The organism is Allobosea rubneri (assembly GCF_032464875.1).
Taxonomy (GTDB): Bacteria; Pseudomonadota; Alphaproteobacteria; order Rhizobiales; family Beijerinckiaceae; genus Allobosea; species Allobosea rubneri.
On the sequence record NZ_JAWDID010000031.1, the window covers coordinates 1 to 54,024 of the forward strand.

Sequence of the window (54,024 nt, forward strand, 5' to 3'; positions counted from 1 at the left end):
TGTGTTTCGGCGTGCAAGTTTGACCCCGTGAGGCGGGGGATCGGCATCCAACTTTGACCCCCTTGAGCCGGTTTCGGTGAGACTGCCCGTCCTGGTTTCGGATGGGCGGGCGGGGGATGAAGGGCGTGGATACGATTGCGCGGATCCGGCGCGAGTTTTCGATCCGCGGGAAGACGATCAAGGAGATCGCCCGCGAGCTGCATGTCTCTCGGAACACGGTTCGGAAGGTGCTGCGCTCGGGCGCGACGTCGTTCGAGTATGAGAGGAAGGTTCAGCCGCAGCCGAAGATCGGGCCCTGGCGCCCTGAGCTGGATCGGCTGCTGATGGCGAACGACGGCAGGCCGGCGCGCGAGCGCCTGACGCTGATCCGGCTCTTCGAAGAACTGCGGGATCTCGGCTACGAGGGCGGATACGATGCCGTGCGCCGCTATGCGCGAGGCTGGCGTCGCGAGCAATCCGCCGTCACGGCCGACGCCTATGTGCCTTTGAGCTTCGCGCCCGGCGAAGCCTATCAGTTCGACTGGAGCCACGAGATCGTCGTCATCAATGGCGCCACGACCCAGGTGAAGGTGGCGCATGTCCGGCTTTGTCACTCGCGCATGCTGTTCGTGCGGGCCTATCCACGCGAGAGCCAGGAGATGGTCTTCGACGCCCATGACCGCGCCTTCGCCTTCTTCAAGGGCGCCTGCACGCGCGGCATCTACGACAACATGAAGACGGCGGTGGAGACGATCTTCGTCGGCAAGGAGCGGGCCTATAACCGCCGCTTCCAGCAGATGTGCAGCCATTACCTGATCGATCCCGTCGCCTGTACGCCGGCCTCGGGCTGGGAGAAGGGGCAGGTCGAGAACCAGGTCGGGCTCGTGCGCGAGCGCTTCTTCGCCCCGCGCCTGCGGGTCAAGAACTACGACGAGTTGAACGCATGGCTGCTGGATCAGGTGCTTCGCTACGCCAAGGCCCACCGCCATCCGGAGCAACGTGACCGCACGATCTGGGAGATGTTCGAAGCCGAGCGGTCGAGCCTGGTGCCTTACGCCGGGCGGTTCGATGGTTTCCACTCACTGCCAGCCTCGGTGTCGAAGACCTGTCTCGTGCGCTTCGACAACAACAAGTACTCGGTCATCGCGAGTGCGGTCGGGCGCCCCGTCGAGATCCGCGCCTATGCCGATCGGATCGAGCTGCGCCAGGACGGGCGTATCGTCGGCGAGCATCCCCGCTGCTATGGCCGCGACCAGACCATCTACGATCCCTGGCACTATGTCCCGGTACTGGCTCGCAAGCCGGGCGCCCTGCGGAACGGAGCGCCCTTCAAGGACTGGGTCTTGCCCGGTGCGATCGACCGGGTCCGGCGCAAGCTCGCGGCCGTTCAAGACGGCGACAGGCAGATGGTCGAGATCCTCACGGCGGTGCTGAGCGACGGATTGTCCGCCGTCGAAGCCGCCTGCGCGGACGCTCTGCGGCAAGGCGTCCACTCCGCCGACGTGATCATCAACATCCTGGCCCGGCGCCGCGAGCCGGCGGCAGCGATCACGATCATGACGCCTGATGCCTTGCGCCTGCGCCATGAGCCCGCCGCCGATTGTGCCCGCTACGACAGCCTCAGGAGAGCCGTGTGATGGAACGCTCGGAGATTCTTGCCACCATGGGCGAGCTCAAGCTCTATGGCATGAAGGCCGCCTTCGACGAGATCATCGCCTCGGCGGTGAAGCGCCAGCACGAGCCGCAGCGCGTCGTCGGCGATCTGCTCGCCGCCGAGATCGCCGAGAAGCAGACCCGTTCGATCAAGTATCAGATCACCATCGCCAAGCTGCCGCTCGCCAAGGATGTCGCCGACTTCGCCTTCAACGGAACCCCGATCAACGAGACCCTCGTTCATGATCTCGCCGGCGGCAACTTCCTGGCGCACCAGCGCAACGTTGTCCTCGTCGGCGGGACTGGGACCGGCAAGACCCATCTCGCCATCGCGATCGCCCGGGCATGCATCCGTGCCGGTGCTCGAGGCCGCTTCTTCAACGTCGTCGATCTCGTCAACAAGCTCGAGGCCGAAGCCCGCGCCGGCCGCCAGGGCCGCATGGCCGATTATCTCGCACGCATGGACTTCATCGTCCTCGACGAACTCGGCTATCTGCCCTTCGCCCAGTCCGGCGGACAACTGCTCTTCCACCTGGTCAGCAGGCTCTACGAGCAGAGCTCCGTCATCGTCACCACGAACCTCGCCTTCGGCGAATGGCCGTCCGTCTTCGGCGACGCCAAAATGACCACCGCGCTCCTCGACCGGCTCACCCATCACTGCGACATCGTCGAGACCGGCAACGAGAGCTGGCGCTTCAAGAACAGGCTCTGAGCCTCAGCCTGCGCATATCGATCCGGAGCCGGCGCGGCTGCGCAATCCAGACCAGCTCCGCCGCGCCGCCCCTCGCCGCGAAGCATACTCAAGGGGTCAACATTGGACGCCGATCGGGGGGCAACTTTGCGGGCCGTTTGACATGCCTAGCAATCCGCATCGATCGGCGGCTGAAGTCGATCGACGTCATCGACGTGCTCTCGGATCTGTTCATCCTGCGCGGCGTGCCAACGCACATTCGCTCAGATAATGGGCCGGAGTTCGTCGCCAAGGCCGTGCAGGCCTGGATCGGTGCGGTTGGCGCGAAGACGGCCTACATCGCGCCCGGCAGCCCTTGGGAAAACGGCTTCATCGAGTCGTTCAATGCCAGGCTCCGCGACGAACTTCTCGACGGCGAGATCTTCTACACCTTGGCCGAAGCCCGGATCGTCATCGAAAGCTGGCGACGCCACTTCAACACCGTGCGCCCGCACAGCTCGCTCGGCTACAAGCCGCCCGCCCCGGAAGTCTTCGTGCCCGCCATGACCGCGCGGGCGGCTGCGCTATCCAGACCGGCTACGCCGCCCGCGCTGGCGCAGAGGCCAACCAGCCACTAACATTCAACCTGGACCTCTCGGCGGGGGCGGATCACTCCCTCCTCGGCAGACACGGCTCCGGCTCGTGCCGAAGTTGGCCGTATCATCGCCATGAGTATCCGCAACGGTGACATGTCCCCGGCCGACAAGTCCTATGTGGCCAACGTCATCGCCGCACAGACCGGCATCAGCCAACCCGACGCCGAAAAGCGCGTCACCGACGCGATCGCGAATACCAAGGAGGCCGCCGCCAAAGCCGAGCAGACCGGTCGCGAGACGGCTGACATGGCCCGCAAGGCCTCCGCCTCCTTCGCCCTGGCGACCTTCATCGCGATGCTCATCGGCGCGCTGGCAGCCAGCTACGTCGCGACGCTCGGTGGCCGCGCCCGCGACAAGGTCGACGCCTGACCCACGCCTGCAACCCCGACAACCGGAGAATTCCAATGGCTGCGAATACACCAAAGGCCCTCGACGACATGTTCCATGACATGCTCAAGGACGTCTACTATGCCGAGAAGCAGATCTTGAAGGCACTGCCCAAGATGGCGAAGGCGGCCAAGTCGCCCGAGCTCAAGAAGGCCTTCGAGACGCATCGCGAAGAAACGGAGGGCATGTCGAGCGCTTAGGCGAGGTCTTCGAGGTGATCGGCAAGGCGCCTCGCGGCAAGACCTGCGATGCCATCCTCGGCATTCTGGAGGAAGGCAAGGCCGTCATAGAAGATTACGCCGACAGCCCCGCTCTCGATGCCGGTCTCGTCGCCTCGGCCCAAGCGGTCGAGCATTACGAGATGACGCGCTATGGCACGCTGAAGTCATGGGCGAAGCAGCTCGGCCACAACGACGCGGCGGCGCTGCTCGATGCCACGCTTGCCGAGGAGACCAAGACCGACAAGCTGCTCACGCAGCTCGGCGGCCCGGCAAACTCGGCTGCTGTCGCGCATGCCAAGCCCGCGTGATCCGTTCGCTTCCTGGAGCCCTCTCTCCTCGCCGGAGAGAGGGCCTCACTGCGTTCATGTTCGTGTGTCGCGACAGGATAACTCCCCGAAACATTTCCTGATCGCCTCGACGAAACCAACTCCGCGTTGCGCAAGACCTCCTCAGGTCTCGAGGAAAAAGCGGACCATCTCACGCGAGGCATCGGGGCCCGTCTCATCCGTATAGCTTCCGCCGCGGTCACCTCCTGACCAAGCATGACCGCCGCCGTGGATCAACCAGTGCTCGACGCGTGCAGGAGCATCGCCATGCCCGATCAGCGACCGGGTCACGCGTTTGCCGTTGATCACCGCATCGGTCTGAAACTCTGCTGGTTTCCCTTGCGCGGATCCCGCGAGATCGAAAACGGCCCTGCCGTTCGATGGGTGAACCGTGGCATCGGCAGTTCCGTGGAAAATGATCTTCCTGATGGGCGAACGGCCTTGTGCCGTCACTTTCGCATTTCCCTTCATCGCAGCAAATGCGGACATGACGTCCCGAGCTGCGCCGTGAGGCAGGCCGGAATGAATGCCGGCTGCGGAAAAGACGTCGGGATGGGTCGAGGCGAGGACATCGGCCATCGCTCCGCCCGCCGACAGGCCGGCGACGAAGACCCGCTTGCGATCGATCTTGAATTCCGAAGCCAGTTCCTGGGCGAGCCCGGCCAGAACGGCCGGTTCACCTGCGCCACGCTGCTGATGGCGAGGGTCGAACCAGTTCCAGCAACCCTGCGCGTTAGCCGATTTCGGCTGCGAAGGATAAGCGACGATCAGCCCGAACTCGTCGGCCAATGCGTTCATCCGGGTGCCGCGCGCAAAATCATTCGGGTTTTGTGTGCAGCCATGGAGCATCATCACCAGCGCGAGCTCACGGCCGGCATGATCGGACGGCACGTAGAGCTTGTAGGCCACGGAGCCTGCGGCCGATTGGAACCTGTGTGCCCGGACTTTTTCACCGTCCCGCGCATCGTCCGTGACGGTGTCGCCATGGCTCGGCGCGTGGACGAAGCTCGCCTGCTCCTGCCGAAGCTTTTGCAGGATCGCCCGGAGACCGCGTGCCGGCGGTGCTTCGGGATTGTCACCGCTTCGTGTGCCGCCATCCGAGGCAGCTGAGGGCATCGACCCGCGTCCGGCGAGAGCGCGCTGTATCGCAGCCGTTGCGCCCGTCACGTCGGATGTTCGCAGGCGGTTCGTGGCTTCGCCGATGGCGGCGTGAAAACGCGGATTCATGGCGAAGGTCCTTTGGGTCACGTTAATCGATCGGCCAGGGCGGCCTTGATCTCGGGCGACACGTGCAGCGCCCCGAGGATGGTGAGGGAGGCAATGGCCTGACGCGCCAGTTCCGGCGAGACGTCGCCATCGATCACAGCCAGGCCGAGGACCCGGATATCGAGCTGCTCTCCGGCTGCAACCACGGCTTCGAGATCCCGCCGCGTGAAGGTCCGCAATCCCAGTTCAAGCGCCAGGCGCGTCGTCGCCTTCGCGGCGACATCCGAATGGGTCGCAAGCTGGCTGCGGATCGCGGTGCGGATGAAGTCCGAGCGGTTGGAATAGAAGCCGTCGCGAACCAGCAGGTCGATGCGGCCGAGATCCACGAAGCCGAGGTTGAGCGTCAGCTTCTCGGTGTCAGGCGTTTTCATGGCAGATCCATATACCATCCATATGGATGGTATATGGATGTTCCAGCAGGGATATCAAGGGCTGCTCGCGGCGCCTGACCGGGCGGGGCATCAAAAGACAGAGACAGGCGTCTGGCCGTGTGGCAGCACATGACATAACCAGGAACATTCCCTGGACGGGAACGAAATCGGGGACATTTTGCCCACGCCGGAACTTCGCGATTCCCGCTTCATGCGCAGCCTGCTGGCCGCGTCGGACGATTGCATCAAGGTCATCGACCTCGACGGCAAGCTCTCCTTCATGAGCGAAGGCGGCCAGCGCATCATGGAAGTCAGCGACTTCAACGCCATCAAGGGCTGTCCCTGGCCGGATTTCTGGGCTGACCAGGGCAACGCCGAAGCCAGGTTCGCGATCGAGGAAGCGCGTGCCGGCCGCAGCTACCGCTTCCAGGGCGCGGCCGATACGGCCGCCGGCAATCCACGGTTCTGGGACGTCCAGGTCGGCCCGATCCTGGGCCCGGACGGCAAGCCCGAGGCGATCCTGTCCGTGTCGCGAGACATCACGGCGATCAAGGAGGCCGAACAGCGCCAGCGTCTGCTCGCGCTTGAACTCAAGCATCGGATGAAGAACACCGTCGCCATGATTCAGGCGATCGCCAATCAGACGGTCCGTGGCGGCCCCGAGATCGACGCGATCAAGGAAGCCTTCACGGCAAGGTTGAGTACGATGGCCTCGGCGCAGGACATCCTGACCCAGACAGTCTGGGCCAGGGCAAACCTAGCTTACCTCGTCCAGGAGTCATTGAAGGGGCAAAGCGACCTGTCGCGTTTCCGGATCAATGGTCCGGCGGTCGAGCTCTCGTCGAAGACTGCCCTGGCAATGGCGCTTGCGTTGCATGAGCTAGCGACCAATGCCGCAAAATACGGCGCTCTCAGCCAGGATAGCGGTCGGATCGACATAACCTGGTCGGTTGAAGACGGTCAGTTCGCATTCGAGTGGCGCGAGAGCGGCGGCCCGCTGGTCGTGCCGCCAACGCGTCGCGGCTTCGGATCGCGCATGATCGAGCGGGCGCTGGCGGGATATTTCAGCGGGGCAACCGCCGTGGACTACCAGCCTGCAGGGGTGGTCTTTTCGCTTCGCGGCCCCATCGATGCACTCATTGCCGACTGATCAGATCGCCGGCCGGAAGGCTGCAATGACTTCGGCTGGCCGATAAGGCTTCCTGAGATAACGAACATTCTCCGGCAGGTCGCCTTCGCGAGGCATGACGCGCCCACTCGCTACAACGAGGAGGATGGGCGGCCAGCCCGATCGCACAGCGTGCGCCAGCTTCATGCCGTCCATCGAGCCAGGCATTTCGATGTCGGTGAACACGATCGCGATGTCGTCGCGGGCTTTGAGGATGTCGATCGCTTCGTCGGCATGGGTCGCCTCAACGACCTCGAAGCCGGCATCCTCGATGAAGTCCGCAGCGTCCATCCGGAGCAGAGGCTCGTCTTCGACGATCAGGACGACCAGCTTCGACATCATACGCTTTCGACAGTGACTCTGAGCCAACTGCCGACGTCAGCTCTTGTTGCGTCGGATTGTAAAGAATTACGCAGTTTGTTCTTAGTATTTGGTTACGTTTGAGAATCTGCCCCCGCGGCAGGCCCAGCACCGTGCTTTTCAGCAAATCTCGGCTTCATCCGCCTTCAATGTCCTGCACGATATGTTCAGCTGATACCGAGAGTCTCACAGGACGCGACGCGAAGACGGCCCGGCTGACGGAACAGCGGCTACGCAGGAAGGCTGATGAGCGCGCAAGCGGCGCTACATTTCCGCCGAGGAATCTACCGTGAAGTCGCTTCCGCTCGTTGCGCGACAGCGTCACAATCCTAACCATGCCTCGATAGCTGGAGTGCGCTTCGACCAATCCAGAAGCAGTTCGAAAGCGTTCGATCAGCGGGTTACTTTCAAGCGACCTGATTGAACTCAGGCAACGGGCACCCCACGACGGCCATATAACGGGCCGTCCAGTTGGTGACGGCGAGTTCAACAGCTATGCCACCTTCACATTGAAGGAGAATTTTGTACGAAAACTCGCTCGGATCGACAGATTCCGTATCGCAGATCAGATATCCGACCCAATGATGCTCCTGATGCGTGCCGAACTGATATTTGGCGGGCAGCCTTCGACCACTGCGCAAAGCGACCGAGCCGGTTCCATTGAGCATGGCTTGTGTCTCCGCTTGGCGGCGTGAAATGCGCCGCGACGGTCATTTCCAGAAGCGGTATGGAGACAACTGCAGCTTAACCGAGCGCTCTTGCGACCCATATTGCAAGTCACGTTTCAGGTATGAAGGAAAAGCTGCGGACGCTGTCCTCGATGAAGGCGGCAGCGCAACCCTCCAATTTGCAGAATGAATCTGCCACGGCAAACCGACATATCGCCCACGCTTCAATGAGCGGGCACTAGAGCTTGGTCGGCGGCCGGGATCACGACGTCACGCCCGATCCGCGTAAGGAGGAACGTCCACGAGCGTGCCGATGAGACGGAGCAAGGCCCTTTGCTCGGGACGGTCCGACTTTCCGGAGACGAGGAAGGCTCCCAACTCCATATGTGACAGCTGGCCGCCTCCTGGGCCGTTCGGTTGATGGATCACGAAGGCTGCACCGCTCGTCGGCTCCCGCCCCAGAAACCAGCAGTCGCCCGAGGGACTGCTATATAGTTCACGCCGTTCACTCATGATGTTGCGTCCTCCTGCGATAGACGACGGCCGGTCAAACGCAAAGTCGCCATGTGAGCAGGTCGAAGCGCCACCTGTCGCCGGGGGTGCTCCTTTATGTGCAGCCGGTAACCTCCGACCATTGCTAGCTGAAGTTGCCGGCCGACAGCCGATGATAGCTCCCGCGCTTTCTTGAATAGGCGGCGCGAGCGGCCCCCAATATCGCTGATCTATTGAGGTCGAATGCGACGAGGAACGAACTCTCGCTTCCGTCGATAATAGCGGGGCTCAAACTCTGCAGAACATCAAGCTCAATCTGGAACATGACTTCCAGTGATGCCTCGGAACCCCAGAAGCTCACGCAACCGCGAACAGGTTCGTAACGCCGGATTGCGTTGGGAAAGTCGAGGCTCATGATCTGCACCCTCCGCCGAGACGCGCCAGCTGGACCTGATAGGCATCGACATGGCGTCTCTTCCGCGTATTTCTCAGCAAAATCCCGATCGGAAACGCGATCAGCGAACCCGCAGCCACCAACGACAAGTGGGGCATCAAAGGCAAATCATAAAACAGACCTGCTCCCCACATGCCGCCGCTGCAGAGCGCCATGCCGATCAATCTATAGACCAGCGCAGACGCCTCCGGTGCCGGAGCGTAGCCGGCTGCTGCAAGCCGAGCCTTTTCCAGATACGGATTAATGGGAGACATCATTTCAGGACGAGCGTGAAGGCCAGCGCAAATGCGGCGATGAGGCCGCCATGCGCGAACCAAACCAGATGGCGATCTGCGGCCCAAGCGCGATAAATGAACCAGATGCTGGAAATATTTGACATGGCCGGGCTCCGTTTGGCCCAGATCGGGGCGCTTCGCGCAAATGTCGTGAAGTAAAATCCCGATGCGTTTCGAGATTTTTCTTATGTAAGATGGTCGATTTGATACCGCAAGGCAAGGAGGATCTTATTTTGATATTTTTCCAATCCTGACGACTATCACTGAGTTTCAAGAACAAACGATCGATTGAATGATCGAATCTCTCTCACTTGATGCTTCAAATTATCTCGAGGATGGTGGTCGAGCACCGCCGACGCGAGCGGAATGGGACTGAAGACGCCCATCCCGGAATGCGTATGCCCGTTCACAGGAGGGCGCTGAACTCCGCTCCTGATGCGTGGACGGCTCTCCAGCCCCGCGGGAGCATAGGCTCTCGCAGAAATGGAGGAGAGCATGGACCAGGCAGCCACGATTGGATTGGATATCGCGAAGTCGGTGTTCCCGGTTCACGGTGTCGATGAGAGCGGAATAGTCGTGCTCCGTCGGCAGGTTCGGCGAGCCCAGCTGCTTCCGTTGTTCGCGAGGCTGCCAGCCTGCCTGATCGGGATCGAGGCCTGCGCCACGGCGCATCACTGGGCCCGCGAGTTGACGAAGCTTGGCCACCAGGTCCGGCTGATGCCGCCGAGCTATGTGAAGCCCTATGTGAAGCGGCAGAAGAACGACGCAGCCGACGCCGAGGCGATTTGTGAAGCTGTCACCCGTCCGACCATGCGGTTCGTGGAGGTGAAGAGCGTCGAGCAGCAGAGCGTTATGGTCCTTCACCGGGTCCGGCTGATGCTCATGCGCCAGCGCATCCAGCTCTCGAACGCGATCCGAGGCCACATGGCGGAGTTCGGGCTGGCGGCGCCGATCGGGAGACAGGGGCTGGGCACTCTCATTAGCCTGATCTCGGAAGGCGATGAGCGGGTTCCGGCCGAGGCGCGGACATGTCTGGGAATGTTGGTTGCCCAGCTCGCCCTCATCAACGATCAGATCCTGGAGGCAGATCGTCGGATCAGAACCAACGCCCGCGCGACCGAGACCGGGCGCAGGCTGATGGATGTGCCGGGCGTCGGCCCGCTTCTGGCGAGCGCTCTCGTGGCCAGCATCCCCGAACCCAAGGCGTTCCGCTCAGGCCGGAACCTCGCTGCCTGGATAGGTCTCGTGCCGCGGCAGAACTCCAGCGGCGGGAAGGAGCGCCTCGGCGGCATCACCAAATAGGGCGACCGATACCTGCGCCAACTGCTTGTCGTCGGCGCTCTGGCAGTCGTGCGCTATGCGCAACGGAACGGAACACGCCGGCCATGGCTGGTGCAACTGCTGGCGCGGCGAACGACGAAGATCGCGACCGTCGCCTTGGCCAACAAGACCGCCCGGAATGGTCTGGGCGATCATGACCACCGGTGAGGCCTATCGCGAGCCGGTCCCGCTGGCGATCTAGAAATCAGGCGAGCCACGCCGAAGAGCTTGGGAAGGGCAACGCGAACGTAACGCAGCCAGCCGGTCGAACCGAAGAGCGGGAAAACCCATTTGCGCCACAGCGCCTTCAAGCGCGTGCTTTTGGTCGGGACCCGTCCTCGCGGAAGGCATTATGGCCAGCGGCCATGCGCGCCGCACCAACAGGGCGAACACATGGCCGCACCGACCAGACCTGCAAAAGCGTTCGAAACCCCTTGCCAAAGGAGAGCCCTCCACACATGGCGCAACGTCGCGTCAACGCATGGAGCGGCGGCTCCCGAACAGATCTGAGATTGAAGTAAAGGCGCCCAGCCGCTCTCGGAATAGCGCTGCCCTGTTGTGATCTCCCCGGTGAGTTCCGCACAACGGCACGACAGGCATACGGCATTCGCGCTCCGTACGGCTTGACGACGAACACACCGCTATGCGCGCAGAGCGCGATCAATCAGGTATTTCTTGCTATCCGCCCGAATAAGGCGCTTCCTGTAAGCAATGCTGCCTTTGCGCGCTTTCCTCCCGCCCGAGCATTTCGGCCGGCAGTCATAATCGAGAACATCATGCAACCCGGCGACGGCAGGGCGATCCGGCGCGACGGTGCCGACCTCCCCGTGGACAAGTTGATTATCGAAACAGCGCGTACCGAACCCGGCGAGATTTACTGCAAGGTCCTTTTCCATTGCGATCGGGATACAGCTCGAACGCGCCGTGACCCGCTGGACTGACCAATATGGCCGCCACCGCACGGCCTTTGCGCGTGCTCGACAGGGCGGTTTGATCAACCTTAGTCCCAGCGAGCGTTTGCAGCATCAGCATCGAGGGGTACCGAACCTGTGATGCAGCTCGACAAGAATGAAACGAGGCGGTCCTCGCTGAGCCAAAGTTTTCATCAAGGCGGCGTAACGGTCCAGGTCGAGATTTATCAGATGGCCTGATCGGACGGGTGGACCCTTGAGCTTGTCCATGCCGATGGCGGCTGGACCATATGGCTCACTGAATTTGCGACCGATGAAGCCGCCTTGGCCGAGTTCACCGCTCAGATTGCCAGGCCTGGCTTACGCAACTTGATTGCGGGCACGCCTCTCTACTTTCCGACCATCCATTGATGGGCTGAGGTCCCGCATCGGCGCGTCGGAAGGATATTCAGCTCGCTCTCGGCTCCAGAGGGCATCAAACCAAGGAGCGAGATATGTCGCATCATTTTAAGGCCGGGGACCGAGTCAGCCTCGCATTCGGCTTTCACGACCAGGGCGCCAACGGCACCTATGCCATAACCCGGCTTCTGCCCACGCGCATGAACGGCGAACCCCAGTATCGCGTGAAGGGAAGCGATGACCGCGAACGCGTCATAGGCGAAGGGCAGATCGTGCTGCCCGGGAAGACCAGTTCGTTCGGGCGCCGAAAAAGCGACCATAATCCGATTACCGATGCCTTGAACCGCATACACAGCAAGACGTGAGAGATAACGCAAACGGATGCGCGGCGGTTTACAGTCGCCTCTAGTTGGTCAGCCACGATATATGAGTGGTGACATGGCAATGTGCCCTCGAAACGACGATCCGTAGCCCTAGGTGACCTTTAGCGCGACCTCTTCGGTTATCACCTCGAAGCGGTTCAGTATGTGCGGGCCGAAGGTATGGACCATCGGGATGTCGGCTGCGTCGCGCCCGCGCGCTACGAGAATGCGACCGATGCGCGGCATGTTGTGTCGCGCGTCGAAGGTCCACCACGTCCCGCCGAGATAAGCCTCGAACCAGGCGTTGTAATCCATGGGCGCCGGATCGGGGGGAACGCCGATGTCGCCGAGGAAGCCGTTGCAGTAGCGCGCCGGAATGTTCATCGCCCGGCACAATGCGATGGCCAGATGCGTGAAGTCGCGGCAGACGCCGACGCGCTCGCTCATGGCCTGGGCAGCCGTCCGCGTGCTGCGCGCGCACTGATAGTCGAAGCGGATCTGTGCGTTCACGTAATTGCAGATCTGCTGAACCCTGTTCCAGCCCGGTGCGAAACTCCCGAACAGAACCCAGGCCGTGGCCGACAGCTCGTCGACCTCGCAATATCGGCTCGGCAGTATGTATTCGATCACGTCGGGCGGCAGATCGGGAGGCCATGTCTCCGCTGCAGTCTGGTCGAACTGATCGGGCAGGCCGGAATCCCGCACCACCATGTCGTTGGTGAAGATCGCGCCGCCCGCGGGAATGACGAGCCTGCGGCAGAGATTGCCGAAGCCGTCCGTATACTCTTCGACGGGCACCTCGCCTCCGTCAGCGATCGACACGGCGCGCGGGTTTGGCTCACTCACGAAATCCGCCTGTCGGCTCCGATGGGGATCGAGGAGCAGGATGCCGGGAACAGCCTGGATTGTGCCGATCTCGATCCGATAGCCGACGCGAATGTCCATGGATGCCTTCTCACCTGAACGGGTGAGACCGCAACACGGGCCGCCAAGCCGGGTTCCGGGAGGCTATGCCGAGATTTTAGACACCCTAGGGCGCTTCGTCTTGGGTAGCGGCGATGCGAGAGCCAGGGCCTGGTCTTGCGCCTCCTTGGCGAGCCGAAGGCCGCGCAGACGGGCGGTGTTCTCGGCACGCTGCTGGATGATGCTATCCATCTCCGAGTTCATTCGACCTCTCGCCAGCGATTTGGTCTGGAGCTTGAGAAATTGATTGTCGGCAGTCATACGTTGCTTGGATTGTTGAAGCATGTCTTTCTCCTCGATTTGTTCAAGAACTGCCGGGAGCGGATGCCATGTACATCCGGCCGGCCCCATCGCGTCAGCCCGGTCCGGGTCGCTGATCGCGGGCGACCTCAAAAGCAAAAAAGGCCGAGCATGAGCCCGGCCTTTCCGATGGCTATGGTCAAGGCGCCAGTACATCCGTGGTCGCCGTTGACGCATCGCCTGATTACGCAGCCTGGAGCTGCTCCGCCGCCATCTTCCCGGACTTGTTGTCGCGAGCGACCTCAAACCCGATCTTCTGACCCTCGCGGAGCTCCCGCATGCCAGCCCGCTCGACGGCGGAGACATGGACGAACACGTCCTGACCGCCATCGTCGGGCTGGATGAAGCCGAAACCCTTGGTTGAGTTGAACCATTTCACAGTGCCGGTGGTCATGAAAACCCTCCTTCTGGCAAACTCTGTCGCTCGCCCGACGGCATGTCAGGCAAGTTCAGAACGATTTTGAAAGGGGAGATCATCGATGCCGCGCCCAGAGCGCGGTAAAACAAAAACCAACCAAGCAATCTCGATGCGCTTATACCTAAATGATGACTTTCAAAAACGCAAGAAAATTCTTTTGTGGCAACCTCGAATGAGAAAATCACTGCCATTTTTATTTTTTATGGGCCGCTCAATACAAGGATGGGTTCGGGGTGGCCGCTCATCGCAGAGGACGAATGCGACGCCACAATCTTCCGACCCCGACCCCGGCCGCAAATCCCGCCGCGACTCCTGAAGGCCAATGAGCCAGGGCAGCGACACGCGTCATTGCCAAAGCTCCGAAGGCGCTCCACAGCCATGGCGGCGAACGGGTCTCAGAACCGGTTAGAATCGACGCCAAGGCACCGGCATGCATCGCGTGCCCGGATGGAAAGGCATCGCTCGCTCGGCCGACCAGAGCATGCTTTTTTCTGGTTTGGATGAGGCGATCTGGTCGTCGCTGATCGATAAATCGTTTGATCGCGTGATGGAGAGCCGTGGTCGTTCTGAAAACGGCGAGATACCGGAGAGCAGTTCGGCTTTTCCCGGGTGGCGAGGCGAGCCAGAAGATTGCGCCCCCAGTCAATAGCGCTCGGGCATCGCAAGCCCATCCCAGGGTCTTGGCAACTCGGACTGTCTCGTCAGGAATATTCCGCGCGAGCGCCCGCATGGTTCTTTCCTCGCATGCGCTGACCTTCAAGCGGATGCGAGGAATTCGGAGCCACGATAATCTCGCGCTACGGAACATTCCGGTCCTATGAACGGCGCCTTCGCCTCAGCTGGTGCCCGGCCCCGCTGACGCGACGCCGGGTTCGTTTGTCAAGCGTGGCCGCGCGAGCCTTCCCTGCGACCTCCAGCGAATGCAGCGACGTAGGGCGCGAGAAGATCATGCTTTTCCGCCCATGACGCGAACAGGCCGCGCGCCGTATCCGCTTCGATCTCTCCGCGGATCGCCGCCAGGCAGGCCTTCAGCGCGAAGCCGTGGACCGCATCGCGCCTGCTAGCCGGCCAGTCGGCCAGGAACATATAGGCCTCCATGGCGGATGCGATCGCCGCAGGATGCCCAAGCCCGGTCAGGATCACGACCGGCCTCTCGAAGTCGTCTGATGTCATCATGCAGTCCTCCCTCGGCGGGGAGCGATTGCCAACGTTGCCATAGCCATATCCTCCTGGAAGCAACATGGATCCGGTTTGGCTGATCGCCGCAGCGAGCGCGCTGTCGCGGTCGGCGGCTAACATGATTTTGGGAGGCTTTCCCGCGGGGTAAAGCCCGCCGAAACATCGACGTCATTGGAGCCGGAACTCGCCGCTGACCGCGCTGAGATCGGCCGGGCCGATCAGGTCCTTGTGAGCGACGCTAATGCGGAACAGCTTGCCATCAAGCTTGGCCCGCCAGAAGGCGAGGAACTTGTTGAGCTCGGGAAAGCGCGGGGCGAGATCGTAGTCCTGCCAGATATATTCCTGCAGGATCGAAGGGTGGTCGGGCAAGCGGTAGAGGATCCCGGCGGTGGTCAATCCGTAGCCGGCGATCTGGCGGGCGAAGTCCGTCGAAGCCATTCCTTTCAGCTCCCTTGTTTCACTGCGCCGATGGCAGCGGATTTCCAACGCCCTGGCAAGCCCGAAGGTTGCGTTTGCGCTGCCTTTTCAGGCTGTTAGCACTCGTCCGAAAAAAGTGCTGCCAGCCTCTTGAAGGCAAAAATCGGGCAACCTAGATCATCGCGCGGGCACGGCGGCTCGGGGCGCGCGGAACCTCGTCGCGAGACCCGCACAGGGCCGGCCCGATTTGACATGTGACCGACATGGAAATTGGAGGAACTCATGAAGTTTCGGCCACTGCATGACCGCGTCGTCGTGAAGCGCATCGACGCCGAGGAGAAGACCAAGGGCGGGATCATCATCCCCGACACCGCCAAGGAAAAGCCGCAGGAGGGCGAGGTCGTCGCCATCGGACCCGGCGCCCGCGACGAGACCGGCAAGCTCGTGCCGCCCGACGTGAAGGTCGGCGACCGCGTGCTCTTCGGCAAATGGAGCGGCACCGAGGTCAAGATCGATGGCGAGGAACTCCTGATCATGAAGGAGTCCGACATCATGGGCGTCGTCGAGGCGACGGCAACTCTGAAGAAGGCGGCCTGACGGGGCCTTCATCCCATCTCATCAACCTGAAACCTCAAGTCTGAAGGAGTGAGGAATCATGGCTGCGAAGGACGTTAAGTTTTCGCAAGACGCGCGCGAGCGGATGCTGCGCGGCGTCGACACGCTGGCGAATGCCGTGAAGGTCACGCTGGGGCCCAAGGGCCGCAATGTCGTGATCGAGAAGTCGTTCGGCGCTCCGCGCATCACCAAGGACGGCGTCACCGTCGCCAAGGAGATCGAGCTTTCCGACAAGTTCGAGAACATGGGCGCCCAGATGGTCCGCGAGGTGGCGTCGAAGCAGAACGACGCGGCCGGTGACGGCACGACGACTGCTACCGTGCTCGCCCAGGCGATCGTCCGCGAAGGCGCCAAGGCGGTAGCTGCCGGCATCAATCCAATGGATCTCAAGCGCGGCATCGATCTCGCTGTCGAGGCGGTGACGAAGTCGCTCGGCGAGCATTCCAAGACCATCACCGGTTCGGAGGAGGTCACGCAGGTCGGCACCATCTCCGCCAATGGCGACCGCACGATCGGCGCGATGATCGCCGAGGCGATGAAGAAGGTCGGCAACGAGGGCGTCATCACCGTCGAGGAAGCCAAGACCGCCGAGACCGAGCTCGACGTTGTCGAAGGCATGCAGTTCGATCGCGGCTATCTCTCGCCCTATTTCGTGACCAACACCGAGAAAATGGTCGCGGAGCTTGAAGACCCCTACATCCTGATCCATGAGAAGAAGCTCTCAGGCCTCCAGGCGATGCTGCCGCTGCTGGAAGCCGTCGTGCAGACCGGCAAGCCGCTGCTGATCGTGGCGGAGGATGTCGAGGGCGAGGCTCTCGCCACGCTCGTCGTCAACAAGCTCCGCGGCGGCCTGAAGATCGCGGCCGTCAAGGCTCCGGGCTTCGGTGATCGTCGCAAGGCCATGCTGGAGGACATCGCGATCCTGACCGGCGGCACCGCGATCAGCGAGGATCTCGGCATCAAGCTGGAGACCGTGACGCTCGACATGCTCGGCCGGGCCAAGAAGGTGCGGATCGAGAAGGAAAACACGACCATCGTCGATGGCGCTGGCACGAAGGCCGAGATCGACGCCCGCATCGCCCAGATCAAGGCGCAGATCGAGGAGACCTCCTCAGACTACGACCGCGAGAAGCTCCAGGAGCGCCTGGCCAAGCTCGCCGGCGGCGTCGCAGTCATCCGGGTCGGCGGCGCGACCGAGGTCGAGGTCAAGGAGAAGAAGGATCGCGTCGACGATGCTCTGAACGCCACCCGCGCGGCTGTCGAGGAAGGCATCCTGCCGGGCGGCGGAGTGGCCTTGCTGCGGGCGGTCAAGGCGCTAGACGGGCTCGTGCCCGGCAATGACGATCAGCGCACCGGCGTCGAGATCGTCCGCAAGGCGATCACGGCTCCCGCCCGCCAGATTGTCGAGAATGCCGGCGGCGATGGCGCGGTCGTGGTCGGCAAGCTGCTGGAGTCGCGGGACTATGCCTGGGGCTACAACGCCCAGACCGGCGAATACGGCGACCTGGTCAAGGCCGGCATCATCGACCCGACCAAGGTCGTGCGCACGGCGATCCAGGATGCGGCGTCGGTCGCAGGCCTGCTGATCACCACCGAGGCGATGATCGCCGAGGCGCCGAAGAAGGATCCGGCGCCCGCCATGCCGGCCGGCGGCATGGACTATTGAGAAAACGAGGGCGCCGCGGCCTCGCGGCGCCCTCTCCCAAGGCCGATCTCCAGACATGCCGAGGGATAGCCATGCCCTTTTCATCGCTGACCGATCCCGTCGATCTAGCTCGCGCGCAGGCTGCCCTTGAAAAGGCCTGGGCGGACCTCCGGTCGTCGCTTGCGGCGGGCTCGGACGAACAGGAACGGAACGACCTCGCCTATATCGTGGCTTCTCTGGTTCCTCTGGCTCTCGACGAGGATGATCTCGCGCGGCGCTCGATCGATCGCTTTCGCGAGAAGGCATAAGCAGAAGACCTCAGTAAAGCCCCCTGCATTCTCTCAATTGCATCAGCCGACATGACCTATGGCCCACAGGAATTTAAGGAAATCTCCTTCCGACCGCTTCAAGGCCTCATCACCAATGCCGAGAGCGCAAAATAACGGACGTTCCGGCTGAAAGTTCCGTAGGACTTCTCGTCAGGCGGTGTGGCTGGTCTGGCTTGCGCAGCCGCCCCGGTGATGGCGGCGATGAAGACTTCCGACGCGGGAGCGCTTGTATCCGAGCAAACCGTGCAGGCGCAGCGTGTTGAGTGGCGCCGCCAGCTCGACGGCAATCTTCACCCCGACAAAGGTGCGGAAGATCTCGCCATCGAGGTCGTCGCGCGGTCCGGCGCACAATAGAATAAGCTGTCGGAAAGGACGGCATTTAGCCCCCAAGGACATCAGGACTTCAATCAAAAAAAGTCCATCCACGATCGGAGCCATAACGCATGATGTCTCCTCGTGAAGACAGGCCAGTTTCCTGCACGCGCGGAAGCGATAGGTTTCAACCGATCTGGCACTCAGCCCGGTCTGACGCGCGATGCTTTTGTTCGAATTGCACGAGACGACGGGCTGGAGAATCTGCATTTCGCGTTCTCTTAGATCATCACCAGCGCCGCTTCGATCCAATAAGGTTCCGAGGGACAGTGAAGCTTCCAGGGCCCCATCCAAGTACAGCCCGCTGCCTCGAACGGCCGCTAACGCTTGCAGCAGACGGTCGCTCGAAGCGCCATTCAGCAGATAACCTGCGATACCCGTGCGGAATGCCGCCTTGATCGATCTCGCATCGCGATCTTCGCACACGAGCAAGATCAGGATGAGCGGTGATACGCCCTAGGAACGCGAGTGAGTTTTCCGGAGTATCTGGCGACAAAGCAAAAAGTCGAATACGGCTCGTTCGTTCTTAATTCGGATGTCAACGGGGGATTAAAGATTTCATATTAAAAGTTAATCAGCCGAACCTAAAACGTGGTAGGATATTGCACGGAAGATTTTCTTCCGGTTCGGAAAGCCCGACATCATGAAAATTGCAGCAGAACTGAAGCCGGCCGCCTGGGGCGCCGTCGGCGGCGCTATTGCCCTTGCGATCATCGGTTTTACCTGGGGCGGCTGGGTGACACAGAGCACGGCGGAGCGAGAGGCCAGGACGCGTTCGAGCACGGCCCTTGTGGCAGCTCTCTCGCCGATCTGCGTGGCGAAGTTCCAGCAGCAGGCCAATGCGACCGAGCAGCTCGCCGAGTTCAAGAAAATCAGCTCCTGGCAACAGGGTGATTTCATCGCAAAAGGAGGGTGGGCGACGATGCCCGGCAGCTCCTCGCCCGATTCTGATGTGGCCAAGGCCTGTGCGGTAGCCCTCGGCACTACAAAAAGCTGAGATCTTTCGGTCGCCCGTTGCGGGCACCCCAACCTGCGTCTTGCCGCGCGGCGCGCCTTCTCAGCGTCGCGCGACAACTGCCCCAGCGGACCCACGATACGCCTGAACTGGCCAATCCTCGAGGATGATCCGATGAGCCTCCAATTCCCCAATCCAATCCGACGATATGACACCACGCGGGACTGCATATGCTTCTGGGGCTCTGATTCTGCCCTGGAGATCGCATTTGAGGTCGAGCTCGCAGCGTTGCGCAGCATCGACTCTTCGGCTGGCCCGGGCGAAGCGTCGATGCTGCGGGCGTACGATGGGCATCTCGCTACCATCCGGGAGGCCGCCGGGGCAGCCTATTCCCGCAAGCGCAAGAGCTACCATCGCCTGACGGCTTCCGACTTCTAGTCTGACTCGGGATTCGCCCTTAGCGGCCGGCCGACAGGTTTCTCGCGGTCTTCTGGCCGCTGCGGCGTGGCCTTTGCGGCACCAACAGCTGGCGTGGATGGGGAAGGTGCGGCTGTCGGGGCGATTGTCGGCTTATTGGTGTTTGCAGCCGGCTTCGGCTCGATCGTCCTGAAACGGATCATGACTGTCCTGTGGTTGGCTGACGCTCGCATGAACTCGGTCCCAAGGGACTGCCGCCCAAGAGCTCAGAGCGCTAATTCCTCTTCGAGACTGCGGCCTTCACGACTGCAGCGGCAAGACTATTGGGGGCGGGAGCTGCAAGCTTCGGCTTGTCCTGCTTTGGCTTCTTGGCCTCGCGGTTCCCACGTCGTTCGCCTTTTGACATGCCGTTCTCGTCCTCGTTCGGAGATTGCGGGTCGCGATCTCTCGGGTCGTACCGGCCGGAGCTGGGCGTCTCGCAGGCAGTCGCCCATCGAAATACGCATGCGAGATTGCAGGCGCGGATGTCATTCAGGAGAAGCGAGCAAGTGCTCGGTGCAGCGCGGCCGGCTAGCTGCTGCGGCTACCTGGGGAGGGATCCAGGCAAGTCATGTCGAAGCAGGGTTGCAGCCTAGGCCAGGGCTGGGGAAAGCGCACGTTGTTTCTTCGCGGCGATCCCTCAGGACCCGTGCGCTTCCGTCAGCCGGGAGCGCATGTGGTTCATCCCAGGATGGCGCGATACAGTTCGAGATAGCGATCGGCCATGTGGTCTACGGTGAAGCGCGCTGCGACAGCTGCCCGGCAGGCGGCGCGCTCGATCTCGGAGAGACGGCCAATCGCAGCCACTGCTTCCTCAATGCTATCGACCAGGAAGCCGGTCACGCCGTGTTCGATCAGTTCAGGCATCGAGCCGCGGCGGAAGGCGATGACGGGCGTGCCGCAGGCCAACGCCTCGATGACCGACAAGCCGAACGGTTCCTCAAAGTTGATCAGGTGCAGCAGCGCCTTGGCCGAGCCGAGCGCATGCGTGCGAGCGGCGCCGCCAACTGGCCCGAGATAGACCACGCTCTCGCTTTCGAGCGCGGGGGCGACCTGCGCTTCGTGGTAACCGCGGTCCTGGACGATGCCGGCCATGACCAGCCGCCGCCCGGCTGCGCGCGCGGCGGCGATCGCTTCGGCCGCGCCCTTGTCGGGGTGGATGCGGCCGAAGAAGAGCAGGTCGTCGCTCCCGACCGGATCGAACGGGAATTCCTCGATCTGGATGCCGTGATGGATCGTCGCAGCATAGCGTAGATCGCGATGCCGGTCGGCGGCGCTGATCGCGACATAGTGGACCCGGTCCTCATAGGCCTTGAAGGTCGGCAGGATGCGCTCCGAGGAGAAGCCGTGGATCGTCGTCACCAGGGGTGTCTCGACCAGGCGCGAGAAGGCGAGCGGCACGAAATCGGCCTGGTTGTGGATCAGGTCGAACTCGCCGGCGCGCTCGAAAACATGCGCAACGTGCAGCAGCTCCCAAACCTTGGCGTCGATCGTCGGGTCTTCGGAATATGGCGCCGGGCAGATGCCGGCCAAGGTCCCGGCCGTGCGGCTATCCTGTGTGGCGAAGAGGGTGACGTCGACGCCGCGTGCCACCAACGCCTCGGTCAGCAGGCTCGTCACCAGCTCCCAGGGGCCATAATGGCGCGGCGGCGTGCGCCAGGAGATCGGCGCCAGCATAGCGATACGCATCCGTTCGTTCCTACCTCTGATCAGTCGACGAGCGTCAGGATCACGCCCTCGTTCGGCCGCAGGAGCAAAGCGCCGTCCCGCACGGGCGTCAGATCAGCAAGCGTGGACAGAAGGGAGCGGCAATCATGCGCCCAGTCCGGCAACTCCAGGCGCTGCGGCTGCGCCCCGAGATTGAGCGCCACGATCAGCCGCTCTGCACCATGCCGACGCTCGTAGGCGAGTATGTTGCCCTCGGCATCGAGCAGCGCGAAATCACCGATGGTCAGTGCAGGGTGGGTGCGCCGAGCTGCGAGCAATCGGCGATGCAGCGCCAGCATCGAGCCAGGCTCGGCCGATTGGCGCTCCACGTTCCGGGCTGGCCAGTCGGCGTTGAGCGGCAGCCAGGGGGGCGCGGTGCTGAAGCCGGCATGCGCGCTGTCGTCCCAAGGCATCGGCGTGCGGACCGGATCGCGCCCCAGGCCCTTGCCGTACTGGCGCAGCTCGCGCGGATCCTGGACCCGATCGGCCGGGATCGGCACATCGCTCAGGCCGAGTTCGTCGCCGTAATAGAGGGTAGGCGTGCCGCGCAGGGTCAGTAGCAACATCGCAGCCACCCGCGCCTGGTTTTCCCCAAGCCTGGTCGCGACGCGCGGGCGGTCATGATTGCCGAGCACCCAGTTCGGCCACGCGCCGGGCGGCAGAGCCGCCTCGTAGGCGGCGATGAGCGCGGCCAGCGCCCGTGCCTGCCTGGGCGCCGCGATCAACTGGAAATTACCGGGCAGATGCACACCGGGCCGACCCTCGCCGTAATAGCGCATCAACCGCTCGACCGGCAGATAGATTTCCCCGATCAGCAGGCGTTCGCCCTGTCCCACGCGCCGATACTCATCCGCACAGGCACGCAGGCCGGCTGCGATGTCATGGACCTCGGGCTGGTCGGTCGAATGCAGCTGGAGCAGGCGATCCATCTCGCCGAGCGCCGATGTGTAGGCCGGGTTCGGCGGATTGTCCGGGAAATCGGCCGCCTTGATCAGGTGCCAGAGCACGTCGATTCGGAAGCCATCGACGCCGCGATCGAGCCAGAAGCGCATGATGCCGTGCATTGCCGCCTGCACGCCCGGGTTGCGCCAGTTCAGGTCCGGCTGCTGCTTCAGGAACGCATGGTAGTAGTACTGGCCGCTGGCCTCGTCCCATTCCCAGGCCGATCCGCCGAAATCGCTGATCCAATTATTGGGCGGTCCGCCTCCGGGGGCCGGATCGCGCCAGAGATACCAGTCCCGTTTCGGATTGCGGCGCGAGGAGCGGCTTTCGACAAACCAGGGATGCTGGTCGGAAGTATGGTTCGGCACGAAATCGAGCAGGACCTTGAGCCCACGCGCATGGGCCTGCGCAAGCAAGTCCTCGAAATCGGTGCGGGTGCCGAAGCGCAGATCGACGTCGCAATAGTCGGAAACATCGTAGCCGAAATCGGCCATCGGCGAGGGATAGATCGGCGCAACCCAGATCGCATCGACGCCGAGCTCGGCGAGATAGCCCAGCCGCCGCGTGATACCCGGGAGGTCACCGATCCCATCGCCGTTGCTGTCCTGGAACGAGCGCGGATAGATCTGGTAGATCACGCCGCTCTGCCACCAGGGTGCGGTCATTGCTGCGTCCCCCCCTGCCGGCTCGATGCAGGAGAGCCGGCGGTAGGAACTTGAAACGCCCGTCCCTTATCCCGGAACGAGCCCGACTCTGGGCCTATTGCCGCAGGTCGGAACAAAACGACTCGGGCAATGGTTGGCTCGTCATGATCAGTTCCAGGACCATTCCACCGACACTGCCTGCCAATCAGTCCGAGGCCGCGGACGGCTCGCACGTAGACCATGACATGGAGCTGTCGCTCCCCGTAGACGCGCCGAGCAACATCGTCAGGAAGCGGCAACAGCGGCAGGCGCGATCGGTGGCAGGGCGCCATATTGATGAAGCGCTTTCGGGGCTTCCGATCTCCGATCCGGTCAAGGCTTCGCGAAAAGCAACGTTGATCGACCTTCCGGATGGCACGCCGCTCAAGCGACGCGTAAGGGGGGCTGGCGCGAGGTCGGTTTGATCCGCGCCCAAGCCGGGCCGATTGGCCTTGCTCAGTCACTCCGACCAGATCTTTCATCTGCACACAATCGCCGGCAGGTCCCCCGCGTAAAGCGTTCGATCTCGGCCAGCGCGTCATCGAGGGAGTTGAAGGGGCCCCGCCGCATGTTCTCCATTGTTTTCAGTGCGTGGCCTGCCGGATGGACCGTAAACTTGCCCGCCCCGCTGTCCTCGACATAGCCCATGTCACGACCGAGCAGATCGGTCAGCAACCAGTTCCATTCGGATTTTGTGTGACGTCGATGTCCAAGCGAACTCCATCGGTCGATGCCCGCGATCCCACAGGCTCAAGGTGCAGGCTTTAGCCAGTCCATGGTCTTTTGGTCGCGTGCTCCCAAATCGACGTAGCGCCAGTCAAACAATCCGATCGCGCTTGATCATAGGCGACGTTGATTCTGCAGCGGCACGCTCGGCCGCTTCCTTCTGCAGTCGCAGCGCTTTCAAGCGGGCTGTGTTGGCGTCGCGCGCATGGTTGATGCTCTCCGTTTCAGAAACTACGCGATTGCGCGACAAGGATTGGGTTTGTGTCCTCAGGAACGCGGCCTCTGCAGCCGCGCGGGATCTCGAGTTTTTGACCATCTGCCTTCTCCGGAGGGTGTCGGCTTGCGGAATGAAATCAATACTGTAGCGCTCGTCGCCCGACAGGGCTGAGCACGGCCCCGAAGCTGTCCGAAACGATTTGATCATGCCCGATAGCCCGTTCATGGCCGTCGGCTCCGCGAACGCGGTACTCGCGCTCGCCGTTGGCGCGCGTCGGCATGATCCGAACAACCTCATACTCGCCGGCACCGGATCGATCGGCGAAGCCGAAGGAAAGCCGGACCACGTCCCCCGGCTCGATCGAGCGTTGGGTCACTGATTCATGCTGGGTCATTTTTATGTTCCTTTCAGGGACGGGCGTCCCGCCGCAAATCGTGCGTCTCATCCGCGGTGATGGGGCTCAGGGCCTGCAGCAGTGCCTCGATCCTGATCGTCGCAAAGTTGCAGTAGGTATCGGAGACCGCATAAGGCAGGACGATCTGGTCCCGATGGCGCATCGCTCCGCAGGTGTAGACGACGTTGGGGACGTAGCCCTCGCGCTCGGACGGTGCCGGTCGGACCAGGGGCTCGCGTGAGCGCGCAAGCACTTTCGACGGGTCACGCTTATCGAGGAGAACGGCGCCGATCGCATAGCGTCGCACCGGTCCTACGCCATGGGTGAACAGCAGCCAGCCCTCGTCGAGCTCGATCGGCGAGCCGCAGGTCCCGATCTGAATGAACTCCCAGGGGTATTGCGGTCTCAGGATAGCGACGCCGCCGTCCCAGTTCATCAAGTCGTCCGAATAGACGAGATAGAGGTTCTCGTTGTCCTGCCGCGCAATCATGGCGTAGCGGCCGTCGATCCTGCGAGGGAACAGCGCCATACCCTTGTTCACCGCCGCACTGCCTCGCAGCGGCGACATCCGGAACGACAGGAAATCGGTGGTCTCGATCAGCTCGGAGCGTATCCCCCTGCCATCATAGGCCGTGTAGGTCGCGCGGAACACGGTTCGCCCGTCCTCGTCGAATTCGACGAAGCGGGCATCCTCGATCCCGTTCGACTGCGACGCCGTGATCGGGAAGATCACCCGCTCGCTGATGTCGCCGTCTGAGGCGAAGACCACTTCGACGTCGTCGCCATCGAGACGGACCATGCGGTTGCGGAAGGTCGCAATCGTCGCGAGACGCGAGGTCGGATCGACGCTCAAGCTACCGTCGGCGGCGATCGTGCCGGAGCGGAAGGTCAGGGACGAGATATGCCCCTCGCCGACGGCGCGTACGCTTAGAATGAAGCGACGTCCACCAGGCGGCGCGCCGGACTGGTCGGGATGCGAGACGATGCTCGGGTTGAAAAGCGCCGCGGCTTCGAACGAATACTCGTGCAGGAAATAGGATCCGATCAGCTGGCGTTGCGTGCTGGTGAACTCGCCATGCGCCGTGAACACCTCCTCCATTTCGTCGGTGCGTGCCTCGAAGCGTTCGAGCAGGTTCCGGTGCCGGCCGTTGAAGTTCTCCAACACCTCGGCGAGCTGGCTGGCCGCCGCCGCTTGGCCAAGTCCCATCACACGCGCGACGATGTGGTTCGCCCGGAGTTTGTCTCTGGGGTTCATGTCGCGTGGATCGGGCGAAGGTCCGAAGCGGCGCACTACGACCCGGGCGGGATCAGGGTGCAGGTGCAAGGCCTGCCGGTTCAGGAAGGTGGCTAGCGGCAAGGCGGCCTCAATTGAGTTTGGGCGGATCGCCAAAGGCTCAGGCGTGCAGGACCCGAAGCGGCGCCAGTTTCGGGCGGTCCCCGGTCATGCGGGAGAGTTGGCGAATTTCGGCGAGGCTGAGAAGGTAGGATACCACGGATTCCCCGCCGCGGTTCTCATTCGGCCGGTCACGGTGCAGGCCGTCGCGGCAGGCGCCGGTTTCCAGATCGACCAGCGGGGTCGACAGATCATTTTCGCCCATGAACCAGGCGAAAGCGCGCATCGCCTCCGCCCGCCATTGCGTGTCGCCATCGGCGCGCCAGGCAGCAAGACAAGCTGAGATGGTCGCCGTGGCCTCCAGGGGCTGCTGGTCGAACGCTTTGGGCGGGCTGAGCCTGTCGCCGAAGCTCTCCGAGCCCACTGGCCGAAACTGACCTGCGGGCGTGCTCTGCACCTCGACCAGCCAGCGCAGCGAGCGCAGGCCGGCCCCGACATAGGCGGGAACCTGCATCGAACGCCCGGTGGCGATCAAGGCCTGCGGCAATCGGGCATTGTCATAAGAGAGGACTTCCTCGAACCAGACCCAGTCCGGCGTCTCGACCGTCGACAGCAGGGCGAGCAGACGGTCAGCCAGCAAGGAGCGCAGCCGGACGGTGGAGGACGGCGCCGCGACCACGGTGCAGTAGGCGTCCAGGCCGAGCAGGGCGAACCCCCAGGCACGGGGCGAGCGGAAGCTATCGACCGTGGGCAGGGCCTCGGCGAACAACGCGGCGGCCCAGCGCCGCCGTGTCGGGCTGATGTCGCTGCGGGCGCATTCGCCGAGAGCCCAGAGCGTCCGGCCATGGCTGTCCTCCGAACCGACCTCCTCGAGCCAGCGTCGATCGAAGCTCATGAAGTTGCGGAAGCGCTGCGCCTGCGGATTCCAGGCATGCTGGACGAAGGAGGCGAACCGCGCTGTCAGAGGCTCGGACAGGTGCTGCTCGCCGGCGCTTCCGAGAAGGCAGGACAGAAGCAGCGCCCGGGCGTTGTCGTCGACGCAGTAGCCATGCGCGCGGTCCGGCACAGAGTGGACGGCGTGCTGGAAGAGGCCAGTGTCGTCGCACATGCAATGGAGATGGTCCGTCCGCAGCTCCGGTGGTGCGGATGGCTGAAGGGGTGGTCTTATCTGCGCTGTCCCAGCAATCACGTTCAGCAAACGGGTACGCCGCGCCGACTCGAATGTGGCGAGATAGCGCTTTGCAGTCTGCTCCCAGGTCATGGACCGGCTGCTGGCATAGGCGCGCCGGCGCATGGCCTGTCGCCTGATCGTGTCGGTCAGCAATCCTGCGATTTCGTCGCCGGTCGCGACGACGTCGCTGAACGGCACCAGCACGCCGCGGCCATCGGCGAGCAGTTCCTGAGCATGCCAATACGGCGTCGAGACGACCGCTTTTCCGAGCCCGAAGCTGTAGGCCAGAGTGCCCGAGGTCATCTGCGCCTCGTTGAGATAAGGCGTCACGTAGACGTCGCACATCGCGATGAAGCCGAGCAGCGTCTCGCGATCGACGAACTGGTCAAGGAAGACGACATGATCCTCGATGCCGAGCTCGTGGACGCGCTTCTGCAGGCCAATGCGATAGGCTTCGCCCTGCTCGCGGACGAGATGAGGGTGGGTGGCCCCCAGGACGACATAGATGGCGTCGGGCCGGCGTCTCAGGATCGACGGCATCGCATCGATCATCACCTCGATGCCCTTATTGGGCGAGAGCAACCCGAAGGTCAGGATCACCGAGCGGCCGGCGAAGCCGAGCCTGGCCTTGGCCTCGTCCGGCTCGACGAAAGCAAAATCGGGGATGCCGTGCGCGATCACCTCGATCTTGTCGGCGGGAAGCCGATAGATGGTGCGCAGCATGTCGCGCCCTTTTTCCGCCATGACGACCACACGGGACGAGGCGTCGACGATCCGCTCCATGACGCCGCGCTGCGCCGGACTCGGCTTTGACAAGACGGTATGGAGCGTGGTGACGACCGGCATCGTCAGGCGTGAGAGCAATCCGGCGACATGCGCGCCCGCCTCGCCGCCGAAGATGCCAAATTCGTGCTGCAGCGAGACGACGTCGAACCGGCCCTCGTTCAGGAAATCGGCAGCGCGCGCATAGTCCTCTATTCGGTCATCGCGGATCTGGAACCCGACGGAACTCGGATAGTCGTACCCGTCGCTATCGTTCATCGCTACGATCGATGTCACCAGATCGGGGGCCGATGCGGCCAGCGCCTGCTGCAGATCGGTGGTGAAGGTCGCGATGCCGCAGCGGCGTGGCAGCGAGTTGCCGATGAAGGCGATCCGGTGAAGTGCGGTCATGCTCGTGCCTCTGTGGTTGGCATCTGCGTATTCGCCCTCGCGGCGAGCAGCAGAGGCCGGTGAATCGTGCTGACGGCCGGGGCGGTCGCATTTCGGACTGCAATCGGCCGAAGAAGGTCATGGCTGGGCAAGGCGGCATCATAGGCGACGAGGCAGGTCAGGCCCGTTCGCCCGGCGGCGAGATGCGTGGTCTCAGCCTGCACGAAGCAGCCTTCGCCCATCTGCGCGCGCCACGGCCCGATCCGGCCCTCTCCAGCGATTACCAGCAGCCAAGTCTCGGCCTGCGCGCGGAGTTCCCATAGCGACTGGGGCGCAAGCTCGAAGCGCTCGAAGCTGAAGAACGCGGTCGCCAGGAGCAGCGTCCTGGCATCACTCAAACGCCGCGTCGGCGCCTGTCTTGCGGCCGGTCCGACATGGGCGACAGCAACACCGGGCTCGATATGAAGCTCGCGTTGGCGACCGTGATCGAACAGGCGGAAGGTCGTGTCGCTGCGCTGCTGAATCTCGGCGAGCACGAGGCCCGGGCCGATCGCGTGTATAGTCCCTGCCGGTACGAAGATGACATCCCCCGCAACAGCGGTTCGCCAGGACAGGCGTTGACAGATTGAACCGTCCTCGATTGCGGCTCGCAGCTGTGCCCGTGAGAGTGACGACTTCAGGCCGACTGCCACCGTGGCGCCGGGCTCGGCTGCGAGCACGTACCAGGCTTCCGTCTTGCCGCGTGCAAGCCCCATCGCGTGGGCAGCGTCGTCATCGGGATGCACCTGGATCGAGAGAGCTTCGCTCGTGAACAGCAGCTTGAATAGCAAGGCGGGATCAAGAGCAGGATCGAGGCGCTGCAACCAGATTTCGCCGATGGCGGCGCCATGATGATCGACCCCACTCCAGGGCTGGAGATCACGTGAGCCCCAAGGCTTTGGGACGGCCTGCAAGCGAACCAGTTCAAGAGCCATGGCAAACTCCAAAGTCGCCGGGCTTCGACAGTTCGACCGGGTTGTCGAACGCTGCTGCGGCGGGGCGGTCGAGGCATGGATATCGTCGAAAGGCAGCGCCGGTAGCGGCTTTGCCTCCCCGAGAGCGGCCGGGCTCCTGCCCGCGGCACTCAGGTCCTGACGGTCAAGACAGCTGCCGGTCTTTTTCAAGGGCCGCTGCGAGGTGAGCCGGCTCGACCGGAACCATCTGATGGAAAGACCCGGCCGCTCCGATAGCCGGCAAATGGACAAAGCCGCCGACACGTCGCCAGGCGAGCCTGAAAGCGCTCTCGATTGTTTCCTCGTCGTAGTCGACCCGGTACTCCCCGGCGGGCAGAGGTGCCTCGAAACCGGGCAGCAGAAACGGGAACGAAAAATGTACGCAGATCTGCGTGGTGCGACTGGTCACGACGGCTTCCTTCCTAAGGTGCGCCCCTGAAGCGTCAGAGATTTCTGACGACACGGTAAGGCGCTCCAGGCAGCCGCCCGTCGCTCGCAATCAGCGATCTCATTGCCGTGGAATCGTGATCTGGATATGGGACGAATTCAGCCTGAAACAAGACATCAAGTAAGATTTATTTTAAAACTCACGCCGAGAATTGTTCTCATAGAATTTTTTCTTATCAAGAATTGCTTTAAAGTGCTGATATCATGGATTATTATTTTGTTTTCTCAGGCAGATTGTTGATTTTAGTTTTACGACGCTCTATCGATCGTGGTTTCAGTAGCCATATTGGAGTCTCGAGTGAGCCGTGTAGGGACCTGCCGGAGTTGGCAGCTCATCATTCCGATGCCCATGCGGCTTTCAGCCCTCGCGCAGAAGGATTTTGAGCCATGGCTCGTCTAATCACGAAGACAGGACAGCGTGCGGAGATGGTCTGTGACATGTCGAAAGAGAGATCTGGCAAGCTCATCTGCGACCCCAACATATTGGCTCTTGCCGACCTTCAAGGCGTTCTGATGCTGGAGACCGACGACGGTGGGCGGTGCCATATCAGGATCACTTCGATCGGCGCGGACCATCTGACATTTGCCGGTCGCATGGTCGAAAGCCTCTGAGACTGGTTCTGCGTCAATCGGCTTCGCATCGAGGCTGGCAACCATTGTCGGGAGCCGCTCGGCGGACCTTGCGGAATGCATCGTCAGCCGAGAATCCGCCAAACACTGACTTCGAGCCGGCAGTTCGGGAATACTGAAAATTCCCCGCTAACAGGACTTCGGAGATCACAATGACAAGCGTCATCTCACACTGGAATTTATACAGGATCTGGCTTTTGAGCCGATACGCGATCTGGCTCGCTTATGGCGGTCTTATTGCAGCGCTGGCACTCGCTTTCGCTGTCGTATCGCATTGACCTGCGTCGGTCGCCAAAATGTTGCGCCCAAGACCGGGGCTTTGGTTCGGTGCTGACTGAGAGCGTCATCAGCGTTGGCAGGGGTACGCGACGATGAGGCTGGCGTCGTCGGCCAAAGTTCATTCGGATTCCGCGGGCGAAATCGTCGGGGTTGGCTTCGTACCCCGAGACGCTGATTGCCGACTAGTCAGGCCGCCGTTTGAAAGGCCTCCAGCTCGTCGCCTGACCGATAAGGCTTCTTAAGGTAGCGAACACTCGCCGGCAGATGGCTTCACCGGGCGCGACACGACCACGATTTCATGGCGGTTCGTCAGGATGGTGAGGGCTTTGTCAGCATGGCCAGTCTCGACCACCTCGAAGCCGGGCTCCGCAATGAAGTCTGCTGCGTCAATCCGGAGCAGGGGCTCGTCTTCGACGATCAGACAACCAGCTTCTTTCAGGCTCGCGGCAAGTTATTGGGTCGCATTGAATAGAATTGCGCGCTTTATCCCTAGCTCTTGGTCGCCGTTGCAGATCGGCCGTCAGCATCACGGGAAGAGAGGACTGATTTTATCGGAAACGTCCGGAATCAGGCGGTCGCACAATGCCCGCTTGTGGCGCATCCACGCAAGGCCCTACCCGGCGGGCCATTTTTCCAGGAATGCTCCTATGGCCCTTCAGAACACGCCAACGACGGCCATGTTGACAATCTTACCGACCGGTAAGTAATGTATCGGCATGGAGCTCGGCGACAGACCGGGCCGCGAGGAAAGGCAAGATGTCTCGATCGATCCCGATCAAGGCGCTTCCGCGTGCGGGAGCGGATGGAAGCCGCGCCGACAGCGTCCGCCGCGTCGTCTATGAGCGCGCGCTGGAGCTCTTCGACAGCAAGGGCTTCCGCGCTACCTCGATGAACGACATCGCCGACGCGTGCGGGGTCAGCAAGCCGGCGATCTACCACTACTACCGCAACAAATCTCACCTGCTGGAGACGCTCTACGAGGACGTCACTGTCGAGTTCTTCAAGACGCAGGAAACGCTTGCGCACTCGCAGGACGACGTGACGGATCGCCTGAGGCGCTTCGTCGAATTGCAGGTTCTCTACAACATCGAGAACAGCCGCTTCCTCACGATTTTCTGGCGCGAGCGCCACGAATTCGATGCAGCGTCGCGCAAGTCGCTCGCAACGCGCGAGCGCGCTTTCGAGAACTGGATCCAGCACATCATCGAGGATGGCCAGCGCTCCGGCGAATTCCGGACGCAGGATCCGAAAATCGCGATGCTCGCGATCCTCGGCCTGCTCTCAACCGTGCATCGCTGGGCGGTCCATTCCGGCCGCACGCCGCAGGAGATCGCAAGCGAACTCAGCGGCATGGTGATCGACGGTGTCGCCAAGGCGCCGAAAGCCGAAAAGCGACCAAGCGGCCGAAAGCGGCCAGGCAGCGCATGAAGCGCGCCGAAGAAAACGCGTCCGAAAAGGACGTTGCCACGGAGGGAACACCAAGTGACATCGATGTTGGAGGACAAGCGCGTCCTCGTCACCGGCGGCGCTAGCGGCATCGGTGCGAGCGTCGCTCGCATCTGTGCCGAGGCCGGAGCCAAAGTCGCAATCCTCGATCTCGACGAAGCAGCAGCCAGTCGCGAGGCGGAGGCGTTGGGTGCGGGGCATGTCGGCCGCGCTTGCGACATCGCCTCCGCAGCCTCCGTTGAGGAGGCCTTCGAGGCTGCAAGCGCGGCGCTCGGCGGCATCGACGCCGTCGTCAACTGCGCCGGCATCTGGCGGCCGTCGTCGGATGGGCCGATCACGCGCGTCACCGACGAGACCTGGGACAAGATCATCGCGGTCAACCTGACAGGCACATTTTATGTCTGCCGCGCGGCGGTGGCCGCGATGGAGAAGCAAGGTGGTGGCGGCAGCATCGTCACGGTCGCCTCCGTCGTCGCGGTCACCGGCTGGGAGAAGCTCAACGCCTACTCGGCCTCCAAAGGCGGCGTTCTCTCGCTGTCGCGCGCGCTCGCCATCGAATGCGGGCCGAAGAACATCCGCGTGAACTGCATCTGCCCCGGCGTCATCGAGACGCCGATGACGCAGAGGACGCTGCAGCACTCCAGGCCGACCGTTCTGCCGATCGGTCGGCTCGGCAGGCCGGAGGACATCGCGCACACAGCCGCGTTCCTGTGCTCGGACTGGTCCTCTTTCACCACCGCCTCCACCGTCATGGTCGATGGAGGCTTCAGTGCAGCCTGAGATCGCCGGCCTGCCCTATCTCCTCGGAGACGTCGTCGCCGACAACATCCGCTGGGCCCCGGACGAGCCCGCTTTGATCTTCGGCGACCGCGTCCGGAGCTGGACCGAGTTCGGCGCCGACATGGCCCGCATCCAGCAGGGTCTGACCGCGCTCGGCATCGGCCATGGCAGCCGCGTCGCGATGCTCGACCGCAACAGCGACGAATACGTCTTGCTCGGCTATGCGCTGGCCGGGATGGGTGCCGTGCTGGTGCCGGTCAATATGTGGCTGCGCGCCAGCGAAATCTCCTACATCCTCAACAACTGCCAGCCGCGGCTGGTCGTGACCAGCTCCGAGTTCCACGCACTGGCGCTGGAGGCCATCGAGCCGCTGGCCGACCGGCCGCAGATCGTGCTGCGCGGTCCGGAGCAGGATGGCGTCGTCACCTTCGCGCAGATGATGGCGATGACGGCGGACAGGCCGGTCTCGAGCGCGACGAGCTGGGACGATCCGCATCTCGTGCTCTACACCTCCGGTACGACCGGCCGACCAAAGGGTGCGATCATCTCGCATCGCCGCACGGTTCTCGATGCGCTCAATGCGCTGCCCGTGTTCGGAATCAAGCGCTCCGAGCGCTTCTTCTGCTACATGCCGCTCTTCCACACCGGCGCCTGGGACTATCTCAAGCTGTACTTCATGCAGCGCGGCGCGGCCTATATCGCCGAGCGCTTCGAGCCCGAAAGCGCTGTGCAGGCGATCGAGAAGCACGCGCTCAACGGCATGTTCGGCGTGCCGCTGGTGCTGCGGCAGATGGTCGAATCCAAGGCCTGGCCAACAAGCGACATGAGCTCGATGAAGCTCATCGCCTACGCCAACTATGATCCCTCGACGCTGATCCTGAAGGTCGTCGAGGCCTTTCGCGAGCGCGGCGCTGCACGGATCGGCATCGCCAACGCCTACGGGCTGACCGAGGGCGGCCCCTATATCTGCATTAACCGGCCGGAGGAATCGCTCGACCAGCCGCTCTCCATAGGTCGGCCGGTGCCGGGCACGCAGGTCGCGCTGCTCGACGAGCACATGAACGAGGTGCCGCAGGGCGAGCTAGGCGAGATCTGCATCCGCTCGCCTGCACTGATGAGCGGTTATCTCAACCGTCCCGAGGCAACGCGCGAAGCCTTCGCTGGTGGCTGGCTGCATACCGGCGATCTCGGGCGGATCGACGAGAAGGGCTTGGTCCATCTCGTCGACCGCAAGAAGGACATGATCCGCTCCGGTGGCGAGAACATCTTTGCCAAGGAGGTCGAGCTGACGCTGATCTCTCACCCGGCCGTGCGCGACTGCGCCGTCTTCGGCCTGCCAGACGACGATTATGGCGAGCGCGTCGTCGCGGCGATCGTGCCCGAGAGCGCGGGCGCGGCCAGCGCGGAAGACCTCATCGCTTACGTCCGCGGCAAGATCGCCGGCTTCAAGGCGCCCCGGCAGATCGTCTTCATGGATGAATTGCCGAAGACCCCGGCCGGCAAGATCAAGAAGCACGAGATCAAGAAGAAGCTGGCGGAAGCTGCGGCCTGAACAGCCACGGACCAGTCGGCCCTATGCATAGCCATAACAAAGGGAGGAAAAGACAATGAAGACGTTCGTCACGACGCTGTCGCTCTGCCTTGCTACCGGCCTTTTCGGGGCCGGCCCGTCCATCGCTCAGGCTCAGGAGATCGCCATCGGCGATCTTCACCCGATCACCGGCCCGGCAACCTTCTACGGCCTGCCCGAGAGCCGGGGCATCCACCTCGCTGCCGAGCAGATCAACGCCGCCGGCGGCGTCAAGGTCGGCGCTACGATTTACAAGATCAGGATCGTCACGGAAGACGATCAGGCGAGCCCGACCGTCGGCGTTGCCGCACTGCGCAAGCTCATGGCGGCCGATGTCCGCTACATCATCGGCCCGCTCGCCAGCGGCGTCGCGCCGGCCCTCAAACCCATCATCGAGCGCAGCGACAAGGTCACGCAGCTCATCGACGGCTCGATCGCCGATGAGCTGACCAACGGCAAGAATATCTTCCGCAACCAGGCGACGGTCAGCGGCTACAACATCGCCGTGGTCGAGTTGTTCAAGGCGCGCAAGTTCGGCTCCGTCGCCGTCATGACCGACCGCTTTCATGCCGGCTTCATGGGCTCGCAGTCCAAGCTCATGGCGGATCTGAAGGGCCTCGGCGCCAATGTTCTCGGCGAGGAATACTACAAGCTCAATGACACCGATTTCTCTGCCGCGCTGACGAATCTCAAGGGCAAGAACCCGGCGGTGCTGCTGATCCGCGGCTATCCGGCGGAAGGCGCTCTCATCACCAAGCAGGCACGCCAGCTCGGCTTCACCGGCCAGGTCGTCTGGGAGATGGTCTCGCCGCCCTCGACGGTGCTGAAGAACATTGCAGCCAGCGAGATGGAGGGCGTGTTCAACTGCATCCCGCCGACCACCGAGGACTACGTCAAGCTCGGCGATGCAAAGGCCAAGGCGCTCGACGCCGCCTATCGTGCGAAGTTCGGCGAGGGACCGGGCGAGCTGACCGGTCTGAGCTTCGACGCCGTCCACATCCTCAAGGCCGCCTTCGAGAAAGCCGGTTCGATAGAGAACGCCGCGGTCAACAAGGCCATGGGCGAACTGAAACTCGCGGATGTCCCGGCGCTGACGACGAAGTACACGGCCCAGCCCGATGGCAGGTTGTTCGACGACAAGGGGCAGGTCGATCTGCGCGGTGTCGTCAGCGTCTGGAAGGGTCAGGGCTGGGAGCCCATGACCAACCTTTCGCAGTGACGCGGCGGCATTGAACGAGAGGCCGCAAGCCATGCTCGAACTCCTGCCTCAACAGCTCGTCAACGGGCTGGCGCTGGGCTCGACCTATGCGCTCGTCGCGCTCGGGCTGACGCTGATCTTCGGCGTGCTGCTGATCCCGAACTTCGCGCATGGCGAGTTCTACATGCTCGGCGCCTTCATCACCTACGCGCTCGTCGCGGCCGGACTGAATTTCTGGCTCGCGATGCTCGTCTCGGTGGTCTGCATAATGGCGATGGGTGGCCTCGTCGATCGGCTGGTCTTCCGGCCGATCGAAACGGCACCCGCGCTCTCCCTGATGATCTCCGCGCTCGCAGCCTCGATCATCCTGCAACAGGTCGCGACCATGATCTGGGGCACGGAGCCGCGCACCATCCCCGCGCCGCTCACCGGTGTCATCCGCACGCCCTTCTTCGCGGTGACACAGCTGCAGCTCGTAGTGATGGCGAGCGTGGCGGCCGCGTTCGGAGCGGTCTGGTTGGTGCTGAACCGCTCGCGGCTTGGCCTCGCCATCCGCGCCACGGCCCAGAACCGTGACGCCGCGATGCTGATGGGCATCTCGATGCCGCAGGTCCGCTTTGCAACCTTCGCCATGGGCGCCGCGCTTGGCGCCATTGCTGGCGCGCTGCTGGGCGCGACCTTCCCGATCTACCCGAGCATGGGTGTCAATCCCGTGCTGAAGGCCTTCGTCGTGCTCGTGTTGGGCGGCATCGGCAGCCTGTGGGGCGCGATCTTCGGCGGGCTGGTGCTCGGCGTCGCCGAGGTGCTGGTTGCCGGCTACATCGCCAGCGAGCTCCAGGACATCGGCGCCTTCGCCATTCTCGTCCTTGTACTGCTGGTCCGGCCGCAAGGCCTGTTCGGCCGTGCCCAGGTGGAGCGCTGACATGATCGCCATGCCGCTCCACAAATCCGTGGCGATTGCCGCGATCGCCTTCGCCCTCGCCGCAGCCGGCACGCTGACGCTCAACGACTATTTCGTCTATGTCGTCACCATCGGCGCGATCTTCGCCACGCTCGCCGTCGCCTTCGACATACTGCTCGGCTTCACCGGCTATCTCTCGCTCGCCCATGGCGCGCTTTACGGCCTCGGCGCCTACGCCTGCGCCCTGCTGACCTCACGCTACGGCCTGTCCTTCTGGGTCGTGTTGCCGCTCTGCGGCGCGCTGACGGGAGCGGCGGGCGCGCTGATCGCGCTGCTGGCCTTCCGCACGCGTGGGCTCTACTTCGCCGTGCTGACGCTCGGCATCGGGCTGATCGGCCATCAGCTCTTTCTGGTGCTGCCGAACCTCACCGGCGGCGTCGGCGGTTTCGTCGGCATTCCCGGCCCCGAACAGCCGGGCTGGCTCGCCGTGCGCGCCACGACCTATTACGCGCTGCTGGCGCTCACCCTGCTGCTCGTAACCTTCATCTGCGCCTTGCTCTTCGTGCGCTCGCGGCTCGGTGCGGAATGCCTCGCCGTCCGCGAGGATCTGACGCTGGCGCAGGCGCTCGGCATCCGTGTTTCCTCGGCACGGCTGGCCGCCTTCACCTTCAGCGCTGTCTTCGCGGGGCTGGCGGGGGCGCTCTTCGCCTCGATCTCCTCCTTCATCGCGCCGGAAAGCTTCACCGTGCTCGGTACAGGTTTCCAGCTCGTCGCGCTTGTCGTCGTCGGCGGTATGGGCACGCTCTGGGGGCCGATCCTCGGCGCGGCGCTTCTGACGGCCCTGCCGGAAGGGCTGCGCGTCGCCGCGACCCTGAGCCTGCTCGCCTATGGCGTGTTGCTGCTGATCTTCATCATCTTCGCGCCACAGGGCATCGCCAGCCTGATCTCGCGTACGGCGCGGCGTATCGGTGGCGGGGGGCGCGAGCCATGAGCCTGCTCCAGATTCGCGACATCGAGGCGCGCTTTGGCGGCGTCGTCGCACTCGGCGGCGTCTCGCTCGATGTGCCCGAAGGCATGATCTTCGGTCTGATCGGCCCGAACGGCGCCGGCAAGACCACGCTGATCAACATGGTCTCGGGACTGATCGCGCCGACCGCCGGGCATATCGTCTTTGACGGCGCGTGCGGCCCCTGGCCGATCGCGCAGACGGTCAGGCGTGGCATAGTGCGCACCTTCCAGCAGACGCGCGCCTTCCTGGGCTTGAGCGTGCGCGAGAACCTGCGCATCGCGACGGTGCATTCGCCCGATCCCGGCAGCATCGACGAGCTGATCGAGGCCTGCAATCTCGGCGACGTGCTCGACCGCACGGCGCGCGACCTGCCCTATGCCACGTTGCGCCATCTCGGCATCGCGCTGGCGCTGGCGCTGAAACCGCGCCTGCTGCTGCTCGACGAGCCTGCGGTGGGACTGACGGCGGGCGAGGTCGAGCGGCTCGGCGCGCTGGTGCGGCGCTGGAACGCGGCCGGCATCACCGTGCTGCTGGTCGAACACAATGTGCGCTTCCTGATGGATGTCTCGCAGCGCGTCGCCGTGCTCGACCGCGGTCGGCTGCTTTTCGAGGGCACGCCCGAGCAATGCCAGGCCGAGCAGAAGGTCATCGACGTCTATCTCGGGCGGAGGGCAGCCGATGCTGACGATTGAAGGCCTGCGCGCCGGCTATGACCGCCTTGAAGTGCTGCATGGGCTCGGGTTTTCGGTCGAGGCCGGCGACCCGACCGTGGTGATGGGCGCCAACGCCGCCGGCAAGACCACGCTCTGCCGCGTTGTCACCGGGTTGATCCCGGTTCGCGCCGGGACGATCCGGCTCGACGGCGAGGACATCACGCGGCTCTCTTCCGCCGACCGTGTCCGGCGCGGCATCGCGCTGGTACCGGAGGGCCGGCAGGTCTTCGGCGAAATGACCGTGCGCGAGAATCTTCGCCTTGGGGCCTATGTCCATGGCGAACCGGCCGCGCGCGACTACGACACCGCCTTCGGCCTGTTCCCGATCCTGCTTGAACGTGAGGGCCAGCGCGCCGGGCTACTCTCCGGCGGCGAGCAGCAGATGCTGGCGCTGGCGCGCGCACTGATGTCCCGCCCGCGCCTGCTGCTGCTCGACGAACCTAGCCAGGGCCTCGCGCCCAAGGCGGTCGAGCAGGTCGCCCATGCGGTCAACCGCATCGCGGAGACCGGGGTCGCCATCCTGCTCGTCGAGCAGAATCTGGCGCTCGCCCAGATGATCGCGCGGCATGCTGTCGTACTCGAGACAGGAAGCTGCGTGGCCGATGGCCGCGCCAGCGAGATCATGGCCTCCAGCGCCATCCAAGACAGCTATCTCGGCAAGAAGAGGAACTGAGTGATGAGCTACGAGAACAAGTTCGTGAAGGTATCGGCCGATCGCGGCCTCGCAGTGGTGACACTCGATCGTCCCTCCGCCAATGCGGTCAGCCTCGAGGTCTATGACGAGTTGCGCCGTACCTTCCACCGCCTCGGCGAGGACAAGCAGATGCGTGTCGCCGTCTTCACCGGCGCTGGCAAAGTCTTCTGCGGCGGCAACGACGTCAACGACTTCGTCGATCTCGATTTCGACCAGGCGACCGAATATCTCGCCCATGTTCGCCTGACCTTCAACGCGATGTATGACTGCCCCGTGCCGATCATCGGCGCGATCAATGGCGGGGCGGTCGGGACCGGCATCGTGCTCGCCTCGCTCTGCGACATCCGCATCGCCTCGGAGAAGGCCCGCTTCGCGCTGCCGGAGATCGATGTCGGGGTGCTCGGCGGCTCCCGTCATGTCATGCGCCTCGCCGGCCAGGGCATGACCCGGCTGATGATGTATACCGGCCGCAGGCTCTCGGCAGCGGAAGCGCTGCAGGCCCATATCGTCGATCAGGTCGTCTCCCCCGATGAACTGATGCCGACCGCAATGGCGCTCGCGGAGGAGATCGCCAGCAAGAGCCCCCCCGCGATCCGCCTCGCCAAGCAGGGCCTGAATCGCACGGAGTTCATGACGCTGAAGGAAGGCTACGAGTTTGAATGCACGCTGACGGCTGCTGTCCGGCGCACGCCCGAGGCCAAGGAAGGTGCGCTCGCCTTCCTTGAAAAGCGTACGCCTTCCTACGCGATCCGGGGCTGAACGATGTTCGATGTCGAGCGCGACGGCGAGATCGCCGTCATCCGCTTCAACAACCCGCCGGTCAACGCCGTCAGCTTCGCCAACTGGGGCACGCTGCCGGGGATCATCGCGCAGCTGGAAAGCGAGGCAATCGCGGCGATGGTCTTCACCGGTTTGCCGCAGAAGCATTTCTGTGGTGGCAATGATTTTCGCGAGTTCGCAGCGCTGACGCCGGAACAGACGCTCGCCGGAACAGGAGCGGTCTGCGGCGGCATGCGCGCCGTCCGCGAGAGTTCGATCCCCGCCATTGCCGCGATCCACGGCGCGGCGATGGGCTCCGGCTTCATGCTCTCCTGCGCCTGCGACATCCGACTGGCGACGCCTGATGCACGACTGGCGCTGCCGGAGGTCAAGGTCGGCGCCTTCGGCGGCTATCGCATCGTGCGCGAGGTGCTCTCGCAGGGCGAGGCGCGGCTCCTGACCTATTCCGGCCAACCGCTCTCGGGCGAGCGCGCCCACCAGATCGGCCTCGTTCAGCAGCTCGCCGACACGCCGGCTCAGGTGCTGGATGCCGCCATCGCGCTGGCACAGGACATGGCCGGGCTGATCAAGGGCCGGCTGCGCGCCGAGATCAAGGATTGCCTCAACCGTGAGGACGAGGAGAGCCTCTGGACCGCCTACCAGTTCGAACGCGACCTCGCGGCGCGCGTCATGGGGCAGGCGAAATCTGAATAACGGCTGGCCCGCTTTCCGACAGATGCTCGGCGGCAAACGAGTGCTGGCCATCGGCGACGGGCTCATGACCGACGTTAAGGGCGCCAACGACTACGGCCTCGACGTGCCACTGATCCTGCAAGGCATCCACGCGGAGGACCTCGAAAAGGCCCCGTCGCGCCTCGCGGAGGTGCTCCGGAGAGAGGCCCTCAAGGCGCGCTATGCCATGGAGTGTCTGGGGTAGTCGCGCAGCAAACCTGCTGCCGCGAAGACGTCCCGGCCCTCCAGTTTCGGTCCGCAGGCGGAGCCAGCGCAACCTGATCGACTGCTTGCCTGCGCCCGGGGCCGACGTTTGGCGGCCGCGCGTCAGCTCCGACAGTTACAACGAACAGCAGGCCTATATCGATGCTGCATTTCGCGCCGGCCACTGACAACCGTGCTCTTTTCAACTGCGCAGTCGGTCAGCGCGGAGAATAGGAGCGATGCCAAAACTTGGGCCACCTGTGCCGCCAGCAATCCTGTGCTGGAACATCGGACTGGCGCTTCGTGAAGGGGGCGACGCTTGACGATACGAGCCGACGAAAGGAATCGGCTTCCCTGGCCCCATGGTCGATTTGGCTACAGTGCGCTTGTCACGGCCTCCACGGCACGCCGCGTCGCATCGACGACTTGGTCGGCCTCCTGCCTCGTCAGGCAAAGCGGCGGCGCGAAGCCGAGGATGTCACCCTGCGGCATGGCGCGGGCGATGACGCCCTGTTCCAGCAGGGCTGCGGCAATGCGCGGGCCGACCTTCTGCGACGCGTCGAAGAAGACGCGGCCATCCTTGTCGCGAACGCATTCGACCGCCGCCAGCAGGCCTTCGCCGCGGACCTCGCCGACATGGCGATGGCCGCCGACCGTATCCTTCAGCGCCGCGTTGAAATAGGCGCCGACCTCGCCGGCATTGCGCACGAGATCGAGCTCGTCGACCAGTTCGAGATTGGCGACGCCGGCGGCCGCGCAGAGCGGGTGCGAGGAATAAGTCCAGCCATGGCCGATCGGGCCGTATTCGTCCGAGCCCTGCTCCAGCACGCGCCAGAATTTCTCCGAGACGATGACGCCGGAGAGCGGCGCATAGGCCGAGGTCAGGCCCTTGGCGATGGTGATGAGATCCGGCTCGATGCCGTAATGGTCGGAGCCGAACATGCTGCCGAGGCGGCCGAAGCCGGTGACGACCTCGTCGGCGATCAGCAGGATGTCGTATTTCCTGAGCACCGCCTGGATCTTCGCCCAGTAGCCGGTGGGCGGCGGCACGATGCCGCCGGTGCCGAGCACGGGCTCGCCGATGAAGGCGGCGATCGTCTCCGGCCCCTCGGCCTGGATCAACTCTTCGAGCTTGTCGGCGCAGTGCTGCGAGAACCGCTCCTCGCTCATGCTGCGGTCGGCGCGGCGGTAGTAGTAGGGCGCCTCGGTGTGGAGGACCGGCGCCTTCGGCAGGTCGAAGAGATTGTGGAAGGCGGAAAGGCCGGTGAGGCTGCCGGTCATCACGCCCGAGCCGTGATAGCCGCGCCAGCGCGAGATGATCTTCTTCTTCTCCGGCCGCTTCAGGACGTTGTTGTAGTACCAGACCAGCTTGAGATTGGTCTCGTTGGCATCCGAGCCGGAGAGGCCGAAGAAGACCCGGCTCATGCCCTTGGGCGCGCGCTCCACCACCATCTTGGCGAGCCTGATGGAGGGCTCGGAGCCATGGCCGACATAGGCGTGGTAATAGGGCAGCTTCGCCGCTTGCTCGGCGATCGCGTCAGTGATGGACTTCCGACCATAGCCGACATTGACGCAGTAGAGCCCGGCGAAAGCGTCGAGGCTCTTTTTGCCGTCACGATCGACGATGTAGACGCCCTCACCACCGGCGATGATCCGGTTCGGCGTCTCGCCGCGGGCATGCTGGCCCATATGCGTCGAGGGATGGAAGAAGTGGTCGCGGTCCCAGGCGTCCAGTTCGTTGTCGGTGCGGGCGGGCTGGTCGAGCATGATAATGATCCTTCGCGAAAACGGGTAGTGGCGCCTCAGTTCAGGTCGAGGCAGACATATTTGAGGTCGGTGAAGGCCTCGAGGCCGTGGCGCGAGCCCTCGCGGCCGAGGCCGGACTGCTTCGTCCCGCCGAAGGGGATCGGCGCGCCGGTGATCTTAACGCGATTGACCGCGACCATGCCGTAGTCGAGCGCCTTGGCCATTCGTGCGGCGCGAGCGCCGTCGCGGGTCACGACATAGGCGGCGAGGCCGTATTCGCTGTCGTTGGCGCGGGCGATGACCTCGTCCTCGCTGTCGAAAGGCGCGATGGCGGCGACCGGCGCGAAGGTCTCCTCGCGCATGATCAGCGCCTGGTCGGGCACATCGGCGAGCACAGTCGGCGCCAGGAAGAGCGGGCCGGGCATGGCACGCTCCGGCGTCAGCCGTTTCGCGCCGCGTGCCAGCGCATCGACGATCTGTGCCTCGGCCTTGCGTTTGGCGGCCGCATGCATCAGCGGGCCGATCTCGATGCTCTCTTCCAGGCCGGAGCCGACGCGCAGCGCCGCGGTCTTCTCGGCGAAGGCGGTGCAGAAGCGCTCGTAAAGGCCGCGCTGCACATAGATCCGGTTGGCGGCGAGGCAATCCTGTCCGGAGGTCGCGAACTTGGCGTCGATGGCGATCGCGACGGCTCGGTCGAGATCGGCATCGTCGAAGACGATCAGCGGGGCATGGCCGCCGAGCTCCATCACCACGCGCTTGACGGTCGCGGCCGCATTGCGGGCGACGATCCGGCCGATCTCGGTCGAGCCGGTAAAGCTGACGGCGCGCACCCTCGTATCGGCGCAATAGGTCTCGGCGATCGGCGCGGCCTCGCCGGTGACCACATTGAACACGCCGGCCGGCAGCCCGGCGCGGTCGGCGAGCTCGGCCAGCGCCAGCGCCGAGAGCGGCGTATGCGAGGACGGGTGGGCGACCACGGTGCAGCCGGCGGCGAGCGCGGCCGCAGCCTTGCGCGTCAGCATGGCGGAGGGGAAGTTCCAGGGCGTCAGCAGGGCGGCGACGCCGACCGGCTCGCGCGACAACGACATCTGCGCGCCCGGGAGATGGCTGGTCACGCCCTCGGCGTTCACCCGCAGCGCCTCTTCGGCGTAATAGGCGATGAAATCGGCGGCGTAGGCGATCTCGCCCCGCGATTCCGCCAGCGGCTTGCCCTGCTCAAGCGTCATCAGCAGCGCGAGGTCCTCGGCGACCGCCAGCATCGCCGCATGCCAGCGCCGCAGCAGCGCGGCACGCTCCTGCGGCAGCAGCGCCTTCCAGGCTGGGAAGGCGGCGTGAGCCGCGTCGATCGCCTGCGTCGCTTCGGTCGCGCCGAGCGCTGCGACCTGCGCAACGAGGCCGCCAGTCGCAGGATCGGTCACCAGGAAGGTCTCGCCATCCGGGGCGGCGGTCCAGCGCCCGCCGACATAGGCAAGCTGCCGCAAGAGACGGCGATCGGTCAGGCGCGCGAGGCCGGGATGCTCGGCCGGCTTCGCGATCGTCGCTTCCCGTCTTGCCGTGCTCGTCATTGCGTTCATGACCATCCTCCGTCGCTTGACGACGAGGCTAGGCGGAAGGCTGGCGAGACTGTCTTCGAAGTGCCGGCTGCGCACCGAGACAGTCTCGGAAGTTCGGGGCGGTGCCGATAGATCGTCGGCGCCGCTTCAGCCCAGCACCGAGGCCAGGAATTCGCGCGTGCGCGGCTGCTCGGGCGCGCTGAAGATGCGTTCCGGTTCGCCCTGCTCGCAGATGCGGCCCTTGTCGAAGAAGCAAACCCGGTCGGAGACCTCGCGGGCGAAGCGCATCTCGTGGGTGACGAGCAGCATGGTGAGGTCGTGCTCGCTGGCGAGCCCGCGAATGACCGAGAGAACCTCGCCGACGAGCTGCGGATCGAGCGCCGAGGTCGGCTCGTCGAAGAGGAGCACGCGCGGCCGCATGGCGAGCGCGCGGGCGATGGCGACGCGCTGCTGCTGGCCGCCGGAGAGCTGGGCGGGAAAATGGTCCTTCTTGTCGGCGAGCCCGACCATGGCGAGCAGGTCGACGGCCCGGCATTCGGCTTCGCCACGCGGCAGACCGAGCACCCGCACCGGCGCCTCGACGACATTGCGCAGCACGGTCATGTGCGGGAACAGGTTGAAGCTCTGGAAGACCATGCCGACATGGCTGCGGATCTGGCGCAGATGCCCGTCTGAGGCCTTGAACGGGCCGCCGGCATTCGGCTCGTGATAGGGCATGCCGGCGAGCGTCAGCCGGCCCTCCTGAAAGGGCTCCAGCGTCATCAGGATGCGCAGCACCGTCGACTTGCCCGAGCCGGACGGGCCGATCAGCGTGACCTTCTCGCCGCGGGCGACGCTGAAGTTGAAATCGTCGAGCACGGTCAGCGCTCCGAAGCGTTTGGTCACGCCGGCGAACTCGATGATGGGCGGCTGGGAAGTCTCGGTCATCGCAGCGGGATCCCTGCTTTCGGCAGCGCCTTCTGCAGCCGGTGCAGGCCGGCCGAGCAGATCAGCGTGAGGAGGAGGAAGATCAGGCCGACCAGCGTCAGCGGCACGAGATATTCGAAGGTGCGCTCGCCGATCATGTTGGCGAGCCCCATCATCTCGAGGACGGTGACGACGGAGAGCACCGGCGTCTCCTTGATCATGGCGACGAGATAATTGCCCATCGCCGGCAGGATGCGCGGCACGATCTGCGGCACGACGATGTCGCGATAGGTCTGCAGCCGGGAGAGGTTCAGCGCGGTCGCCGCCTCCCATTGCCCGCGCGGCACAGCCTCGATGCCGCCGCGATAGACCTCGGAGGTGTAGGCCGAGTATTGCAGCCCGAGCGCAAGCGCTCCGGTGAGGAAGGCCGGCAGGGTGATGCCGTAGTCCGGCAGCACGTAATAGAGGAAGAAGAGCTGCACCAGGAGCGGCGTGTCCCGCAGGAACTCGACGACGATGGCCGTCGTCCAGGATACGGCCGTGATGCGGCTGCGCCGCAGCAGCGCAAAGACGAGGCCGAGAACCAGCGCGATTGCAAACCCGGCCACGGCGGCCTGCAAGGTCACGGTGAGCCCGATCAGGATGATCGGCAGGATCGAGGACGCGTAGGTCAGCGGCGTCGTCGTATCCCATTCGAAGCCGTACATCATGCGCGGCCCCTCACGAATGCGCCGCGCGCGGGAAGGCGGCGCCGCGCCGGATAAGCCGTTCGATCAGCCGCATGATCAGCATCAGCACCAGCGACATCGCGAAATAGCCGACCAATGTCAGGCTGTAGACGCCGGCGCTGTCGAGGGTGAGGTTTCGGATCGACTGCGCCCGGAAGGTCAGGTCGGCGATCGAGATCAGCGAGACAAGCGAGGACAGCTTCAGGGTCTCGATGGCGAGGTTGCCGAAGGCCGGCATCATCTCGACCAGCGCCTGCGGCAGGGAGATGTGGATCAGCGTCTGGGCGCGGCCGAAATTCAGCGCCCGTGCCGCCTCGTGCTGCTGGACGGAGACCGACTGCAACGCGCCGCGGACGATCTCTGAGCCATAGGCACCGACATGCAGTGAGAGCACCAGGATGCCGGTCGCGACGGGCTCGAAGCTGATCCCGACGAGCGGCAGCGCATAATAGAACCAGAACAGCTGGACGAGCAGCGAGGTGCCGCGGAACAGCTCGGTGTAGCAGAGCGCGACCAGCGAGAGCACGCGCCCGCCCTCGACGCGAGCGATGCCGGCCGCGAAGGCGGCGACGGCACCGATCGCGATCGCCGACAGTGTGATCCCGGCGGTGATCAGGGCACCGCGCGACAAGGCGGGCAGATAGGACAGCCACTCCATCCGGCAGGCTCCGCGACAGCGTTGAACAGGCGTGGAGCTTCACCCGCCGCGGGGGGCGGGCGAAGCGATGTCTGTCAGAACTTATTTGCCGGCACAGAGATCCTCGACCTTGCGCTCGGCGGCGGCCTTGATGCTGGCGTCCGAGAGGCCGTAGGTGCCGAGGATCTTCTTGTAGTCGTCGCTCTTGCGGAACTCGACGAGCGCGGCGTTGAAGGCGTCGCGCAGTTCCTTGTCCTCGGGCCGGAAGGCGAAGCCGCCGAAATTGCGGACCGGCTTGCCGTTGACCACCGGATCGGTGAAGGGCGCGACCTGCTCGACATTGGCCTGACCCTTGGCCAGCGAGGCGACGGTGAGCTCGGTCGCGGCATAGGCGTCGGCGCGGCTCTGCACGGTTGCGAGCGCGTCGGCGTTGGCGGTGATGAAGATCACCTGGCTGTCCTTGACGCCGACGGCGCGCAGGAAGTCGATATTGTTGGCGCCGGAGACGACCGCGACCTTGAGCGACGGGTCCTTGGCGATGTCGGCATAGGTCGTCAGCTTCTTCGGATTGCCCTTCTTCACCAGCAGGCCCTCGCCATAGGAGGAGTTCGGCTCGGTGAAGGAGACCTGCTTGCAGCGCTCCGGCGAGATGTTCTGCTCGGCGGCGACGAAGTCGAAGCGCTTGGCCTTGAGGCCGGGGATCAGCGTGCCGAACGGCGTGACCGACCAGTTGGCCTCGGCGACACCGAGCTTCTTCAGCACGGCATTGGCGACATCGGGACCGATGCCGGCCGAGGTACCGTCATCCTTCATGTAGGAATAGGGCACCTCATTGGCGGTCGCGACGCGGATATAGCCCTGGTCCTTGACGTCCTTGAGCGTGGTGGCGCCGGCAGCGGACAGGCCGGCGGCGAGAGCAATGGCGGAGAGACCCGCAATCTTCAGAAACGGCATCTGCAATTCTCCTCTGGTTGATGTTTCTCCGCATGCCGATTGCTTCGGCTTCTCTGGCGTCTTCGCGCCGGCGGTTGGCTTGGACCGGTCGCCCGGCCGAACGGGTCAGGGCGCCTCCGTCAGCACGGCAAGCACCGAAAGGCAGTCGCCCGCCTTGATCAGTCCGGGGACATGGCGCGCGGCGAGGACGCCATCCATCGCGGCCTGGTACTCGGCCGGGGCGAGCCCGGTCTTTCCGACGGGATAGACCCGGGCGATCACCTCGCCGGCGCGCACGGCTTCGCCGAGATCGTGCTCGAAGACGATCAGCCCGTCGTCCTGCGCGAATGTGAAGCAATCGGCCGAGGGCATGTCGAGCCAGCGGGTTGGCGCCATTTCGGGCGTTCCCGCGAGAATGCCGGCGTGCCTGAGCAGATTGACCACGCCGCGCCGGGCGATGCCGATGCTGCGCGCGCTCGCCGTCCCGGCGCCGCCGAGCTCGGTCGTGACGAAGACCTTGCCCGTTTCCTCGACGGTGGTGTCGAGCATGCCGACGGCGTCGATCTCCAGCATCTTCATCGAGTAGGGCGCAGAGAAGGCGGCGACCGCTGCAAAGCAGCGCGCCTCCTGCGCCTTGTCCGGCAGCTCGTGCGCGGCGGCATAGGGCAGAAAGTCGAGCGTCTTTCCGCCGGAATGGAAGTCGAGGACGATATCGGCCAGCGGCACGATATGGCGCGTGACGTAGTCGGCGATCTTCTGCGTGACGTTGCCGTCCGGCCGACCCGGAAAGCTGCGATTCATATTGCCTTTGTCGATCGGCGACGTCCGCGTCCCCGCCCGGAAGGCCGGGTAGTTCAGTGCCGGCAGGATGATCACCCGGCCCGAGACCTCGGCCGAGTCGAGCGTTCGCGCCAGCTCGAACAGCGCGGCCGGTCCCTCATACTCGTCGCCATGGTTCGCACCGATCAGCAGCGCGGTCGGCCCGTGACCGTTCGCGATCACGCAGATCGGAATCATCACCGAGCCCCAGGCACTGTCGTCGCGGCTATAGGGCAGGCGCAGATGGCCATGCCGGACGCCCGGCGCCGAGAGATCGATCGTTGGCGTCACCGGCGAGGGGCGGGGGGAAGCGGTCAGCATCGCCTCAGCCCTTGACGAAAAGCTGGCGCGGCACATTGGACAGGCATTCGACGCCGGTGTCGGTGATCGCGATGCTTTCGGTGATCTCGAGGCCCATATCCTCGAGCCAGAGGCCGGTCATGAAGTGGAAGGTCATGCCGGGCTTGAGCTCGGTCCGATCACCGGGCCGCAGGCTCATGGTGCGCTCGCCCCAATCGGGCGGATAGGACAGCCCGATCGGGTAGCCGGTGCGGTTGTCCTTGATGATCCCGTAGCGCTTCAGCACGGCGAAGAAGGCGTTGGCGATGTCCTCGCAGGTATTGCCCGGCTTGGCCGCGGCGAGCCCGGCCTCCATGCCTTCGAGCGTCGCCTTCTCGGCATCGAGGAAGGCCTGCGTCGGCCTGCCGAGGAAGACGGTGCGCGAAAGCGGGCAATGGTAGCGCCGGTAGGCGCCGGCGATCTCGAAGAAGGTGCCCTCGCCCGAACGCATCGGCTTGTCGTCCCAGGTCAGGTGCGGAGCGGAGGCATCGGCGCCCGAGGGCAGCAGCGGCACGATCGCGGGATAGTCGCCGCCAAATTCAGGGGTACCGCGGATGCCGGAATCGTAGATCTCGGCGACGAGGTCGCATTTGCGCATGCCGGGTTCGACCACCTCGACGATGCGCTGATGCATCAATTCGACGATGCGGCCGGCCTTGCGCATATAGTCGAGCTCGGTCGTGCTCTTGACCGCGCGCTGCCAGTTCACCAGACCGCCGGAATCCTTGAAGCGGGCATTCGGCAAGTGCTTCTGCAGCGAGGCAAAGGCGGCCGCCGAGAAGTAGTAATTGTCCATCTCGACCGCGATCGAGAGCCTGTCCCAGCCGCGCTCAGCGATGATCTCCGCCAGCAGGTCCATCGGGTGGCGCTCGGTCGACTGAACATAATGGTCGGGATAGCCGATGATGTTGTCATGGCCGATGTAAGCGGTGCGCTTGGCGCCGTTCGCATCCTGCTTGCGGCCATACCAGATCGGCTCGCCCGTCGGTGGCACCAGCACGCATTGGTGGACATAGAACGACCAGCCGTCATAGCCGGTGAGCCAGTGCATGTTCGAGGGATCGGTGACGACCATCAGCTCGATGCCGGCCCGCTCCATGGCGGCGCGGGTCCTAGCGAGGCGCTCGGCATATTCCTCGCGGGTGAAATTCAAGGTCACGGTCACGCGGCGTCTCCCGCTTCGGTTTTGGTGTCGATGGTCTGCCCGGCGCCGACAGTGCGGGCGCGGGCGGCGGCGAGATTGGCGATCGCGGTGTCCTGCACGCCGGTGCCGGTCAGATCGGCCAGGGTGATTTCGTCGGCACGTGCCCGGCCGGGGCGCTGGCCGGCGATGATCTCGCCGAGCTCGACGAAAGCCTGATCGGCCGTAGCGAGACCGGCGCGGATCGCATGGGCGAGCTCACCTAACCGGCGCGTCTGGCTGAGGCGGTCCGCGACATAGGTGGCGCGGGCGAAGATGGCCGGGTCGATCTCGTTCTTGCGCTCGCTGTCGGAGCCCATCGCCGTGATGTGCTGGCCGGGCTCGATCCAGTCCGCCATCAGGATCGGCCGCTCTGCCGGCGTCGTGGTGACGATGATGTCGGCGCCGCGCATGGCCCCTTGAGGATCGGCTACGGCGGTGACGGGAAAGCCGAGCTTGCGGGATAGTTCGTTTGCGGCTTCGTTGGCCTTGCGCGGATCACGCGCCCAGATCCGTGCCTCGCGGATCGGCCTCACCAGCGCCAAGGCTTCGAGCTGGAGCCTTGCCTGCATGCCGGCGCCGAAGATCGCGGCGACCGCGGCATCCGACCGGGATAGATGGCGCGCTGCGACGGCTCCTGCCGCGGCCGTCCGGATATCGGTGAGGAAGCCGTTGTCGAGGAGCAGCGCCTCGACGAGGCCGGTGCGGGTGCTGAACAGGATCATCAGCCCGTTCAGGCTGGGCAGGCCAAGCTTGGGGTTATCGAAGAAGCCGGGGCTGACCTTGATCGCGAAGCCGTCGAGGCCCGGCACATAGGCCGTCTTCACGTCGACCTCGCCGCGGTGCTCGGGAATGTCGAGCCGCAGGATCGGCGGCATGGCGACCGGCTTGGTCGCCAGCGCGGCGAAGGCCTCCTCGACACAGGCGACCGCGCTCGGATCAAGCCCGACGATGCCGCGCAGTTCCGCTTCGGTGAGAACGAGCATGCGGCTCATGCGGAGGCTCCGGAGACGATGCGCCGGTGCGCGGCGTCGTCGATGTTGCGGCCCGATATGATGAGTGCCGTCGGGCCTTGCGGTTCGACCTTGCCGGCGAGCAAGGCGGCGATGCCGACGGCACCGGCGCCCTCGACGATCTCGTTCTCGACAAGCGCCGCATGGCGGATTCCGGCTGCGATCTCGGCCTCGCTGAGCAATACGATCTCGTCGATGAGATCGCGGCACAGGGCGAAAGTGACGCGGTTGGCAAGGCCTATGCCGCCGCCGAGCGAATCCGCCAACGTTTCTTCTTCGACCACATCGATGGGCCGGCCGGCGGCGATCGCCGCCTCCATCGCGGCACCGCGCTCCATCGAGACGCCGATGATCCGCGTGGAAGGCCGAAGAGCCTCGACCGCCACGGCGATCCCGGCAGCGAGCCCGCCGCCCGAAAGCGGGATCAGCACGCAGGCGAGCTCGGGCAGATCCGCGACCAGTTCGAGGCCGATCGTGCCCTGGCCGGCTACGATCTCGGGATCGTCGAAGGGTGGAATCGGCGTAAGCCCCTGCTCGGCGACCAGCCGCTCGACCTCGACCTGCGCGTCATCCTGCGAGCGGCCGACGATGCGGACCTCGGCGCCCAGCGCGCGGATCGCTTCGACCTTGTTCGCAGGCACACGCGCCGACATGCAGATCGTGGCGGCAAGGCCGAGCTCGCGGGCCGTATAGGCGACGGCGCGGCCATGATTGCCTGTCGATGCGGTCACGAGCCCGCGCCGGCGCTGGTCATCAGTCAGTCCCAGCACCGCGTTCATCGCGCCGCGCAGCTTGAAAGCGCCGATCGGCTGGCGCGTCTCGAGCTTGAGATGAACGGGCTGGCCGCAGAGCCTGCTGAGGGACGGGGAGGCGACGAGAGGCGTGTGCTCGATCCGGCCGGCGATGCGCGCAGCGGCAGCTTCAATGCCGGACAGCGCGACGACGGCGGACTGCGCGGTCGCGCTTTCTGCTTCCGCGGTGAAAAGACGCGGTTTGGTCACCGTCGTGTCTCCCTCGCTTGTCATGCTGCGAGGGAGAAAATTTCATGTCAATTATTATATTGTCATGATTCAATTTGAGAAAGGCGCACCCGCCATGGCAATGACGCGACAAGACCGCGCCACTCGCCGCAGTTTCAGCCGATCGCACCGATGTCGAAAACCGGCGGCAGCTGCTCGAAGGTCTGTCGCACCGTGGCCAACGTCCGGGCCAGCAGCTCATGGCTCATCCGCCCGCCAAGGCAGATGCGGATGCCGCCGCCATGGCTGGGGCCGGCGACGAAGGGATCGGAGGGCGTCACGGCAATGCGGCGGTCCGCGAGGGAACGCACCAGGCTGTCCTCGGTCCAATGCGCGGGCACCTTGAGCCAGGCGCAGAGCGAGAGCGGATGGCTCGAGGCGACATGGCTCCCGAGCGTCTCCGCAACGATGCGCTGGCGCGCCGTCGCCTCCGCGCGCTGGACGGCGAGCAGCCTTTGCGCCGTGCCGTCCTCGACCCAGCGCGTCGCGATCTCGGCCGGCAGATAGGTGCCGCTCCAGCTCGTCACGCGCAGGATCGAGGCGGCGCGGATCGAGTATTGCGGCGGCACGACCAGATAGCCGACGCGCAGGCCGGTCAGCACCGTCTTGGTGAAGCTGGTGAGGAAGAAGCCGAAATCCGGCAGCATTGCGGTGATCGCCGGCAGCGGCCCGGGGATGAGCGGCTTGTAGACCTCGTCCTCGACGACGAAGACACTATGGCGCTGCGCGATCTCGGCGATGGCGTGGCGGCGCTCGGGACCGGCGACATGGCTGGTTGGATTGTTAAGCGTCGGTATGAGGACGAGCGCCCGCACGCCACCGGCACGGCAGGCCGCCTCGAACGCATCGGGGCGGATGCCTTCCTCGTCGGTCGGTAGGCCCTTGAGGCTGAAGCCGAGGACATTGGCCAGGCCGATGACGCCGTGGTCGGTCAGGTTCTCGGTCAGCACGAGGTCGCCAGCGCGGACCACGCAGGCGAGCGCCAGGAACAGCGCATGCGCCGCGCCATTGGTGATCAGCACGCGCTCAACCGATGTCTCGACCCCGAGCGGCCCGAGCCAGAGGTGCGCCGATTCGCGATGGCGGTCGAGGCCGGCGATCGGCCGGCACGGCCGCATGAACGGGCTGGTGTCGCCCTCGGCCAGCGCCGCCAGCGCCTGGCGCGAAGCCGCCTCATGCGCATCGAGATAGACGCCGCGCACGATCGAGAGATCGACGACCTCGGTCGGGCTGCGATCGAGCATCAGCCGGCCGGCCTGCTCGGTGACGCGACTCCTGACGAAGGTTCCGCGTCCGACTTCGCCGCTGAGATAGCCGAGGCGCTCGGCCTCCTTGTAGCTGAGACTGACCGTCTGGACGGAGATGCCGAGCTCGCAGGCGAGGTCGCGATGGGTCGGCATCCGATCCATCGGCTTCAGGAGGCCGGCGTCGATATCGGCGATGATCCGCTCCGTCAGCGCGGCATGCTTGGTCGCGCCCTTCTGCTTCGTCAGGACCGGGTGCCATTCGACGGCCTTCTCCACAATCGGGGAAAGCCTGTTGCCGGAAGGCCGTTCGGCTTGACGGAACATGAGATTGTCTCGTTCTTAGGAGGCGGAAATCATGACATTATGCATGGGCGGTCACCGAAGATGAAGCTCGATCCGATCGACCTGAAGATCGTCGCGGCCCTGCAGCGCGACGGCCGCATGACCAAGCTCAAGCTCGCCGAGACGGTGGCCTTGTCGCCGGCCGCCTGTTGGGAGCGGCTGCGCCGGATGGAGGAAGCCGGCGTGATCAGGGGCTACACCGCGATCGTCGATCTCGAACCCGATGCGCCGCGGACGACCGTGATCGTCGAGATCAGCCTGAAGAGCCATCAGCAGGCGGATTTTCGCCGCTTCGAGGAGGCCGTGGCGAAGGAACCGGCCATCGTCGCCTGCGACGCCACCGGCGGCGGCATCGATTACATCATGCGCCTGGTCACGCCCGATATCGACAGCTACCAGCGCCTGATCGACCGGCTCCTGGAATCCGCGATTGGCATAGAACGGTACTACACCTACGTCGTGACCAAGAGCGTCCCACTCATCGAAAAGCACTCCCTCCCGCCAGCATAGCTTCGTCCCATGCCGTTAATGTGAGTTCCGACCGCAAAGGGCCGTCCGCTGCCATTTCCGAAAGCGCCACCCCAGCAGCCCCTGGAGCCGCACGATGTGCTGTTCCGTCTCTCGGAGATGTGTCTGGAATCCCTGTTTCAGATCCGCATTCGTCGCCTTGTCGACCATGTCAGGCAAGGCCCTGCGAATCTGATGCTCCGCATAATAGATGTCGCGCAGCGTATGGACGAAGAGATCGTCCATGTTGGCAATGTCCTTGGAAAACCAGCCCATGCCGGCGCTCCCGTGTTTGTGGGCTCCCCCCGCTGCCGGGCTGAACCGGTTGCGCGCCGCCTTGTTCCGGATCGGTCGTGGATATTGTGCCGGCGAGACTGAAACGTAGGACGCGGCTCGACGCCCTCGCGCTCACGTCAGCGCGCTGCTCGCGTCCGGCGGCGCCCTCGCCGCGCGTAGAGCGGCAGGCCAGGGCGTCAAAGGCACCGCGCGGCGCTGGTGGCTTCGATCTCAAGTCGGCAATCGTCGACGAAGTGTTCCGGAGTTCCGTCCTAGAGCCCATAACTGGTTGTCGCGAGATTTGGGAAGGGCACCGAGACGACGGCGTGCCGATTGCCGTTTCCGTCCTGGCAGGCCTCTCGATAGAACTCGAGGGGAATGAGACGGCGACGCTCGCGGGCTTGTAGCACTGAGGAACTCGCGCCGAGCGCCAAGGTTCAACTGGTAGTCAAGCTTCGTGCCGTGGAGACAGTCCTGATGGAAGCACCCGTCATCCGAGATGAGCCCAACCAT

The 54,024-nt window shown here is 64.2% G+C and carries 58 protein-coding genes and 4 pseudogenes; 28 read left to right on the forward strand and 34 right to left on the reverse strand.

The genetic code is table 11. The features are described from left to right. Positions 1-116: 116 nt before the first annotated feature. From istA to RKE40_RS18670, 5 genes and pseudogenes are all read left to right on the forward strand, one after another. Entirely contained in the window at positions 117-1,616 is a 1,500-nt protein-coding gene (gene istA, locus RKE40_RS18650) for an IS21 family transposase (RefSeq protein WP_316019729.1), read from the forward strand. Next, a complete protein-coding gene (gene istB, locus RKE40_RS18655; protein WP_316019730.1) occupies positions 1,616-2,344 on the forward strand; it encodes an IS21-like element helper ATPase IstB in 729 nt (242 codons plus the stop codon). The genes istA and istB overlap by 1 nt, the downstream gene beginning before the upstream one ends. 143 nt (positions 2,345-2,487) lie before the next feature. After that, positions 2,488-2,940, forward strand: a pseudogene (locus RKE40_RS18660) (integrase core domain-containing protein); the annotation flags it as partial. A gap of 90 nt (positions 2,941-3,030) precedes the next feature. Next, a complete protein-coding gene (locus RKE40_RS18665; protein WP_316019731.1) occupies positions 3,031-3,327 on the forward strand; it encodes a hypothetical protein in 297 nt (98 codons plus the stop codon). 35 nt (positions 3,328-3,362) lie between these two features. Continuing rightward, positions 3,363-3,874: pseudogene (locus RKE40_RS18670) on the forward strand (YciE/YciF ferroxidase family protein). Positions 3,875-4,015: 141 nt separating this feature from the next. Here the strand turns inward: RKE40_RS18670 and RKE40_RS18675 are convergent. Both RKE40_RS18675 and RKE40_RS18680 read right to left on the reverse strand, forming a co-directional pair. After that, positions 4,016-5,119: an extracellular catalytic domain type 1 short-chain-length polyhydroxyalkanoate depolymerase gene (locus RKE40_RS18675; RefSeq protein WP_316019732.1), complete on the reverse strand. Its 1,104-nt coding sequence runs from the start codon at positions 5,117-5,119 to the stop codon at positions 4,016-4,018. Between the two features lie 17 nt (positions 5,120-5,136). Continuing rightward, positions 5,137-5,529 (reverse strand): CopG family transcriptional regulator, encoded by a 393-nt coding sequence (locus RKE40_RS18680; RefSeq protein WP_316019733.1) that lies wholly within the window; start codon positions 5,527-5,529, stop codon positions 5,137-5,139. A gap of 211 nt (positions 5,530-5,740) precedes the next feature. Here RKE40_RS18680 and RKE40_RS18685 point away from each other — a divergent pair, with 211 nt between their 5' ends. Further along, complete coding sequence (locus RKE40_RS18685) at positions 5,741-6,679, forward strand: sensor histidine kinase (protein WP_316019734.1); 939 nt, start codon at positions 5,741-5,743, stop codon at positions 6,677-6,679. Here the strand turns inward: RKE40_RS18685 and RKE40_RS18690 are convergent, their stop codons facing one another. From RKE40_RS18690 to RKE40_RS18705, 4 genes are all read right to left on the reverse strand, one after another. Further along, on the reverse strand, positions 6,680-7,039 hold the full coding sequence (locus RKE40_RS18690) for a response regulator (RefSeq protein ID WP_316019735.1): 360 nt from the start codon (positions 7,037-7,039) through the stop codon (positions 6,680-6,682). Positions 7,040-7,464: 425 nt separating this feature from the next. Then, positions 7,465-7,725 (reverse strand): hypothetical protein, encoded by a 261-nt coding sequence (locus RKE40_RS18695; RefSeq protein ID WP_316019736.1) that lies wholly within the window; start codon positions 7,723-7,725, stop codon positions 7,465-7,467. A gap of 637 nt (positions 7,726-8,362) precedes the next feature. Next, on the reverse strand, positions 8,363-8,632 hold the full coding sequence (locus RKE40_RS18700; RefSeq protein WP_316019737.1) for a DUF1488 family protein: 270 nt from the start codon (positions 8,630-8,632) through the stop codon (positions 8,363-8,365). Between the two features lie 292 nt (positions 8,633-8,924). Beyond that, on the reverse strand, positions 8,925-9,050 hold the full coding sequence (locus tag RKE40_RS18705) for a hypothetical protein (protein WP_316019738.1): 126 nt from the start codon (positions 9,048-9,050) through the stop codon (positions 8,925-8,927). Between the two features lie 391 nt (positions 9,051-9,441). Between RKE40_RS18705 and RKE40_RS18710 the strand changes: the two are divergent. Together RKE40_RS18710 and RKE40_RS18715 are read left to right on the forward strand one after the other, a co-directional pair. Next, positions 9,442-10,468, forward strand: a pseudogene (locus RKE40_RS18710) (IS110 family RNA-guided transposase). Positions 10,469-11,671: 1,203 nt separating this feature from the next. Further along, on the forward strand, positions 11,672-11,941 hold the full coding sequence (locus RKE40_RS18715; RefSeq protein ID WP_316019739.1) for a hypothetical protein: 270 nt from the start codon (positions 11,672-11,674) through the stop codon (positions 11,939-11,941). Between the two features lie 108 nt (positions 11,942-12,049). On the opposite strand, the gene RKE40_RS18720 is transcribed toward RKE40_RS18715, so the two are convergent. The 3 genes from RKE40_RS18720 to RKE40_RS18730 form a co-directional block, all read right to left on the reverse strand. Continuing rightward, positions 12,050-12,883: a transglutaminase-like domain-containing protein gene (locus RKE40_RS18720; protein WP_316019740.1), complete on the reverse strand. Its 834-nt coding sequence runs from the start codon at positions 12,881-12,883 to the stop codon at positions 12,050-12,052. 63 nt (positions 12,884-12,946) lie between these two features. Next, positions 12,947-13,186, reverse strand: coding sequence for a hypothetical protein (locus RKE40_RS18725; RefSeq protein ID WP_316019741.1), 240 nt, complete (start codon positions 13,184-13,186; stop codon positions 12,947-12,949). 199 nt (positions 13,187-13,385) lie between these two features. After that, complete coding sequence (locus RKE40_RS18730; RefSeq protein ID WP_291659556.1) at positions 13,386-13,595, reverse strand: cold-shock protein; 210 nt, start codon at positions 13,593-13,595, stop codon at positions 13,386-13,388. 85 nt (positions 13,596-13,680) lie between these two features. On the opposite strand from RKE40_RS18730, the gene RKE40_RS18735 reads away from it, so the two are divergent. After that, complete coding sequence (locus tag RKE40_RS18735) at positions 13,681-13,935, forward strand: hypothetical protein (protein WP_316019797.1); 255 nt, start codon at positions 13,681-13,683, stop codon at positions 13,933-13,935. Here the strand turns inward: RKE40_RS18735 and RKE40_RS18740 are convergent. From RKE40_RS18740 to RKE40_RS18755, 3 genes are all read right to left on the reverse strand, one after another. Next, entirely contained in the window at positions 13,861-14,160 is a 300-nt protein-coding gene (locus RKE40_RS18740) for a phosphatase PAP2 family protein (protein ID WP_390893441.1), read from the reverse strand. The two genes, RKE40_RS18735 and RKE40_RS18740, sit on opposite strands and share 75 nt — an antisense overlap. Positions 14,161-14,498: 338 nt before the next feature. Beyond that, positions 14,499-14,918 (reverse strand): DUF982 domain-containing protein, encoded by a 420-nt coding sequence (locus RKE40_RS18750; protein ID WP_390893433.1) that lies wholly within the window; start codon positions 14,916-14,918, stop codon positions 14,499-14,501. Between the two features lie 48 nt (positions 14,919-14,966). After that, entirely contained in the window at positions 14,967-15,236 is a 270-nt protein-coding gene (locus tag RKE40_RS18755) for an usg protein (RefSeq protein WP_316019742.1), read from the reverse strand. Positions 15,237-15,497: 261 nt separating this feature from the next. Between RKE40_RS18755 and groES the strand changes: the two genes are divergently transcribed. From groES to RKE40_RS18770, 3 genes are all read left to right on the forward strand, one after another. Continuing rightward, entirely contained in the window at positions 15,498-15,812 is a 315-nt protein-coding gene (gene groES / locus RKE40_RS18760) for a co-chaperone GroES (protein WP_316019743.1), read from the forward strand. A gap of 58 nt (positions 15,813-15,870) precedes the next feature. After that, positions 15,871-17,496 carry a chaperonin GroEL gene (gene groL / locus RKE40_RS18765; RefSeq protein WP_316019744.1) on the forward strand — a complete coding sequence of 542 codons (1,626 nt, stop codon included), beginning with the start codon at positions 15,871-15,873 and terminating at the stop codon, positions 17,494-17,496. 71 nt (positions 17,497-17,567) lie between these two features. Beyond that, positions 17,568-17,783, forward strand: coding sequence for a hypothetical protein (locus RKE40_RS18770; RefSeq protein WP_316019745.1), 216 nt, complete (start codon positions 17,568-17,570; stop codon positions 17,781-17,783). Between the two features lie 171 nt (positions 17,784-17,954). On the opposite strand, the gene RKE40_RS18775 is transcribed toward RKE40_RS18770, so the two are convergent. Continuing rightward, positions 17,955-18,602 (reverse strand): LuxR C-terminal-related transcriptional regulator, encoded by a 648-nt coding sequence (locus RKE40_RS18775; RefSeq protein WP_316019746.1) that lies wholly within the window; start codon positions 18,600-18,602, stop codon positions 17,955-17,957. Between the two features lie 217 nt (positions 18,603-18,819). Here RKE40_RS18775 and RKE40_RS18780 point away from each other — a divergent pair, with 217 nt between their 5' ends. Both RKE40_RS18780 and RKE40_RS18785 read left to right on the forward strand, forming a co-directional pair. Further along, the gene (locus tag RKE40_RS18780) at positions 18,820-19,173 is read left to right on the forward strand and encodes a hypothetical protein (RefSeq protein ID WP_316019747.1); all 354 of its coding nucleotides are present in this window, start codon (positions 18,820-18,822) and stop codon (positions 19,171-19,173) included. Positions 19,174-19,305: 132 nt separating this feature from the next. Next, on the forward strand, positions 19,306-19,569 hold the full coding sequence (locus tag RKE40_RS18785) for a DUF1488 family protein (protein WP_316019748.1): 264 nt from the start codon (positions 19,306-19,308) through the stop codon (positions 19,567-19,569). Positions 19,570-20,268: 699 nt separating this feature from the next. Here RKE40_RS18785 and RKE40_RS18790 read toward each other — a convergent pair. The 9 genes from RKE40_RS18790 to RKE40_RS18830 form a co-directional block, all read right to left on the reverse strand. Next, on the reverse strand, positions 20,269-21,276 hold the full coding sequence (locus RKE40_RS18790; RefSeq protein WP_316019749.1) for a glycosyltransferase family 4 protein: 1,008 nt from the start codon (positions 21,274-21,276) through the stop codon (positions 20,269-20,271). 20 nt (positions 21,277-21,296) lie between these two features. After that, entirely contained in the window at positions 21,297-22,901 is a 1,605-nt protein-coding gene (locus RKE40_RS18795) for an alpha-amylase family glycosyl hydrolase (RefSeq protein WP_316019750.1), read from the reverse strand. A 474-nt stretch (positions 22,902-23,375) separates the two neighbouring features. Further along, entirely contained in the window at positions 23,376-23,594 is a 219-nt protein-coding gene (locus tag RKE40_RS18800) for a hypothetical protein (RefSeq protein ID WP_316019751.1), read from the reverse strand. 142 nt (positions 23,595-23,736) lie between these two features. Next, on the reverse strand, positions 23,737-23,961 hold the full coding sequence (locus tag RKE40_RS18805) for a hypothetical protein (protein ID WP_316019752.1): 225 nt from the start codon (positions 23,959-23,961) through the stop codon (positions 23,737-23,739). A 37-nt stretch (positions 23,962-23,998) separates the two neighbouring features. After that, complete coding sequence (locus tag RKE40_RS18810) at positions 23,999-24,256, reverse strand: hypothetical protein (protein ID WP_316019753.1); 258 nt, start codon at positions 24,254-24,256, stop codon at positions 23,999-24,001. 13 nt (positions 24,257-24,269) lie between these two features. Then, positions 24,270-25,511 carry a glycoside hydrolase family 130 protein gene (locus tag RKE40_RS18815; protein WP_390893434.1) on the reverse strand — a complete coding sequence of 414 codons (1,242 nt, stop codon included), beginning with the start codon at positions 25,509-25,511 and terminating at the stop codon, positions 24,270-24,272. A 139-nt stretch (positions 25,512-25,650) separates the two neighbouring features. Beyond that, a complete protein-coding gene (locus RKE40_RS18820) occupies positions 25,651-27,933 on the reverse strand; it encodes a glycosyltransferase family 4 protein (RefSeq protein ID WP_316019755.1) in 2,283 nt (760 codons plus the stop codon). Continuing rightward, positions 27,930-28,886: a class I mannose-6-phosphate isomerase gene (locus tag RKE40_RS18825; protein WP_316019756.1), complete on the reverse strand. Its 957-nt coding sequence runs from the start codon at positions 28,884-28,886 to the stop codon at positions 27,930-27,932. The genes RKE40_RS18820 and RKE40_RS18825 overlap by 4 nt, the downstream gene beginning before the upstream one ends. Before the next feature lie 163 nt (positions 28,887-29,049). After that, a complete protein-coding gene (locus tag RKE40_RS18830) occupies positions 29,050-29,313 on the reverse strand; it encodes a hypothetical protein (protein WP_316019757.1) in 264 nt (87 codons plus the stop codon). Between the two features lie 425 nt (positions 29,314-29,738). Between RKE40_RS18830 and RKE40_RS18835 the strand changes: the two genes are divergently transcribed. The 13 genes from RKE40_RS18835 (at position 29,739) to RKE40_RS18895 (ending at position 40,267) form a co-directional block, all read left to right on the forward strand. Then, entirely contained in the window at positions 29,739-29,963 is a 225-nt protein-coding gene (locus RKE40_RS18835) for a hypothetical protein (protein WP_316019758.1), read from the forward strand. A 595-nt stretch (positions 29,964-30,558) separates the two neighbouring features. Beyond that, the gene (locus tag RKE40_RS18840) at positions 30,559-30,732 is read left to right on the forward strand and encodes a hypothetical protein (protein ID WP_316019759.1); all 174 of its coding nucleotides are present in this window, start codon (positions 30,559-30,561) and stop codon (positions 30,730-30,732) included. Between the two features lie 284 nt (positions 30,733-31,016). Then, the gene (locus tag RKE40_RS18845; RefSeq protein WP_316019760.1) at positions 31,017-31,688 is read left to right on the forward strand and encodes a TetR/AcrR family transcriptional regulator; all 672 of its coding nucleotides are present in this window, start codon (positions 31,017-31,019) and stop codon (positions 31,686-31,688) included. A 63-nt stretch (positions 31,689-31,751) separates the two neighbouring features. Further along, positions 31,752-32,486: an SDR family NAD(P)-dependent oxidoreductase gene (locus RKE40_RS18850; protein ID WP_316019793.1), complete on the forward strand. Its 735-nt coding sequence runs from the start codon at positions 31,752-31,754 to the stop codon at positions 32,484-32,486. After that, a complete protein-coding gene (locus tag RKE40_RS18855) occupies positions 32,476-34,038 on the forward strand; it encodes a class I adenylate-forming enzyme family protein (protein ID WP_316019761.1) in 1,563 nt (520 codons plus the stop codon). The genes RKE40_RS18850 and RKE40_RS18855 overlap by 11 nt, the downstream gene beginning before the upstream one ends. A gap of 55 nt (positions 34,039-34,093) precedes the next feature. Next, complete coding sequence (locus tag RKE40_RS18860; protein WP_316019762.1) at positions 34,094-35,275, forward strand: ABC transporter substrate-binding protein; 1,182 nt, start codon at positions 34,094-34,096, stop codon at positions 35,273-35,275. A gap of 31 nt (positions 35,276-35,306) precedes the next feature. After that, positions 35,307-36,176, forward strand: coding sequence for a branched-chain amino acid ABC transporter permease (locus RKE40_RS18865; RefSeq protein ID WP_066474670.1), 870 nt, complete (start codon positions 35,307-35,309; stop codon positions 36,174-36,176). Position 36,177: 1 nt separating this feature from the next. Then, a complete protein-coding gene (locus RKE40_RS18870; RefSeq protein ID WP_316019763.1) occupies positions 36,178-37,146 on the forward strand; it encodes a branched-chain amino acid ABC transporter permease in 969 nt (322 codons plus the stop codon). After that, complete coding sequence (locus RKE40_RS18875; protein WP_316019764.1) at positions 37,143-37,856, forward strand: ABC transporter ATP-binding protein; 714 nt, start codon at positions 37,143-37,145, stop codon at positions 37,854-37,856. The genes RKE40_RS18870 and RKE40_RS18875 overlap by 4 nt, the downstream gene beginning before the upstream one ends. Further along, entirely contained in the window at positions 37,843-38,550 is a 708-nt protein-coding gene (locus RKE40_RS18880; RefSeq protein ID WP_316019765.1) for an ABC transporter ATP-binding protein, read from the forward strand. Before RKE40_RS18875 ends, RKE40_RS18880 begins: the two co-directional genes overlap by 14 nt. Before the next feature lie 3 nt (positions 38,551-38,553). Further along, positions 38,554-39,330: an enoyl-CoA hydratase-related protein gene (locus RKE40_RS18885; protein WP_316019766.1), complete on the forward strand. Its 777-nt coding sequence runs from the start codon at positions 38,554-38,556 to the stop codon at positions 39,328-39,330. Between the two features lie 3 nt (positions 39,331-39,333). Further along, positions 39,334-40,044, forward strand: a complete 711-nt coding sequence (locus tag RKE40_RS18890) for an enoyl-CoA hydratase/isomerase family protein (protein ID WP_316019767.1) — start codon at positions 39,334-39,336, stop codon at positions 40,042-40,044. Positions 40,045-40,066: 22 nt separating this feature from the next. Further along, the gene (locus RKE40_RS18895) at positions 40,067-40,267 is read left to right on the forward strand and encodes an HAD hydrolase-like protein (RefSeq protein ID WP_390893435.1); all 201 of its coding nucleotides are present in this window, start codon (positions 40,067-40,069) and stop codon (positions 40,265-40,267) included. Positions 40,268-40,641: 374 nt separating this feature from the next. Here RKE40_RS18895 and RKE40_RS18900 read toward each other — a convergent pair whose 3' ends face one another. From RKE40_RS18900 to ehuR, 11 genes are all read right to left on the reverse strand, one after another. Then, entirely contained in the window at positions 40,642-42,033 is a 1,392-nt protein-coding gene (locus RKE40_RS18900; protein ID WP_316019768.1) for an aspartate aminotransferase family protein, read from the reverse strand. Positions 42,034-42,068: 35 nt separating this feature from the next. After that, positions 42,069-43,577 carry an NAD-dependent succinate-semialdehyde dehydrogenase gene (locus tag RKE40_RS18905; RefSeq protein WP_316019794.1) on the reverse strand — a complete coding sequence of 503 codons (1,509 nt, stop codon included), beginning with the start codon at positions 43,575-43,577 and terminating at the stop codon, positions 42,069-42,071. A 135-nt stretch (positions 43,578-43,712) separates the two neighbouring features. Further along, positions 43,713-44,492: an ectoine/hydroxyectoine ABC transporter ATP-binding protein EhuA gene (gene ehuA, locus RKE40_RS18910; protein WP_316019769.1), complete on the reverse strand. Its 780-nt coding sequence runs from the start codon at positions 44,490-44,492 to the stop codon at positions 43,713-43,715. Further along, positions 44,489-45,181, reverse strand: a complete 693-nt coding sequence (ehuD, locus tag RKE40_RS18915) for an ectoine/hydroxyectoine ABC transporter permease subunit EhuD (RefSeq protein ID WP_316019770.1) — start codon at positions 45,179-45,181, stop codon at positions 44,489-44,491. Before ehuD ends, ehuA begins: the two co-directional genes overlap by 4 nt. 10 nt (positions 45,182-45,191) lie before the next feature. After that, a complete protein-coding gene (gene ehuC, locus RKE40_RS18920; RefSeq protein ID WP_316019771.1) occupies positions 45,192-45,857 on the reverse strand; it encodes an ectoine/hydroxyectoine ABC transporter permease subunit EhuC in 666 nt (221 codons plus the stop codon). Between the two features lie 81 nt (positions 45,858-45,938). Then, on the reverse strand, positions 45,939-46,790 hold the full coding sequence (gene ehuB, locus RKE40_RS18925) for an ectoine/hydroxyectoine ABC transporter substrate-binding protein EhuB (RefSeq protein WP_316019772.1): 852 nt from the start codon (positions 46,788-46,790) through the stop codon (positions 45,939-45,941). Between the two features lie 105 nt (positions 46,791-46,895). Then, a complete protein-coding gene (gene doeB / locus RKE40_RS18930; protein WP_316019773.1) occupies positions 46,896-47,909 on the reverse strand; it encodes a N(2)-acetyl-L-2,4-diaminobutanoate deacetylase DoeB in 1,014 nt (337 codons plus the stop codon). 4 nt (positions 47,910-47,913) lie between these two features. Further along, positions 47,914-49,092: an ectoine hydrolase DoeA gene (gene doeA / locus RKE40_RS18935; RefSeq protein WP_316019774.1), complete on the reverse strand. Its 1,179-nt coding sequence runs from the start codon at positions 49,090-49,092 to the stop codon at positions 47,914-47,916. Continuing rightward, positions 49,089-50,102: an ectoine utilization protein EutC gene (gene eutC, locus RKE40_RS18940; RefSeq protein ID WP_316019775.1), complete on the reverse strand. Its 1,014-nt coding sequence runs from the start codon at positions 50,100-50,102 to the stop codon at positions 49,089-49,091. The genes doeA and eutC overlap by 4 nt, the downstream gene beginning before the upstream one ends. Beyond that, positions 50,099-51,121 carry a hydroxyectoine utilization dehydratase EutB gene (gene eutB, locus RKE40_RS18945; protein WP_316019776.1) on the reverse strand — a complete coding sequence of 341 codons (1,023 nt, stop codon included), beginning with the start codon at positions 51,119-51,121 and terminating at the stop codon, positions 50,099-50,101. The genes eutC and eutB overlap by 4 nt, the downstream gene beginning before the upstream one ends. A gap of 134 nt (positions 51,122-51,255) precedes the next feature. Further along, a complete protein-coding gene (ehuR, locus tag RKE40_RS18950) occupies positions 51,256-52,710 on the reverse strand; it encodes a MocR-like ectoine utilization transcription factor EhuR (RefSeq protein WP_316019777.1) in 1,455 nt (484 codons plus the stop codon). A gap of 60 nt (positions 52,711-52,770) precedes the next feature. On the opposite strand from ehuR, the gene RKE40_RS18955 reads away from it, so the two are divergent. Beyond that, the gene (locus RKE40_RS18955; protein ID WP_316019778.1) at positions 52,771-53,238 is read left to right on the forward strand and encodes an Lrp/AsnC family transcriptional regulator; all 468 of its coding nucleotides are present in this window, start codon (positions 52,771-52,773) and stop codon (positions 53,236-53,238) included. An 81-nt stretch (positions 53,239-53,319) separates the two neighbouring features. On the opposite strand, the pseudogene RKE40_RS18960 reads toward RKE40_RS18955, so the two are convergent. After that, positions 53,320-53,511: pseudogene (locus tag RKE40_RS18960) on the reverse strand (YciE/YciF ferroxidase family protein); the annotation flags it as partial. Between the last annotated feature and the right edge of the window lie 513 nt (positions 53,512-54,024).

Bases quoted from the DNA above. Each gene is read 5' to 3' on its own strand.
- istA (WP_316019729.1), top strand. From the start codon at position 117: ATGAAGGGCGTGGATACGATTGCGCGGATCCGGCGCGAGTTTTCGATC.
- istB (WP_316019730.1), top strand. From the start codon at position 1,616: ATGGAACGCTCGGAGATTCTTGCCACCATGGGCGAGCTCAAGCTCTAT.
- RKE40_RS18665 (WP_316019731.1), top strand. From the start codon at position 3,031: ATGAGTATCCGCAACGGTGACATGTCCCCGGCCGACAAGTCCTATGTG.
- RKE40_RS18675 (WP_316019732.1), bottom strand. From the start codon at position 5,119: ATGAATCCGCGTTTTCACGCCGCCATCGGCGAAGCCACGAACCGCCTG.
- RKE40_RS18680 (WP_316019733.1), bottom strand. From the start codon at position 5,529: ATGAAAACGCCTGACACCGAGAAGCTGACGCTCAACCTCGGCTTCGTG.
- RKE40_RS18685 (WP_316019734.1), top strand. From the start codon at position 5,741: ATGCGCAGCCTGCTGGCCGCGTCGGACGATTGCATCAAGGTCATCGAC.
- RKE40_RS18690 (WP_316019735.1), bottom strand. From the start codon at position 7,039: ATGATGTCGAAGCTGGTCGTCCTGATCGTCGAAGACGAGCCTCTGCTC.
- RKE40_RS18695 (WP_316019736.1), bottom strand. From the start codon at position 7,725: ATGCTCAATGGAACCGGCTCGGTCGCTTTGCGCAGTGGTCGAAGGCTG.
- RKE40_RS18700 (WP_316019737.1), bottom strand. From the start codon at position 8,632: ATGAGCCTCGACTTTCCCAACGCAATCCGGCGTTACGAACCTGTTCGC.
- RKE40_RS18705 (WP_316019738.1), bottom strand. From the start codon at position 9,050: ATGTCAAATATTTCCAGCATCTGGTTCATTTATCGCGCTTGGGCCGCA.
- RKE40_RS18715 (WP_316019739.1), top strand. From the start codon at position 11,672: ATGTCGCATCATTTTAAGGCCGGGGACCGAGTCAGCCTCGCATTCGGC.
- RKE40_RS18720 (WP_316019740.1), bottom strand. From the start codon at position 12,883: ATGGACATTCGCGTCGGCTATCGGATCGAGATCGGCACAATCCAGGCT.
- RKE40_RS18725 (WP_316019741.1), bottom strand. From the start codon at position 13,186: ATGCTTCAACAATCCAAGCAACGTATGACTGCCGACAATCAATTTCTC.
- RKE40_RS18730 (WP_291659556.1), bottom strand. From the start codon at position 13,595: ATGACCACCGGCACTGTGAAATGGTTCAACTCAACCAAGGGTTTCGGC.
- RKE40_RS18735 (WP_316019797.1), top strand. From the start codon at position 13,681: ATGCCGCGCCCAGAGCGCGGTAAAACAAAAACCAACCAAGCAATCTCG.
- RKE40_RS18750 (WP_390893433.1), bottom strand. From the start codon at position 14,918: ATGTTAGCCGCCGACCGCGACAGCGCGCTCGCTGCGGCGATCAGCCAA.
- RKE40_RS18755 (WP_316019742.1), bottom strand. From the start codon at position 15,236: ATGGCTTCGACGGACTTCGCCCGCCAGATCGCCGGCTACGGATTGACC.
- groES (WP_316019743.1), top strand. From the start codon at position 15,498: ATGAAGTTTCGGCCACTGCATGACCGCGTCGTCGTGAAGCGCATCGAC.
- groL (WP_316019744.1), top strand. From the start codon at position 15,871: ATGGCTGCGAAGGACGTTAAGTTTTCGCAAGACGCGCGCGAGCGGATG.
- RKE40_RS18770 (WP_316019745.1), top strand. From the start codon at position 17,568: ATGCCCTTTTCATCGCTGACCGATCCCGTCGATCTAGCTCGCGCGCAG.
- RKE40_RS18780 (WP_316019747.1), top strand. From the start codon at position 18,820: ATGAAAATTGCAGCAGAACTGAAGCCGGCCGCCTGGGGCGCCGTCGGC.
- RKE40_RS18785 (WP_316019748.1), top strand. From the start codon at position 19,306: ATGAGCCTCCAATTCCCCAATCCAATCCGACGATATGACACCACGCGG.
- RKE40_RS18790 (WP_316019749.1), bottom strand. From the start codon at position 21,276: ATGCGTATCGCTATGCTGGCGCCGATCTCCTGGCGCACGCCGCCGCGC.
- RKE40_RS18795 (WP_316019750.1), bottom strand. From the start codon at position 22,901: ATGACCGCACCCTGGTGGCAGAGCGGCGTGATCTACCAGATCTATCCG.
- RKE40_RS18805 (WP_316019752.1), bottom strand. From the start codon at position 23,961: ATGGTCAAAAACTCGAGATCCCGCGCGGCTGCAGAGGCCGCGTTCCTG.
- RKE40_RS18810 (WP_316019753.1), bottom strand. From the start codon at position 24,256: ATGACCCAGCATGAATCAGTGACCCAACGCTCGATCGAGCCGGGGGAC.
- RKE40_RS18815 (WP_390893434.1), bottom strand. From the start codon at position 25,511: ATGAACCCCAGAGACAAACTCCGGGCGAACCACATCGTCGCGCGTGTG.
- RKE40_RS18820 (WP_316019755.1), bottom strand. From the start codon at position 27,933: ATGACCGCACTTCACCGGATCGCCTTCATCGGCAACTCGCTGCCACGC.
- RKE40_RS18825 (WP_316019756.1), bottom strand. From the start codon at position 28,886: ATGGCTCTTGAACTGGTTCGCTTGCAGGCCGTCCCAAAGCCTTGGGGC.
- RKE40_RS18835 (WP_316019758.1), top strand. From the start codon at position 29,739: ATGGCTCGTCTAATCACGAAGACAGGACAGCGTGCGGAGATGGTCTGT.
- RKE40_RS18840 (WP_316019759.1), top strand. From the start codon at position 30,559: ATGGCGGTTCGTCAGGATGGTGAGGGCTTTGTCAGCATGGCCAGTCTC.
- RKE40_RS18845 (WP_316019760.1), top strand. From the start codon at position 31,017: ATGTCTCGATCGATCCCGATCAAGGCGCTTCCGCGTGCGGGAGCGGAT.
- RKE40_RS18850 (WP_316019793.1), top strand. From the start codon at position 31,752: ATGTTGGAGGACAAGCGCGTCCTCGTCACCGGCGGCGCTAGCGGCATC.
- RKE40_RS18860 (WP_316019762.1), top strand. From the start codon at position 34,094: ATGAAGACGTTCGTCACGACGCTGTCGCTCTGCCTTGCTACCGGCCTT.
- RKE40_RS18865 (WP_066474670.1), top strand. From the start codon at position 35,307: ATGCTCGAACTCCTGCCTCAACAGCTCGTCAACGGGCTGGCGCTGGGC.
- RKE40_RS18870 (WP_316019763.1), top strand. From the start codon at position 36,178: ATGATCGCCATGCCGCTCCACAAATCCGTGGCGATTGCCGCGATCGCC.
- RKE40_RS18875 (WP_316019764.1), top strand. From the start codon at position 37,143: ATGAGCCTGCTCCAGATTCGCGACATCGAGGCGCGCTTTGGCGGCGTC.
- RKE40_RS18880 (WP_316019765.1), top strand. From the start codon at position 37,843: ATGCTGACGATTGAAGGCCTGCGCGCCGGCTATGACCGCCTTGAAGTG.
- RKE40_RS18885 (WP_316019766.1), top strand. From the start codon at position 38,554: ATGAGCTACGAGAACAAGTTCGTGAAGGTATCGGCCGATCGCGGCCTC.
- RKE40_RS18890 (WP_316019767.1), top strand. From the start codon at position 39,334: ATGTTCGATGTCGAGCGCGACGGCGAGATCGCCGTCATCCGCTTCAAC.
- RKE40_RS18895 (WP_390893435.1), top strand. From the start codon at position 40,067: ATGCTCGGCGGCAAACGAGTGCTGGCCATCGGCGACGGGCTCATGACC.
- RKE40_RS18900 (WP_316019768.1), bottom strand. From the start codon at position 42,033: ATGCTCGACCAGCCCGCCCGCACCGACAACGAACTGGACGCCTGGGAC.
- RKE40_RS18905 (WP_316019794.1), bottom strand. From the start codon at position 43,577: ATGACGAGCACGGCAAGACGGGAAGCGACGATCGCGAAGCCGGCCGAG.
- ehuA (WP_316019769.1), bottom strand. From the start codon at position 44,492: ATGACCGAGACTTCCCAGCCGCCCATCATCGAGTTCGCCGGCGTGACC.
- ehuD (WP_316019770.1), bottom strand. From the start codon at position 45,181: ATGATGTACGGCTTCGAATGGGATACGACGACGCCGCTGACCTACGCG.
- ehuC (WP_316019771.1), bottom strand. From the start codon at position 45,857: ATGGAGTGGCTGTCCTATCTGCCCGCCTTGTCGCGCGGTGCCCTGATC.
- ehuB (WP_316019772.1), bottom strand. From the start codon at position 46,790: ATGCCGTTTCTGAAGATTGCGGGTCTCTCCGCCATTGCTCTCGCCGCC.
- doeB (WP_316019773.1), bottom strand. From the start codon at position 47,909: ATGCTGACCGCTTCCCCCCGCCCCTCGCCGGTGACGCCAACGATCGAT.
- eutC (WP_316019775.1), bottom strand. From the start codon at position 50,102: ATGAGCCGCATGCTCGTTCTCACCGAAGCGGAACTGCGCGGCATCGTC.
- ehuR (WP_316019777.1), bottom strand. From the start codon at position 52,710: ATGTTCCGTCAAGCCGAACGGCCTTCCGGCAACAGGCTTTCCCCGATT.
- RKE40_RS18955 (WP_316019778.1), top strand. From the start codon at position 52,771: ATGAAGCTCGATCCGATCGACCTGAAGATCGTCGCGGCCCTGCAGCGC.